The sequence below is a fragment of the Acidaminococcus sp. genome, from assembly GCA_022482815.1.
Lineage (GTDB): Bacteria > Bacillota > Negativicutes > Acidaminococcales > Acidaminococcaceae > Acidaminococcus.
The window spans coordinates 1211103-1268773 of the sequence record JAKVOM010000001.1; the positions used below are offsets into that span (position 1 = coordinate 1211103).

The window sequence follows — 57671 nt, forward strand, 5'->3', positions numbered from 1 at the left end:
ACATGGCCGTGATTTCTTTGCGGCCATTGAGGAAGCCCTGCAGCACGGTGTGACGCTCGTACAGCTGCGGGAAAAGAAAATGGACGACGCCGCTATGATTGAGGAAGGCCGCCGCGTAAAGGAAATCTGCGACCGCTATCAAGTGCCTCTCCTCGTAGATGACCGGATTGCCGTGGCCAAGGCCATCGGCGCCGCCGGCGTTCATCTCGGCCAAAGTGACGATAAGCTCGATAAGGCCAGAAAGGAACTCGGACCCGACGCTGTGATCGGGATTTCGGCTCATAACCTTAAAGAAGCACAGGAAGCAGAAGCGGGCGGAGCCGATTATCTTGGTGCCGGTGCTCTCTTTCCGACAAGCACCAAGAAAGACGCTACGGATCTGAGTCTTGATGATTTCCGGGCGATTATAAAAGCCGTCAAGATTCCGGTCGTCGGTATTGGCGGCATCGGGATTCCGCAGTACGGAAAGGTACTTGACTGCGGGGCTGCAGGTTGTGCTATGATTACTTCAATCCTTGCTGCTGACGATATCGGCAAGGCTGTAGACCAAATGAAGGCCATTTATAAGGAAAAGAATCAGGGCTGAAGGTGAGCGCTCATGGATGAGAAGAAAGTAGATAAACTGGGACGCAAGGTCCTCAATGCTTTTACGCGTCGTATCACGGATGAAGTGTTCCTTTTTATCGAACGCAATCCTGAGTTTCTGAAGGAATACCAAAATCTGGTCAAGGAATTTTCGGCTCACGGCGTTAATGCGGCACTCGGCAAGATGATTACGGAAGCGTACGGTCTCGAAAATGACGGGAAGGAAACGCGTCCCGATTGTCCTCTGCTAAAGAAGTATTCGCGCCACAAACTGGATTGGGATAAACGTAAAAAGAATGTGGCCATCACTCCACAGGCGAAACTTTACGGGGATGGGAACCTCTTTACGCCGAAGAAGAAAAAACGCCGTCCGGCGCCGAAGAAAGAGCAGCCGAAAATTACGCATAAACCGGAAGAAGATCGCCAGGGGAGCCTCTTTGAAGAAACGAATCTTTTCCCGGGTACAAAGAAAGATGGGGATGAAGATGCAGGAAGATGATACCTTTGAGAAAAAAATCCGTGTAGGGCGTCTCTATGATTTTTACGGCGGGCTCCTCACGGATAAGCAGCAGAAAATCATGGAACAATATTTCTATGATGATCTGTCTCTCGGGGAAATTGCCGAAAACTTTCAGATCAGCCGCCAGGCCGTGTATGACCTTTTGAAGCGGGCCGAAGCGACCCTGGAAAACTACGAAGCCAAACTGCACGTGCTCCAAAAGAGCGAAGACCTGCATTTTCAGCTGCGCAGCGCCCTGAATCTGCTCGATGCCTGCCGACGTGAAGACAGCCCGGACCCACGGCTTGAAAAAGTAGCACTTGTGCTGAAAAACATTATGGATAAGATGTGAGATTCATTTGTCCCGGGCCTGACAAGCGGAATGCAAAGCAAGCAGACCCGGGCTTTCATTAAATTTTTTACCTGTCAAGTAAAAATACTTGACAGCACTCTTTAACTTGTGTATACTAACAACGTTGACGCGGTAAGGAGTCTCTGCCTCGTCAAGAAAGCAGGTATGAAATGGCATTTGAAATGCTGACTGATAAGCTGACCGCCGCAATTCAAAAGATTCGCGGCCACAAGACCGTTACCGAGCAGGACCTTAAGGAAACGCTGCGGGAAGTCCGGCTGGCACTTTTGGAAGCCGATGTCAACTTTAAAGTCGTCAAGGAATTTACAGCAAAAATCAAAGAACGGGCCCAGGGCCAGCAGGTCGATCCGAACCTGACGGCAGGCCAGTATATTGTCAAGATCGTCCATGAGGAGCTGATCAATCTCCTCGGCGGCACACAGAGCAAACTGAATTTCTCTGCCAATCCGCCGACCATTATCATGCTCGTCGGTCTTCAGGGCGCCGGCAAAACGACTTCCGTCGGTAAGCTGGCCAATTACCTGAGAAAGAATGGCAAGAAGCCGCTCATGGTGGCTGGTGACGTGTACCGCCCCGCTGCTATTACCCAGCTCGAAGTTATTGGTAAGCAGCTTGATATGCCGGTATTTTCCATGGGTGACCAGGTGTCCCCGGTGGAAATCGCCAAGGCTTCCATCAAGCGGGCCAATGAACTGCTCTGCGATACGATCCTCATCGATACGGCAGGCCGCCTGCATATCGACGAGAAGCTCATGGATGAGCTGAAGAACATCAAGAGCGCTGTGAATCCCAATGAAATTCTGCTCGTTGTCGATGCCATGACCGGTCAGGACGCTGTGAACGTAGCCGATGCCTTCAACAAAGCGCTCGGAATCACGGGCCTTATCGTGACCAAGCTCGACGGCGATGCCCGCGGCGGTGCCGTACTCAGTGTCAAAGCTGTGGCGGACTGCCCTGTTAAGTTTGTGGGTATGGGTGAAAAGCTCGACGCTTTGGATCCCTTCTATCCAGATAGAATGGCTTCCCGCATCCTGGGGATGGGGGATGTGCTCTCCTTGATTGAAAAGGCACAGGAAGCCATCGACGTGAACGAAGCCAAGAAATTGGCCGACTCCATGAAGAAAAACGAGTTTACCCTGGATATGTTCCTTGACCAGATGAAACAAGTCAAGAAACTGGGTTCTCTCGAATCCATCATCAGCCTGATCCCGGGCATGAGTAAATACAGCAAGCAGCTCGAAGGCATTGATCTTGACGGAAAGGAAGTACGCCGCCTTGAGGCCATCATTACTTCGATGACGCCGAAAGAACGGCAGAATCCACGCATCATCAACGGGTCACGCCGCAAGCGTATCGCCGCAGGATGCGGCCAGAGCGTGCAGGCTGTCAACCGGCTTCTGAAGCAGTTTGAAGAAAGCAAGAAGCTGATGAAAACCATGACGGGCATGAACAAGTATGCACGGAAAGGCAGATTCAAGCTGCCCTTCATGCAATAAATTGATTTCTACTTAAGGAGGTGAAAATTGTGGCAGTAAAGATTCGTTTAAAACGTATGGGTGCTAAAAAGAGCCCTTTCTACCGCATTGTTGTTGCTGACGAACGCTCTCCGCGTGACGGCCGTTTCATCGAAAGCGTAGGTACTTATGATTCCACTGTAGATCCTGCAGTGATCAACATCGATGAAGAAAAGGTTATGGCCTGGATGCAGAAGGGTGCACAGCCGACCGACACGGTTCGTTCCATGCTCAGCAAGAGAGGTCTGATGACCAAGTTTGCTCAGGAAAAGGCCAGCAAATAAGGAGGGATACCAATGAAAGAGATAGTTGAAGTCATCGCTAAGGCTATCGTCAATCATCCCTCCGAGGTCCAGGTGGAAGAAGAAAGACACGGTTCTTCCGTCGTCCTCAAACTCCACGTGGCGCCTGATGATATGGGAAAAGTCATCGGCAAGCAGGGACGAATTGCCAAGGCGATTCGTCTGGTAATGAAGGCCGCTGCTACCCGTGAAAATGTCAGAGTGATCGTAGATATTGGTTAAAGGTGGGTTCTCATGGATAAAATGACCATCGTCGTTCCTGTGACCGTAAAATCCAAGGTTACGGAAGATCTGAAAACCAAGATCGTCGCAGATATGAAACGTCAGGTTCAGGCAGCGGAACTGGATTTTGAACAATTCCAATTCAATGCCAAAAAATCGCTGAACGAACATGCCAATGCCAATCCGGTAGCCCTGGAAGGACTGCGGGAACGCATTGCGTATGAAAAAGATCAGCGCGGCCGTGCGCTGAAGGAACTCAAGGATAAACTCGAAAGAGCCAATAACCTTGAGATTGGCAGTGAAATCGGTCACGGTACCCTGGAACGTTCCATTGAAATCACCATCGGTTCCGATCTGGAATCGCTGATGGGGGCTGAAATTGTCGTCGAAGACGGCAAAGTCATCGCCTTCAGAGAGTGATTTTATGGAAAAGAAGATCGTGATTGGCAAAATTGTCGCCCCGCATGGCGTGCGGGGCGAATTTCGTATCATGCCGCTGTCCGAGCATCCGGAGCGGTATAAGGATATGAAAACCATCCACCTTGACGACGGCCGTGCCCTTACTGTAGTGTCGCTGCGGGCGCACAAGAATGTGCTCCTCATGCAGACCAAAGAGATTACGACTATGAACGAGGCGGAACTGCTGCGGGGAAGGAAAATCGTGGTTACCCCCGAGGAACTTCCTCCACTGCCGGAAGGACAGTTTTATGTCCGTGACATCCTGGGCTTTACCGTGGTTTCTCCGGAAGGGGAAGTCATTGGTACCATGAAGGATGTAATTACGCCGGCAACGACGGATGTCTTTGTGATTGCTTCCCCTTCGGGAGAGGAAATCCTGGTCGCCGCCATTGCCGAAAACATCAAAAAAATTGATTGGGAAAAGAAGGAAGTCATTGTGAGACTTCCGGAGTGGATTTGAAAATGAAATTTGTTTTTATTACCCTTTTTCCCGAAATGATTGAACAGGCAGCCCGCGTCAGCATTATCGGGAGAGCCATGGATCAGGGACTTGTGTCCGTGGCCTGCGTGAATCCCCGGGATTATGCAACCGACCGGCATCGCAGCGTCGATGATACGACCTGTGGTGGAGGGGCCGGGATGGTGCTGAAAGCGGAAACCTACTGTAAAGCCCTGGCAAAGGCCGGAGAATTGGCACCGGGCGCGCTGAAGGTGGCCCTGACCCCTGTGGGGGAACCACTGAAGCAGCCGCGGATCGAATCGCTGGCCGCCGCCGGAAAGGACATCATCTTCCTTTGCGGTCATTATGAAGGTTTTGATGAACGTATCCTTGAAAAGGCCGATTTGCGCCTTTCCGTAGGAGATTTCGTTCTGACGGGTGGTGAACTGCCCGCTTTATGTGTCATGGATGCCGTGGCCCGCTTTCTGCCGGGTGTCCTTGGCAAGATGATCAGTGCGGAGGAAGATTCTTTTGCCGACGTACTGCTTGAATATCCTCAATATACGCGCCCTGTCAGCTTTGAAGGCAGACAGGTCCCGGAGGTCCTCCTTTCGGGAAACCACGCGGCCATCGACAGATGGCGCCGTAAAGAGGCTTTGAGGTCCACGTATCAGTATCGTCCCGAACTGCTGAGCAAAATGCACTGGCAGAAGGGTGATGGTGCCCTCTTCCTGGAAATGCTGGAAGAGGAAAAAGTAAAAAACAAAGATTAGAAAGCAAAGAAAGTTATAAGAGGTTATTTGCCATGGCAGTAATCGGTACGATGCCATTTACCGGAAAGCTCCCGTGTGGAGAAGCTGTCCGCATGATGGTACTCGTTATCGGCTGCAGGCACTGACCCTTGCATAAGGATTTTTCTTGCGCTGGGATTTTCCTTATGGTATAATACACAGCGTATGCAAAACGGACGGTCCGCTGTTAGCACGTGGCTAGACATGAACGTCTTGGATTCTGAGGAGGAAAACAATGAATATTATCGAAGCAATTGAAAAAGAACAACTGCGTTCTGACATTCCTGACTTCCGTCCTGGCGATACTCTGAAAGTATACGTTAAGGTTGTCGAAGGAAACCGTGAACGTGTTCAGTTATTTGAAGGTGTCTGCATTTCCCGCAATGGCTCCGGTGTACGTGAAATGTTCACCGTTCGCCGTATTGCGTCCGGTGTCGGCGTAGAAAGAACTTTCCCTGTTCATTCTCCGCGTCTGGAAAAGATCGAAGTTTCCCATCGCGGTGTGGTTCGCAGAGCAAAACTGTATTATCTGCGTAAACTCACCGGTAAGGCAGCTCGTATCAAGGAACGCCGCTAATTCGAATATTAAAGGGGGACTGGTGGACCAGGCCCTCTTTTTTTATCGGCATATGAGGGGATTGCCTCATTCCCGCTGCCAGCGGCATGAAACAATCGCCTTAGAGGATGAGGTGACAGAAAATGGCTGAAGAGAAGAAAAATAAAACCTGGCAGGATGTCGCCAGTGACTGGCTGATTTCGATTATTGTTGCTGTCGTTCTGGCCTTTGCCATCCGGACATTCCTTGTGGAGCCATATATGGTTTCCGGTCCGTCTATGAGACCGACCTTGCAGAATGCAGAACGGCTCATTGTCAATAAACTTGTCTATTATACCCGCGACCCGAAGAAGGGTGAAATCATCGTCTTCAAGTATCCCAGCGATACGCGCCGTGACTTTATCAAGCGCGTCATTGCTACGGGCGGCGATACGATTGAAATCAAGGATGGCCAGACGTACGTCAATGGCGAAGCACTGAACGAAACGTACATCAAAGAGCCGTTCCATACGAATTATCCGAAGGTTACCGTGCCGAAGGGCTTTATCTTCGTCATGGGCGATAACCGCAACAATTCCGAAGACAGCCGTTATTCCGACGTCGGGTTTGTCGATTTGAAACTCGTCAAGGGCAAAGCCAGCGTTGTCTTCTGGCCGCTGAGTGCCTTTAAGACGCTGCCCTGAGGAGCGCCGCCATGAAAGAACTTCTTGAAGGGTATGCTTTTTCCATCCAGTGGTTCCCGGGACACATGACCAAAGCCCGCCGCGAAATGGAAAACCAGCTGAAAATGGTGGATGTGGTTGTCGAAATGCTGGACGCCCGTATTCCGCATTCCAGTGCGAACCCGCTTTTAAAAAGTCTTATCGGACAAAAAGTTAAGATTGTAACGCTGAACAAGACAGATATGGCTGATCCTGAAATGACCCGTAAATGGCTGTCTGCACTGAAAGCCCGCAGCTTTACGGCGCTCGAGGTGGATTGTCAGAAGGGGCGGGGCACAAAGGCGCTCCTTGCCGCGATTCGGCAGGCCGGGCAGCCCGTAGTGGATAAATGGCTCAAAAAAGGCGTTCGCAACCACCCTATCCGTGTTATGATTGTCGGCATTCCTAACGTGGGAAAATCGACGCTCATTAACCGCCTTTTGGGTAAGAATAAAACCGTTACGCAAAATAAACCGGGCGTGACGCGGCAGACCCAGTGGGTGGAAATCGGTAAGGGCATCGAACTGCTTGATACGCCGGGTGTATTGTGGCCGAAATTCGAACAGGCAGAGACAGGGTTTAACCTCGCTGTGACGGGTGCCATTAAGGAAGACGTCTATGACAGGGAAACCGCAGCTGCCATTCTCGTGACGCGGCTCATGCGCCTTTATCCGCAGCAGCTTGAAGCGACATATGGTATTACGATTGAACCGGAAGATACAGCACAGACTGTGGAAGCTAAAATCGGCAAAGCCCGCGGCGCTATCAAGGCCGGCGGGGAAATCAACCTGCCGAAGACCGTGGATTTGATCTTGCGCGATTTTAAATTCGGCAAGATCGGGCCTATCACGCTGGAAGAACCGTAAAAGTAAATAAAGGGCACCTGGCCAAATAGGATAAAATCAAAAGGACTGTGAAGAAAATCATCTCTTCACAGTCCTTTTTTCGTCGTCCGCCTCCCGCAACTCGCCGTCCGTAGAGGCCAAATTGCCTCGGCAATTTGGCTCTGAAGATGTAAAAGATATAAGGGACATCATCCACCGCTTATCGGAAGTCCCGATAGCATCGGGCCTTCCTGCGGTCCTCCTTCCTCAATGTCGCATAGCGACGTCGAGGAAGGTCCCTAAAGAATTTACCACAGCGATTTTTATATTTTCTTTTGGCAAACCGACGACAGGAGGTTTGGCTACGGTGTACCTTCTTCCAAGCCGCCCTGCTCATGGCGGCTTCGGAAGGAGGAGAATCGCTTGCGATGGAGGGATAGCTTCTTTTGGTTTTATAACTTTTTTTCTTCCTTGCTGCCGCAGGCTAGGCTAAAAGCCATATGCTAAAAGCAAAAAGCGCCTTTATTTCTTTACTAGCTGCTCGCTGTGTTCTTTCTCAAGAATCCGCCAAAGCAGCTGCCCGCACGGGAGTACTAACCACTGCCCACTATCCACTAGCCACTGCTATATGCCAAAAACCAAAAGCAAAATGTGCTTTCTCTCTTTCGCTTCCACTTTAGGTCCATTCACATCACTAACTGGTACGATACGGACCGTTTCATGGTATAATTGCGCCATCAATATGTTGCCAAAAGCGTAGGGGATGAAACGATGAAAATACAGGAAATCAAAGATATCTTGGCAGGCACACCGACGGAAGATGAACTGGCGCTCTTTCGGGAAGATCCGCGTAAAGGCGTGCAGAAACTTCTCGCTGCCTATGTGAAACGGCAGGAGGCCGCTAAAGCTGAGGCCGACCGGCTGGAAAAATTAATGGCACCGGAAAGATCTTATTGGGAACAGGGCATCGAGTATGTAGCGGGCTGCGATGAAGCAGGACGCGGGCCTCTCGCCGGCCCGCTTGTGACGGCTGCCGTCATTTTGCCGCACGAAATTAACCTGCCGGGACTCAACGATTCTAAACAGGTGACGCCGAAACGCCGGGAAGCGCTCTATGATGAAATACGGGAGCAGGCAGTCGCTATTACTGTGAGCATTCTGGGCCCGAAGGAAATTGATGAGATGAATATCTACCAGGCAGCTAAATACGCTATGACACAGTGCCTGACGCACCTTACGATGCCGCCGGGACAGGCTCTGACGGACGCTATGCCGCTCCACATCCTGCATCTGCCTGTGCGCGATATTGTGCACGGCGACAGCAAGAGTGCAGCCATTGCCGCAGCGTCCATTATTGCCAAAGTCACCCGTGACCGGATCATGGTGGAACTGGACAAAAAATATCCGCAGTATGGCTTTGCCGGCCACAAAGGCTACGGTTCCCAGCTGCATATGCAGGCCATCGAAAAATATGGGCCCTGTAAGTGGCATCGCCGCAGCTATGAACCGCTTAAGAGCATGGCAGAGCAGCATGATTTGGGAATTGCGGTCAGCGAAAACAAGCTGCTGCAGCTGAAATAGGCCATGTACGAACCCGGCCGCTTCGGCAGATGGGGTGAAATGATAGCTGCCCGCTATCTGGTGCAAAAGGGATATCAAATTCTCGAACGGAATTACAGAACGCCGCGGGGTGAAATCGATATCATTGCCGCTAAAGGCGGAGTGATTGTCTTCGTTGAGGTCAAAAGCCGGCGCGGAGAAGGATTCGGACGTCCGGCTGCTGCCGTGACATGGGAAAAACAGAGCCATATCAGGGCGTCTGCCCGGATTTATCTGAATAGAACCCGCCAAAACCGCTGCCGCATCCGCTATGATGTTTTGGAAATCCTCGCGGAATACGGGCAGATCCGGATCAACCATCTGCAGAATTTTTCGCACAACGACTACTAATTCAGATACAAAACGCACTCATCACACTTATCTATCAATCGCAGAAGGAGAATCAGCACATGTACGCACGTATTTGGGGAGAAACTACCTGCGGCATCAATGGAGAAATGATTGCCGTGGAAGTCGATATTTCCAGAGGAGAGGGCATCGATATCGTGGGCCTTGCCGATACGGCCATCAAGGAATCCCGCGAAAGAGTCAGAGCGGCTACCAGAAATTCCGGATTTCATTTTCCCAAGGCGCACTGCACCGTGAACCTGGCACCTGCTGACCTCAAAAAAGATGGTTCAGGACTCGATTTGCCCATTGCTGTTGGCTTTTTGGCTGCGCAGGGACAAGTCCGCGTGCCGGAAGAAAATTCGCCTGTCTTTATCGGTGAACTGGCCCTTGACGGCGGTCTGCGCCCGGTGAACGGCATTCTGCCCATGATTTTGCGGGCCCGGGAAGAAAAGAGGGAAGCTATCTATATTCCCAGTGGAAACGCCGAGGAAGGTTCTTTGGTAGATGGCATCAAAGTCTATACGGCGGATTCCCTGCAGCAGATAGTGGCTCATTTGAAAGACGGAAAGACTCTGAAGCCGCTCGTCAAATCGATTCCCCAAGTGGATCCGGAAGTAGTTTCCACAGTCGATTTTGCCGAAGTTCAGGGGCAGGTCGTAGCGAAGCGCGCCCTGGAGATTGCCGCGGCCGGCGGGCACAACGTCCTCATGGTCGGAGCACCGGGTGCGGGTAAGACGATGCTCGCACGGAGGCTTCCGACGATTCTGCCGCCCATGACGGAGGAAGAAGCCCTTGAAGTAACGAAGATTTACAGCATTTCCGGGCTCATGTCCCATCGCCACGGAATCGTGATGGAACGGCCTTTTCGCAGTCCTCATCACACGATTTCCAACAACGCCCTCATCGGCGGCGGATCGATTCCGAAACCGGGGGAAGTGACGCTGAGTCATCATGGGGTGCTCTTTTTGGATGAGCTGCCCGAATTTACACGCAGTTCTCTTGAAGCACTGCGGCAGCCGCTGGAAGACAGGGTTGCCGTCATCAGCCGGGTGCAGGCGACGATTTCTTTTCCGGCTGATTTTATTCTGGTTGCCGCACAAAATCCCTGTCCCTGTGGATTCTGGGGAGAGAATGACGGCGTCCATGAGTGCACTTGCAGTCCCGGAGAAATCGAACGATATCATAAGAAAATTTCCGGGCCGCTGCTCGATCGCATCGATATCCAGATTCATGTGCCGCGGCTGCAGTATCAGGAAATGCAGGGCACGACACCGTCGGAGAGTTCGGCATCCATCCGCAAACGCGTGGTGGCAGCCCGGACTATCCAGCGCGAGCGCCTGAAAGGCCTGCATATCTTCTGCAATGCCGGTATGGGAAGAAAAGAAATCAAAAAGTTCTGCCCACTGACGGATGGCGCCCAAAAGATGCTGGAGCAGTATTTTACGGCACTCGGCCTCAGTGCCCGCAGCCATGACCGCATTATCAAGGTAGCGCGCACTGTGGCCGATCTGGATCACAGCGAGGTCATTACGGAAACGCATCTGAGTGAAGCCATTCAGCTGCGGACAAGTATCCGATCCTAAATGTGACGAAAAGGGAGAGTCTATGTACCTGCTTTATTACCCTGTTTATTTTTTGATAGGTCTTTGCATGGGGAGTTTTCTGTCCTTATGCGCGGATCGGCTGAGCCGTGGGGAAAGCCTCTTATGGCCGCCCTCCCATTGTGACAGATGTGGGGCAAGACTTGGTCTTTTGGACCTCGTACCGTTATGGAGTTACTGGCGTTCTGGCGGCCGCTGCCGGAAATGCGGCGTGAAACTGCCGCGGCGGCTCTGGCAGCAGGAACTTGCCGCGGGATTTTTATTTCTGCTGCTTGGCCTCGGAAAAGGGCCTTCGGCAGCACTCTTTTTTCTCTATTTTTTCGTGTCGTGCCTTCTCATTACCATCTGGCTCGACTGGCAGGAACAGTATATCTATGACTGCATCCTTGGCGTACTGCTTGCGGGCGGTCTGGTCCGGGCTATTTATTTTGGCAGCCTGCCGCAGGCCCTGTTGGGCGCTTTGGTACTCGGTATCCTGATGGGCGGAATCTATCTTGCAGCCCGCGGCGGAATGGGCCTTGGAGACGTGAAACTTTGTGCCGTACTCAGCATTTGGATCGGCGTCGAGGGCGGGCTATGGTGCCTTTTCCTGTCGTCACTTTTTGGTATCCTGGGGGCCGGAATACTTCACCTTGTCCGGCACCGTTCTCTTAAGGAACCTCTCCCGTATGCACCCTTTTTGTGCGGCAGCGCGCTGGTAGTCTACTTGGCAGCAGGCAATTTGTAAAAACGCCGGTCGCCGGTCGCTGGTCGCCACTGGAGGAAGCAAACTGACGAGCAGTTTGCAATAAATGAAAAAATCTTTGTTATCTGCGTTCTTCCTCAAGAATCCGCCAAAGCAGCTGTCAGCACTACGGTACTAACCACTACCCACTATCCACTATCCATTTTTCACTCTACTACTATTCGGAGAACTATCATGCTAACCTTACCTGCTTTTTTACAAAACGCTTTGCATCCCTGGCCTAAGGAACTGCTTGCGCTTGACCTGACGCGGCAGCATCTTGTTCTTGTTGAAGTCCGGGAAACGGACAGCCCGCAGCCTGTCTTGACACGATACGCTGTGAAGGCACTGCCTGCCGCACTGCAGGATGTGTCGCAGGAAGATTGGGATGGTAAGATGGCGGATTTTTTGAAGGAGATTGCAGCCAAACAGGGATTTACGGTACGGCGCCTTGTCGTGTCCCTTCCCGAAACGGACTGCATCGTGAGAAAGTTCGTTTTTCCGTCCCTTTCCGCCAAAGAGCGCAGGGAAGCAGCTTTCTGGGATCTTTTGCCGTATGTTCCGTATGAACCCGGCACATTTGTGACTTCTATTGCCCGGCTTCCGGGAGAAGCAGAAGACGCTTACCTTGCTGCTGCCGTTTCTAAAACTGTTCTTGCAGGCTGGCTGGAAGTCTGCAAGCGAGTTGGATGGAAACTTGTGAAATTGGAGCCATCTGTGATATCAAGGGGGAAAATGCTGCCACAGGGGCAGCATTCTCTGCTTTTGCAGCTTACGGGAGCAGGAGGATCTCTCGCAGCCTACGATGGGGTTTACCCCACAGCTAATGACTGGTGGGAGAAACGGCCGGCCCTTGAAGAAGACGGCAGACGGATTCTTTTTCAGGAAGGCCGTGATAAGGAAGTCATCCGAAGCGAAAATACCAAAGCCTGGGGCATGGCGGCTCAACGTATGCTGGAATTTTTGGCGAGACAGGATCACTTTTCCGTTTCTAACGGCTATGTGCTGGGAGGAAAGAAAGCTGCTGATATTGACCTTGCCGGGCTGGAGGAAATGATTGGAATCCGGATGGATTCTTTTCGGGAAACGGGTTTTCGTTTTGCTCCGCTTTATGCTCATGGCAGGATTCAGCAGGATGAACCGGAGCTCATTACGGCCTGTGCCGCGGCAAAGCGGGGAAAAGTACCTTATTACCTGGATTTAGCCTCAGCTGCGAGGTCGGGTAAGGAATATTGGAAGCGCGTATTGCCGCGCTGGTTTTTTGCTGCGTCTCTGCTGCTGTGCTTTGCTGGCGGTGCTTTTTCCGGAGTAATGGGACAGCGCCTTGATAAGGTGAAAGACGGAGAAAAGGATTTTCTTGCCTGGAAAGAAAGACGAGCGGCGTATTTCGAACTTAAAAACAAGGCTGAAAAGCGGCAAAAACGCCTTACAGCAAGCCACAAAAACAGCTTGCATTGGTACTATGTCCTGACAGAACTTGGCGTTTCTCTTCCCGATTCTTGTTATCTGGAACGTGTAGAACAGAAAAAAGGCAAAGACAGTCCGGCTCTCGTTCTTTACGGGAAAAGCCGGAAACGGAACGATCTTCTTGCCTTTATGGAGACCTTGAGAAAACGGGAATGGATAGGGGAAGTTTCTCTTGGACAGATCTCGCAGCAGGAAGATAATAGGAATCCGAAAGTCCCTGATGCAAGGGAAGAAACGGCGGATTTTACGATTACAGTAGAACTTAAACCGGGAGGTACGTATGAAGCTGCAGGAAATGACGGCACGCTGGAAGCAATATTGCAGCCGCGCTGAGCAGGGCTTCTTTCTTATTCTCGGAGTGTTCATTCTTTGTCTTGGGGCACTGCCATTCTGGCAGGAAGGCTTTGCTAAAAGACAGCAGGCAGAGACAATCCGGGAGCGTCAGGAAGAAATCAGACGTTTTGCGGGGCGCTACAATCAGGAAAAAGAACAGACACTGAGGAAGCAGTATGACATACTGAGCCGGGCGATTCCCGAAGCACTCTCCAGCCACGCGGCAGTGCAGCAGCTTACGCAAAAAGCCGCTCTTACCGGTGTGAAAATCAGGGAAATCAAACCGGGAGCGGTAAAAAAAGACGGTTCCGGCGTAAAACAGACTTTTGAATTGGAAGTCCAGGATGATTATTTTGGTCTTTTGTGTTTTTTGCGGGAACTCGATGAAAGTGCCGGCCCGTGGATCGTGGAAAGTGGCGGTGTGTCACGGCAGGGTGACGGCAATAAATTAAATTTTCGAGCGAGAATAGTGGAGTATGCAGAGAGGGAAGAAGTGGTTAGTGAGTAGAAAAAAGCTGTGGCGCTTCGCGCGAAAAGATGGAAACTATCCTCCGCCACTTCGTGGCTCCTCCTCCTTCCGACTGAGTGGAAGGAGGTTGCAGAAGATGGGGCTGTCGCAAGTGACCGATTTTTAATCCCTGAAATAACTTGCTAAAGACCCCAAATTGCCTTACTTTTTAGTTGAATATGTTTTGAGATGAAAAAAGGGCGCACGAAATTAAGCAACTCTAAGTTGCTTTTTTTCGTGCGCTCTTTTTGTATCTTTTAGGCCTCTTTTTTCAGCGGATATAAGTGCAAATCCTCTTTGCCGTCTTGAACTTTGTGATGGACCTTCAGGACATTCCGTGCCATGGCACATATTCCCACTGTTACCAGGGCATTTCCTTTGCCTCGGGTTTCTAGTCTTCTGACGTTTAATGAATCCTTGAGATCCGCAAAGGCTCCTTCTGCCTGTATACTGCGGTTCATCCTCAGTTCCTTACCATATTCGGAAGTAATGTTCTTCAGGGATTCTGCCCTCAATGCAGCAAAATTCTTCGAGACCACTAATTTCTTGTTTCTTTTCTCCATGGGTGTCCTGCAATTGTTCCCATGGATGCACTGTTCCTTGTAGGGACAACCGCTGCAGTCCTTACATTCGTAATATGTTTTCTCTGACACATATCCTGACCGGTTCTTTACCTGGGTTACTTTACTGACTTTCAGCAGTCTCCTACCTTTACAGATATACATGTCTTGATCAGGCAAATATGTCATGTTTTCTGCTTTGCCGATGTCGTTCTTATACTTTTTCCTCTTGCTTCTTTCATAATTGTTAGGCTTGATATATGAAGTATACTGATTCTTCTTCAGCCAGACCAAGTTCTCTTCGCTTTCATAGCCTGCATCGGCTACAATGTTTGCAAATTTCTGACCGAAGTGGGCTTCAAATCCTTCAAGAAAAGGAATGAGTGTCCGCATATCTGTTGGATGTGCACTCACATCTGCAAACAAGGTAAAACCGGAATTGTTGGCATATTGGACATTGTATCCCGGCTTTAAGGCGCCATTAAGCATGGCGTCTTCTTTCATCCTCATAAAGGTAGCATCCGGGTCTGTTTTGGCAAAGCTGTTCCGTTCCCCACAGATGTGAAGCTGCTTCGTATACACCTTAAGCCGTTTGAGATAGTTAGCTAAAATCTCATAGTACTTCTGTAGAATGGTCTTTCTTTTCCCACATCCGTGAACAAACTCGATCCCTTCAGCCCGCTTTATGACAAGCAGTTTTTTTAGGAGCTTCTTTAAATGACGGATGTGGAAAGTGTTTCCGTAACAGACCTTGATTCCGAAACGTTCCTCGATTTCGGGAACCAGTTGCTCCAGTTTCTCTATGAGTTTGTTCTGGCTGCCTAAGACTCTGTTTTTCCAAACAAATTTGTATTTGTTTGCCACAGATTCAATTTTTGTCCCATCGATGAACAGGCTATCCAGCGTGATGAAACCGCGAGCCAGCAGCCATTTATCCATCTGAATCATGAGCTCCTTGATACATGGTTTTAGATGGAGGGAACAAAATCTTGCAATGGTTGCATTATCCGGAGCTTTTTTCCCATCTAAGAGGAACATGAAATGAGTGTCTCTTTTACAGGATTGCTCTATCTTACGCGAACCACGAATTCCTTCCATACATGCATAAATGACGATCTCCAGCAGCTGAATTGGTGACGTTAATTTATTCTCGACATGAGAATACGTGTCATACAATGCCTTTACATCCATCCCTTCTACCATGGCACGCACCAAGCGAACAGGATCGTCATTAGGGATTTGTACTTCAAAATTTAGAGGAAGAAAAAGTTGATAAGAACTGCCAATTTTTGTATAATCCTTTTGTGTAGGTTTGTTTTTTGGCATATTTAAATTCTACACCAAGGCGCGGTCTCATTCAATGAGGCCGCGCCTTGCTTTTACCTTGTTTTTGATACAAAAGGGGCCGTCGCAAAATGCGACAGCCCCGAATTAAAGCATTGGGCGACTGCGTCGCCCGGCTTGCGCCGCCGTCGGCGGCTTGCTTGGGTTGCCTGCGGCAACCGGCGGTGAGGCTTCGGCCGCCTTTGGCGGCCGGCTGAAAAGCGGCCTTGGTTTACAAATCTCCAGCGAGTGAAAGCCCTTGGTTTTAACCATGAGATGAAACTCGTCCACTAAAAACAAAATGATATTTTGCATGCTCGTAGATGTTTAATTGATAATTATCTATCAATATGTTATGCTAACATCATGGAAAATAAATATTTCAGGACAAAAACAACAGTATCTTTAATCAACTATCATTTTGTATTCTGTCCCAAATACCGTCGCAAGATATTCTTGATTCCTCATGTCGAGGAGAGATTTAAGGAGCTGACACGGCAGATATGCGATGAGCTCAAAATTGAAATCCTTGCCATGGAATGCCATATCGACCATGTGCATTTGTTTTTAAGATGCTGGCCGAAGCAATCCCCTGCCGAAATTATGAGGGAGGTGAAAGGAGTTTCCTCCCATCGACTTCGAGATGAATTTCCTCAACTGAGTGGTATGTCGTCATTATGGACCAGGAGCTATTTTGTTTCGACGGCCGGCAATGTTAGCAGCGAAACGATTAAACGCTATGTGGATACTCAAAAAACCAGGGGGTGAAAAGCAATGGTCAGGACATTCAGGTTCAAGCTGTTCCGTGCTAAGCGGAACAAAAAACTGCATCGGCAGATCGATGCTGCCGGAATGGCCTATAACCATTGCATCGCCCTGCATAAGAGATATTGGAAACTGTACCATAAGTCCTTGAACCTCTATGCGCTCCAGAAGCATCTCACGAAGCTTAAGAAAATACCGCATTTCGCTTATCTGAAAGAGATTGGCTCGCAAGCCTTGCAAGATGTTACTCAACGCATTGACAGGGGCTATAAGCTTTTCTGGGAAAACCTGAAGCGGGAGCGGAAGACGGCACCACCAGGATTCCGCAAGGTGCGAAAGTATAAATCCTATACGCTCAAACAGGCTGGTTGGAAACTGGATCAGGAGCATGGTATTGTCTATATCGCAAAACAGAAATACCGCTATGCGAAAAGCCGCAACATCGAAGGCAAGATTAAGACATTGACTATCAAACGGGACAGTCTTGGTGATATCTATCTCTATTTCACCTGCGAATTGCCGGATATCGAAGTAGGAGCACGAACAGGTAAAAGCGTCGGCTTCGATTTCGGTTTCAATGGCAAAATGCTCATAGCTGAAAATCCGGAGGAAGATATCCGGGAACCAAGATTTTTCTGCAAAGCCAGGAACGAAATTGCCCGTGCCAATCGCAAGCTGTCCAGGAAACGTATGCAGTCAAACAATCGGTGCAGGGCTCGCCAGGAATTGGCTCGTCTGCATCGTAGGATTGCGAATCAGCGTAATGCTTTTCACTGGCAGTTGGCAAGAGAATTATGCTCCCGCTACGCAGTCATCTGTCTTGAGGACTTGGATATGAAGTTCATGCAGAAAGGCCACGGGAAAAAGGTTATGGACTACGGGTTTTCTGAGTTAGAGAATATCCTCGCTTATGTAGGCAGACAGGTTGGTACAAGAATCGTTAAAGTAGATCCATACTTCCCGTCTAGCCAACTCTGCTCGGAATGCAGCTATAAGAATCCTGAGATGAAAGATCTCCGTATTCGCGAATGGGTTTGCCCTGCCTGTGGTTCGCATCATGACAGGGACAGGAATGCTGCCCGTAATATCCATCAGGAAGGCCTGCGAATACTTGAATCGGCCTAAAGTAAACAATACTGGGCGGGGTATCGTCCAGCTGCAGGAGTCCTCGTAAGACTATCGCAAGGTAGCAGAGGGCGTTAGTCACTCAGGAATCCCACGAATTTATTCGTGGGAGGATGTCAATTATTCCTCGGGCGACCTGCGACCAGCGACCCGCGGTCAGCGTTGACTTTTTGCTGGCCTTTTTTCCGGACGCTCATGCTATTTGCCGAAGCAGTTACTCCGGCATCGTGACAGTCCTTTTCCTTTGTCTGACATTCTCTCATATCCTTCCCGAATCACGGTTGACCGTTTTTCTATTTAATGAGATAATACAATTACGGTGGAATATAAGGGATAAATTTGTCGTAATTTTATTTTTACTTATACTTGTATAGTAAGCAGCGCCTCAGGCGAGGGGAGGAATTTTTATGACCATCAGTTGTGTTGCACCTCATGCACAAGGAAAAATCAATCGTGACCGTATTTTTGGAGCTAGTGATGCGGCTCAGAAACGCATAAAACAAATTGGTGCCGAGAAGGTAACAAATGCCACTATCGGTTCTATCCTGGATAACGATGAAAAATTTGCCGTTCTTCCGACGGTCAGTAAAATTTACCGCAGCCTGAAGGATACAGATTATTTCAAGTATGCCCCGATTGTTGGCCTGGGCGATTATCAGGAACTGGTACAAAAGGCCTGCTTTGGCGAGTCTCGTCCGGAAGGCGTGTACACAGCGGCTGTCGCTACGGCCGGCGGTACGGGTGCCGTCCATCATTCTATCTGGAACTACACGATGCCCGGCGATACTGTCATCACGTCCGACTGGTACTGGGGCCCTTACAAGGTTCTCTGCCGCGATATGAACCGTGAACTCGATACCTATCCGCTGGTAACGGCAGACAGAAAATTCAACTTGAAAGGTCTGACCGACAAGGTTCATGAAATCGTGGCCCGTCAGGACCGCGTAGAAGTCATCATCAATACGCCGGCTCACAACCCGACCGGATTCAGCCTGACGCCGGACGAAATTACCGACGTTCTCCATATGCTGGAAGATTCTATTTCCGGTACAAAGAAGACGGCTGTGCTCGTTCTTGATGTCGCTTACCTCGACTACGCCGGCGAACGCGAAGAAGTCCGCAAGATTTTCCGCAGCCTGGGTCACCTGCCTGAGAACATTTTCGTGCTCATCTGCTACAGCATGTCTAAGAGCTTCACTATGTACGGCATGCGCTGCGGCGCCCTCATCGGCGTATCCTCCAGCAAGGAACAGATTGAAGAATTTGTCAACGTCAACAAGGTGTCCTGCCGTTCTACCTGGTCTAACTGCAGCCGCGGGGCTATGACAACGTTGAATACGATTTATCAGAGTGAGGAACTCCTGAACAAGATTCAGGATGAACGCAATTATTACTATAAGATGGTACAGGAACGCGGCGATGTGTTCACGAAGGAAGCAGAAGCCTGCGGCCTCAACATGGTGCCGTATATTTCCGGTTTCTTCCTGTCCATTCCGGCTAAGGATTCCCAGGCCGTCTGCGACAAGCTGCATGATGACGATATCTTCTGCGTGCCGCTGGCTGCCGGTGTCCGCGTAGCTGTCTGCGCTGTACCGCTGAAAAAGATTTACGGTATGGCTGCTAAGATCAAGAAGGCAATGGATGCCTGCGGGGAATAAGTAAAAGATTAGGAAGTCTCATTGAGAGATTAGATAGGTTGTTCACGTAGATAGTAATGTAGGAAGGGCTTTGGCTTAATCGGAGTATCCTTAGGCCGGAGCCCTCTTTTGTGAAAAGAGTTCGGAATCCGCTGTCCTTTCCGGATTCCGGGCCATCGTGCGAAAGTTGGGGTACGTGCTTTTGCACGACATCGGAAGGAGTTAAAAAATATGCAAATAATCGGACCGGACGGAGTTACAAAAGAATACACAGATGGAACTACCCTTGCTCAGATTGCCAAGGATTATCAGAACCGGTTTTCTTCTCCCATCGCCGTCGGTTTCCTGGACGGACGTGCCACCCCGCTGCCGCTTGCACCGCAGGGCGGGGAACACGTGAATTTCCTTGACCTGAATAGCCCTGAGGGCTATAGTACGTATATCAGTACCTTTTTGTTTACGCTCATTGCTGCCATGAGGCAGATGCGCCCCGAGGTGTGGCTCGAAGTACAAAATACCTTCGGCAACGCTCTCTATTGTGACATCAAGAACAGAATCGTCCTGAGTAAATATGATTTGGCGGACATCACAAAATGTATGCAGGATATGATTGACAAAGATATGCCCGTCGAGGTCATTGTCAAGAAAAAAGCCGAAGCCTGGCCGTATATCCATCCTAAATTTTATCAGGATCAGGCCCCGCTGCTTTCCGCATTGCCGGAAGATTCGACAGTCAACGTGTATCAGCTCGACGGCGTCCGCGCCTACTTTGTACAGCCGTTGCTGCCGAGTCTGGGGTACCTCAAGAAATTTGAACTTAAGTCAATGGGTTCCGGCCTCCTGCTGCGCTACGGCAAACAAGGTTCTTATGACCAATTGGAGCCTTTCCGGGAACGCAAAAAACTCGCGGCCGTCTATGCTGAGTCCGAAAAAATGGGACAGCGCATGCACTGCCCGACCGTGGCGGCCCTGAACCAGTTCATCGAACGGGGCGACAGCCGCGGCATCATCCAGATGTGCGAAGCCCAGCATGAAAAACGGATTGCCCAGATTGCCGATATTATTGCCAGCGAAGATGAGGGCGTGCGTCTTGTGCTCATTGCCGGTCCTTCTTCTTCGGGCAAGACGACGTTTTCCCAGCGTCTGGCTGTCCAGCTGCGAGTCAACGGGCTGCGTCCTATTCCTATCAGCATGGATAACTATTTCAAGGAACGCAAGGACACGCCGAAGCTTCCCGATGGCAGTTATGATTTTGAAAGTATCGATGCCCTTGATGTTGACTTATTTAACAGCCAGTTGGAAAAATTACTCAAGGGTGAAATGGTCGAAATTCCGCATTTCAGTTTCAAGTCGGGAGAACGTTCCTACCGGGGTCAGAAAGAACAGCTCGGCAACGACGGTGTTGTTATCGCTGAGGGCATTCACGGCCTGAACGAAGTCGTATCGGCTTCCGTCCCGAAGGACCAGAAGCTGAAGCTTTATATCAGTGCCCTGACGCCGCTGTCTTTTGATGATTATAACCGCATCCCGACGACGGATATGCGCCTTTTGCGCCGTATGGTCCGCGATTCGAAATTCCGTTCGCACGATCCTCTGATGACCATCCGCAACTGGCACAAGGTCCGCGAAGGAGAGGAAAAATATATCTTCCCGTTCAGTGAAGAAGCAGATATCATGTTCAACACGACGCTCATTTATGAGCTTGCCGTGTTTAAAAAATACGCATACCCGCTGCTTGAGAGTATTCCTCATTCGGAGCCTGAATTCGTGGTGGCCCGCAAGCTGATGGATATGCTGAATGTCGTCCAATCCATTGATGACGAAGCAATACCGAATAACTCGATTATGCGTGAATTCATAGGAAATTCTATTTTTGGTGATTTGTTGTGATGAAGGAGGTTGTGTCTATGCACATTTCTGAAAGAACGCTTGCTATTCCTACTTCGCCTATTCGTAAGCTGGCACCGCTGGCTAACAAGGCGGAGAAGGCAGGGAGAAAGATTTACCATCTGAATATTGGTCAGCCTGATGTAGAAACACCGAAAAGCTTCTTCGAAGCAACGACAGCTTTCCGTCCGAAAGTCCTGTCCTACGGTCAGTCCCAGGGCCGGGAAGAACTGATTAATGCCATTCTCAAGTACTACAAAGCCTGGGGGATGGACTTTGACTATGACAACGTCTACATCACAAACGGCGGCAGCGAAGCCATTTCCTTTGCTGTCATGACTACTTGTGACCCCGGCGACAATGTGTTGATGTTTGAACCGTTCTACGCCAACTACAAGAGCTTTGTAGGTGCTTACAACGTCAAAATCAACGGCGTGCCGACGTCTCCCGATAAAGGCTACCATCTTCCGGATGAGGCCGAAATCGAAAAGCACATCGACAGTCATACCCGTGCTATCCTGCTTTCCAACCCGGGGAACCCGACGGGTGTTATCTACACGGAAGAAGAAATGGACATAATCTCCCGGATCGTGCGCAAGTATGACCTGGCCCTGATTGCCGATGAAGTATATCGTGAGTTCGTCTATGATGGCAAATTCAAGAGCTTCGGCACCATGCCGGAACTGAATGATAACCTGATTATTATCGACTCCGTGTCGAAGCGCTACAGTGCCTGCGGTGCCCGTATCGGCTGCGTCATTTCCCGCAACAAGGACCTCTGCGCACAACTCTTGAAGTGCTGCCAGTCCCGTCTGTCCGTATCCCAGCTCGACCAGGCCGGGGCAGCCGGACTCTACACGACGCCGAAATCTTACTGGGAGGATGTCCGCATGGAATATACCCGTCGCCGCGATACTATCAAGGCAGCGCTCGATGCGATGCCGGGAGTGATTTCCTCCCAGCCGAAAGGCGCTTTCTACGTCATGGTGAAATTCCCCGTTGACGATATCGAGAAATTTGCTTCCTGGCTGCTGACGGACTTCAACATCGACAATGAAACCGTCATGATTACGCCGGGCAACGGCTTCTACGCCTCCTCTCCGGACCGCGGCAAGGACGAAGCAAGACTTGCCTACGTCCTGAACTGTGACGCCCTGAAACGCGCTATGTACCTCCTCAGCGAAGGTCTGAAGCAGTATCCGGGCACGAAGAAGTAAAATATTACAAAGACAAGGGGGCTGTCGCAAGTGACCGATTTTTAATCCCTGAAATAACTTGCTAAAGGCCCCAATTTGCCTTACTTTTTAGTTGGATATGTTTTGAGATGAAAAAAGGGCGCACGAAATTAAGCAACCCTAAGTTGCTTTTTTTCGAGCGCTCTTTTTGTATCTTTTAGGCCTCTTTTTTCAGCGGATATAAGTGCAAATCCTCTTTGCCGTCTTGAACTTTGTGATGGACCTTCAGGACATTCCGTGCCATGGCACATATTCCCACTGTTACCAGGGCATTTCCTTTGCCTCGGGTTTCTAATCTTCTGACGTTTAATGAATCCTTGAGATCCGCAAAGGCTCCTTCTGCCTGTATACTGCGGTTCATCCTCAGTTCCTTACCATATTCGGAAGTAATGTTCTTCAGGGATTCTGCCCTCAATGCAGCAAAATTCTTCGAGACCACTAATTTCTTGTTTCTTTTCTCCATAGGTGTCCTGCAATTGTTCCCATGGATGCACTGTTCCTTGTAGGGACAACCGCTGCAGTCCTTACATTCGTAATATGTTTTCTCTGACACATATCCCGACCGGTTCTTTACCTGGGTTACTTTGCTGACTTTCAGCAGTCTCCTACCTTTACAGATATACATGTCTTGATCAGGCAAATATGTCATGTTTTCTGCTTTGCCGATGTCGTTCTTATACTTTTTCCTCTTGCTTCTTTCATAATTGTTAGGCTTGATATATGAAGTATACTGATTCTTCTTCAGCCAGACCAAGTTCTCTTCGCTTTCATAGCCTGCATCGGCTACAATGTTTGCAAATTTCTGACCGAAGTGGGCTTCAAATCCTTCAAGAAAAGGAATGAGTGTCCGCATATCTGTGGGATGTGCACTCACATCTGCAAACAAGGTAAAACCGGAATTGTTTGCATATTGGACATTGTATCCCGGCTTTAAGGCGCCATTAAGCATGGCATCTTCTTTCATCCTCATAAAGGTAGCATCCGGGTCTGTTTTGGCAAAGCTGTTCCGTTCCCCACAGATGTGAAGCTGCTTCGTATACACCTTAAGCCGTTTGAGATAGTTAGCTAAAATCTCATAGTACTTCTGTAGAATGGTCTTTCTTTTCCCACATCCGTGAACAAACTCGATTCCCTCAGCCCGCTTTATGACAAGCAGTTTTTTTAGGAGCTTCTTTAAATGACGGATGTGGAAAGTGTTTCCGTAACAGACCTTGATTCCGAAACGTTCCTCGATTTCGGGAACCAGTTGCTCCAGTTTCTCTATGAGTTTGTTCTGGCTGCCTAAGACTCTGTTTTTCCAAACAAATTTGTACTTGTTTGCCACAGATTCAATTTTTGTCCCATCGATGAACAGGCTATCCAGAGTGATGAAACCGCGAGCCAGCAGCCATTTATCCATCTGAATCATGAGTTTCTTGATACATGGTTTTAGATGGAGGGAACAAAATCTTGCAATGGTTGCATTATCCGGAGCTTTTTTCCCATCTAAGAGAAACATGAAATGAGTGTCTCTTTTACAGGATTGCTCTATCTTACGCGAACCACGAATTCCTTCCATACATGCATAAATGACGATTTCCAGCAGCTGAATTGGTGACGTTAATTTATTCTCGACATGAGAATACGTGTCATACAATGCCTTTACATCCATCCCTTCTACCATGGCACGCACCAAGCGAACAGGATCGTCATTAGGGATTTGTACTTCAAAATTTAGAGGAAGAAAAAGTTGATAAGAACTACCAATTTTTGTATAATCCTTTTGTGTAGGTTTGTTTTTTTGCATATTTAAATTCTACACCAAGGCGCGGTCTCATTCAATGAGGCCGCGCCTTGCTTTTGATACAAAAGAGGCCGTCGCAAAATGCGACAGCCCCCTTTTTTTACGCTTTCCGCAGTTTGCCGTCCGCATCAAATAAACAAAAACATATCAGGTTTGACTGGTGAGAAAGGCTACCATCCACCGCAAGCGGTTCCCCTTCCTCCGACGCCGCGTAGCGGTGTGGAAGAAGGTCCTCGTGCAATAATGTTTCGTATTGCCCAATTTATATAAAAATAGCTGCAGAAAATTTAATAGTATGTGCTTTTAATTCTTCATAAAAAGCAAGCCGACATTCTTTTAATAAATGAAAACAAGGCATACGCTTCTTCCGAGACGTACGCCCTGATGGTACACCTCATTTTTCATTTTTTCACAGAAGATTTGCTGTAAGACAGTCGCAGATATAAGGGAGCCGGTGACTAATTCAACGCGCCATCTTCACGCATCTGCGCTGATCTCTCGTTGTTGACAAAAGCTTGACTTACACCCGGTAAATCATCAATTTGTCGCCTGGAGAGATACAGTGCATCTGTATGAATCTGGCACATCTCATTTAGTCATCGTCTCCCTAAAAGACCGGATTGGGACCGCGAAGTCGGAACTGAGCGCGAATGATTCACTAACATAGCGGGAGTGAGAGAAATGATTTCATCTTTAAATAAAGCATACGCTTCTTCCGAAACGTATGCCCTGACATCACACCTGTTTTTAATTTTGTTTCTGATGGACTCTGCTGCAAGACGGTTGCAGATACGCGAAAGGCGGGGGCGGGACCAAAAAGATATAGGGCCTTCGATAATTAATTACACATCAATTCAACTAGTTCGTTCTTACCCTAAGCATTTAGTAAAAAACTAGTTTTCAACACTAACATATTTCATTTTTTCACAGAAGATTTGCTGTAAGACAGTCGCAGATGCAAGGGAACCAATGACTAATTCAACGCGCCATCTTCACGCATCTGCGCTGATCTCTCGTTGTTGACAAAAGCTCGACTTACACCCGGTAAATCATCGCTTTGTCGCCTGGAGAGATACAGCGCATCTGTATGAATCTGGCACATCTCATTTAGTCATCGTCTCCCTAGAAGGACACTGTGGGGCTCAGAAAATGTAGAAATTCGATAATTACAGATCAATCCAGCAAGTTCGTTTTTAACATAGACTAAGCATTTAGCAGAATACTAGTTTTCAGTAATAACATTTTATATTTTTTCACAGAAGATTTGCTGCAAGACAGTCGCAGGTGCGCGAAAGACCGGATTGGGACCGCGAAGTCGTACAAAAAACGTACGTCGAGTGGTCACAATCCGGTCTGACAAAGCAGATGCGATTGGATTCTGCAAATCGCTCTGTGAATTTCCTTTAAAAAGCTCTCAGATAAGATGCGTGTGAGGCCAGCCGAGCACCAGATTATCTGAGGTGCTTTTAATTACGCGTGACAAATTTTATCAAGCCAATCGAACAATTCGGGCAGATCATAATCCCCCGCATGCCCCTCACCCCATGCAGCTTCAAAATTCACATCTTTGTTTTGTTCCTGCACCATCAGGGCCAGCTCGGCCGGAACGGCGAGGGCCGTATCACGGTCCAGGCTGCCGTGGCGGATTCTCCAGTGGGGAGCGACAGTGCCTTTCTTTTCCCGCATCGAGTAGAGCGGATTGAGGAGGTTCGTTACGGTTTCGGGCGCTTCGGCATTGGCATCCGTGCGGTGGCTCATGGAAAAAGCCGTGAAATGGCGGGGCGTGTTATTTTCGGTTCCGAACTCGTCATTTTCCGGTGAAGAGCCGTCGAGCTTATCAAAAGCAGGCGCGGCTTTGAGGCGCGTGGCACTGACGGCGTAGCGGGCAAGGTCCATATCGACGACCTTACCGTCCGAGAATTTCAGCCAGTCAGTCTTGGAGATGTCTACACCCTGGGACTGAGCCTTTTGTGCCGAGGCAATGTAGACGCTCTTGATATAATCCTTGAAGGAACCATTGCCGTTTGCGTCAAGGGTGAGCGGCTTGTGGTCAGCACTCTCAAGGTTCAGGCTATTGAGGTAGGCAGGATAAGCGGCTTTCAGTTCTTTGGACACGGCCTGTTCCTGCGGCGTCATGACGTTTACGGCCGTGCTTTCCGTCGGAGCGTTGAGCGGACGATCCGTCTTTGTCGTCTGTGCGTTCTTGGCTCCGCCCATGGACCCGCGCTGCTGATGGTACTCGTTCACGCCGTTAAAAATCCATTCATAGGCCATATCGGCATGGGTGAGGTCCGTAATCGGGCAGTAAACGCTGGCAGCGAAAATATCATCGCGTTCCTTGGCAGCGCCGATTTCATCAAGATATGGTTCATAGTCGCTGTTATTGCCCGTGGCTCCGAGAAGAGAGGAGAGGGCACCGCCGGCGCTCGTTCCGTTCGAGATAATGCGGTCCGTATTGCCGGCCGGCAGACGGCTGCGGTTGTATCTCAGGTAGCGCACGGCTGCCTTATAGTCCACGATGAGGGCCGGAGCTTTGCCTACGTAAGTCCCGTTCTCATCCTTTGTCGTGCGTCCGCGGATGGCCGGAGCAGCAACGACATAGCCGCGGGACAAGGCGTAGAGCACCGCGTTCGGACCGGCTTCCCTGCGGTTTGTTTCGCTGGGCTCCAGAATTTCTCCCGGCATATAGCCGCCGACACCGTTCGGCATAAAGATCGGTGCAGTTTTTGCCGTGTAACCGTTAATGGTGCCGCCTTCGAGGTAAGCAGCCGGCACGTAGAGGTTCATGGATTCATACGCTACAGCCTTCGGATGGCGGACGTAGACGCGATTTTCATAGACGTAGAAGGGAACAGATTTGCCGTCTACCGTGAGCGCGTCCTTGCGGTCCGGTTTGGCGACAAAAGTGAGGTCATAGGTCTTTTGGCTGACCGACTGGGTCTTTTGCTGACTTACGACCGTAGGGGCTGCTGTCTTGGCAGCGTTTTCTGCCGCGGCGGCTGTGCCCATGGTGCCGATGAGCAGGCTGAGTGCGCCTGAGAGGACGATTTTACTGGATAACATAAAGAATTCACTCCTTTTCTTGGAAGGACAGCATCGTGTGAAAGAATCCCGCCGCTTTCCTCCTGTATAGCAAGGGTATCACGAAGCTTTGCAGGTAGGAAAAAATTTTCGCCGGGACTCATCCATTGCTTGTCCGTTGCTCTTTAGTATATAATGGAAGCCGTGAATCTTTTGTGAATTTTAGAAAGGAGATGACACCATGCCAAATGGCTTTGCTCAATTAAAAGTAGACGCTGCGATGGTGGAAAAATTACATCGCACCGGAAAAGATAAACCGACGCCCGTACAGGAGCGCGCCATCCCGGCCCTTTTGTCCGGACGGGATGTCATTGCCCGTGCCCAGACCGGGGTGGGGAAGACCCTCGCCTTCGTAATTCCGCTTTTTTCCCGGATTGAGCCGGCAAAGGAATACGTCCAGGCTCTCATTCTTTCCCCGACGCGGGAACTCGCCCAGCAGACGGCGGGAGAAATCAAAAAGCTCTCTGACGGGACTACCGTGCGCACCCTGACGGTCAGCGGCGGACGTGATTATGAAGAAGAAAAAAGAAAGCTCGGCAACAAGGCACAGGTCCTTGTGGGCACACCGGGACGTCTCCTCGACCATCTGCGCAAAGGCGACACGAACCTTGGCGGCGTGACGTACCTCGTCCTCGATGAAGTCGACGAGATGCTGCGCCAGGGCTTCGGTGAAGATATCGAAACGCTCCTTTCCCTGATGCCGCAGCCGCACCAGACCATGATGTGCTCGGCAACGCTCGATGAAGAAGTACGGAAACTGGGGCGGCAGATTACCAAAAACGCCATGCTCATTGATATTGCGCCGGAGCAGGCTACGGCTTCGACGATTCAGCAGATCTGCATCAAGGTGAACGAGGATCACAAGCAGGAGGCACTTGCAACGCTCATCCGCCGCTATAATCCCTTCCTGATGCTTGTTTTCTGCGCCAGCAAGGAAAGAGCTATCGAGCTGAGTGACTGGCTCTACGGCGAAGGCTTTAACGTCGACGTTCTCCACGGCGATATGTCTCAGACAAAACGGCGCCAGGTCATGGAAAACTTCCGCAAGGCGAAACTGCAGATTCTCGTTGCCAGTGATATCGCGGCCCGCGGCCTTGATGTCGAAGGCATTACGCAGGTCGTTAATTACGATATTCCCCATGATCCGGACTGGTACGTCCATCGTATCGGCCGGACCGGACGCGCCGGTAACGAAGGAACGGCTATTACATTCTATACGGCCGATGAAACCCGCTGGCTGCAGAATATTGAAAAGAAGCTGAACATCACGCTGGAACGGCAGAACCTTGCCGGTGAAAAAGTGCGCCGGACCATCAAGCCGCCGCGCCCGAAGAAAAAGAAGGTGCCAAAGCGCGGCAAGAGTGCCGTCGGACCCAATAAACGCGGCACGAAATACGCCGAAGCCTCGAGAAAGCAAACGCGGAAATAAGAAACGCACGGCAAAATGGGAAAACTTCGGGCCGGGCGCCTGTAATTTCCCCATTTCCTGCGGCGGGCAGCGTCATTTCGTGCTATAATAAAACCCTACCAATACAAACGAGAGGTGTGTCTTTTATGGATAAAGAAGTTCGTGTACGGTTTGCCCCGAGTCCTACGGGGTATCTGCATATCGGTGGTGCCAGAACCGCCCTGTTTAACTGGCTCTTTGCCAGAAGCCAGGGAGGCAAGATGGTGCTCCGCATTGAAGATACGGACCGCGACCGTCTGAAAAAAGATTCTGTATCCCAAATCATTACCAGCCTGAAGTGGCTCGGCCTGAACTGGGACGAAGGCCCGGAAGTGGGCGGCCCGAAGGGACCGTATTTCCAGTCCGAACGCCTGGATCTTTATCGTAAGTACTGCCAGCAGCTCATTGACGAGGGCAAGGCTTACTATTGCTTCTGCTCCGCTGAGGACCTTGCGGCCCAGCGCGAAAAGCAGCGTCAGCTGAAGCAGCCGTTCCATTATGCCGGTACGTGCCGCGATATCCCACCGGAAGAAGCGAAAAAGCGCGTAGCTGCCGGTGAACCCCATTCCGTACGCATCAAGATTCCCCGTGAAGGCACGATTTCTTTCCATGATATGATTCATGGTGATATTTCCTTTAACGTCGATCAATACGATGATTTTGTTATCATGAAGAGCAACGGCATTCCGACCTACAATTTCGCTGTTGTTGTCGATGACCATCTCATGGGCATGACCCATGTCCTGCGCGCCGAAGAACACGTTTCCAATACGCCGAAACAGCTCTTTGTCTATGAAGCCCTCGGCTGGGAAGCACCGCAGTTTGGTCATATGCCGATGATCCTCGCTCCGGACCGCAGCAAGCTCAGTAAGCGCCACGGTGCAACGAGCGTTGAAGAATTCCGCGACAAAGGGTACCTGCCGGAAGCCATCATCAACTATCTGACCCTTCTGGGCTGGGCCCCCGGCACCGACGAAGAAATCTTCTCCCTGGAAGATACGGTCAAAGTCTTTGATTTCAGCAAGATGAGCCAGAAGGCCGCGGTGTACGACGTGAAGAAGCTGACCTGGATCAACGGGCAGTACCTTTCCAGCCTACCGCTGGACCGTATCGTCGACGCTGCTGTCCCGTTCTTTAAGGCAAAAGGCCTGGTCGATGACGAATATCTTGCTTCGCACAAGGAATATTTTGCTCATCTAGTCGACGTCGTCCGCGTCCGCGTAAAGACACTGGAAGAACTGGCAGACGGCTCTACCTATTTCTTCAAGGATGTGGGCAGCTACGATGAAAAAGGCGATGCCAAGCACTTTAAGCCGGAAGCTGCCGACCTCCTGCAGAAATGCTATGATGCACTGGCTGCGCTCGAACCGTTTAACCTCGAGACGACGGAAGCCGCTTATAACAAGCTTGCCGAAGACCTCGGCCTGAAGCTTGGCAAGATTATCCATCCGACGCGCCTTGCACTGACCGGCCGTACGTTCAGCCCGGGCATGTTCGACGTCATGGTGCTGCTGGGTAAGGAAAAGACCCTGGAACGCATCCAGAAAGCAATCGCTTACATCAAGTCAAAATAAGGAGACATCGTGAAACCCATACTTTGTTTTGATGTGGGGGGAACCTCCATTAAATACGGGCTCACGGATGACACACATCAAGGCAGGCTTCTCCATGCGGGAAGCCTGCCGAATGTTATCCGGAGCGAAGGAGCAGACGCTTTTGTCGCAAGTATCGCTGATATGGCGGTGAAGATGGCAGCAGAACAGCCTCTCGAAGGTATTGCCGTATCCCTCGCGGGCGTCGTAAACAGCAGCACCGGCCAGCTCGTTCGTCCTTCCCAGTATTTTCCGGGACTTACGCAGATTAATCTCGTGGATATTCTGGGGCAAAAGACAGGCCTTCCCGTGACCGTCGAAAATGACGTCAACTGTGCAGCTCTTGCCGAAGCAAAATTCGGAGCAGGGCGCGGCGCTGAAAACTTCCTGTGCCTGACGCTCGGGACCGGTATCGGCGGCGCCATCGTGACGGATGGCAGACTCTACCGCGGCAGCGGCTTTGCCGCCGGAGAATTCGGCCAGGCCAAGTTCGGAAGTGATTTCATTTGGGAAGACTGGGCTTCCGTGACGGCACTATTGGCCGAAGCCAAAAAAGTTTGTCCTCAGGGTACCGAAAAATTGGACGGACGCGCTTTCTTCGCTAAAGTAGCAGAAGGCGACGAAGCGATGTGCAGCGTCCTTACGGAAATGGCCCGCCGCTGGGCCATCGGTCTTACGGCCCTCAGCTGGATCCTGAATCCCGACCGTATCGTCATTGGAGGCGGTATTTCTGCTCAGCACGAATTAATGCAGCAATATCTCGGCGCAGCCCTTGATAAGGAAATGGAGCCGCTGCTGCGGAAGCAGACAAAAATTTGCTTTGCAGAACTTGGAAATACGGCCGGAATGATAGGAGCCGCAGTATTTTTCAAAGAGCAGATGAAGCTGTAGAGTGATAGGAAAAGCTTGCAGACTGGATTTCCGGCAAATCCCGGATGCTCGCCTGCAGGACACAGGGAAAAGTAGGGTGGGAACCAAAAAAATTATCTTAATTCCTTTAAAACCGTTGACAAAATGCGCACTCTCCTATATAATATCACTCGTGACCGTTTTCAAGGATTCACATGATTCCCCGATAGCTCAATGGTAGAGCACTCGACTGTTAATCGAGTTGTTGTAAGTTCGAGTCTTACTCGGGGAGCCAGATGGCCGGGTGGTCAAGCGGTTAAGACACCGCCCTTTCACGGCGGTATCGGGGGTTCGATTCCCCCCCCGGTCACCATCTTTTTTTATGGGCGCTTAGCTCAGCTGGGAGAGCGTCTGCCTTACAAGCAGAATGTCAGCAGTTCGATCCTGTTAGCGCCCACCATTTTCTCTTGATGCACAACGGGGCGTAGCTCAGGTTGGTAGAGCACCTGCCTTGGGAGCAGGGGGTCGTAGGTTCAAATCCTGTCGCTCCGACCAAATATCATGCGGGTGTAGCTCAATGGTAGAGCCCTAGCCTTCCAAGCTAGTTACGTGGGTTCGATTCCCATCACCCGCTCCATTTTCATTTCTATGGCCCTGTAGCTCAGCTGGATAGAGCAACGGCCTTCTAAGCCGTGTGTCGAGTGTTCGAATCACTCCAGGGTCACCAATATGAGAGTAACCTTCCCGATTTCGGGAAGGTTTTTTTATGCTCAAATTAAAAAAGAAAAAACTGCCTTGCCTTTTATTTTTTCAATTTGGAATCGTTTTTGCAGGGTAGAGCTGGTTATCATTCATGTTTTTGCTTTTTTCATGCTAAGATATAAATAACAAAATTTTGCAGAAAGCACGGAGTAAAAGTGCAAAGGAGCAGCATATGACCAAAGACGAGTGCCTTCAGTTTTTAAAAGAGAGAGTTCAGTTCAGTATGTACGAGCATCCTGCCGTTTACAATATGGAAGAAACTCATGCTCTTCATTTGCCCCACGAAGAACAGATTGCGAAGAATTTATTCCTCCGGGATGATAAAAAACGAAACTATTATCTGGTAACCGTACACGGAAGCAGGAAAATCGACCTGAAAGCACTGCAGAAAGAAATCGGCTCGCGCCGTCTGACTTTTGCATCGGAAGCGGATCTGGAGCGGTATCTTGGTGTGAAACAAGGTGCTGTCACGCCGTTAGGTCTTTTAAATGACGCAGAGCATAAAGTAAAATTCTATCTGGACACGGAATTTCGGAATCAACTAATTGGTATGCATCCGATGGAGAATACAGCAACTGTATTTTTAGATGCGGAGGCATTGATGAGCCTTCTCAACGCTGCCGGCTGCGAAGGAAACTGGCTTTCCCTGCCTGCTGCTCTTTAGAAAGCAGCTTTGGCATGTTTTCGAATCGCTGGGCCTTATGTTATACTTACTATAACTTGTGCCGCTGTTAAAGGAGGAATTCCTGTTGCTGCTGTCTGATTATATGATGATTATCATGGCCTTTTTGGCAGGGTTTCGCTGGAATGATAAACGTAGTTTTGCCGTTTGGATTTGCTGTGCGATTTATGTAGTCATCCGGATTGTCCAAATAAAAAAAGCAAGAAAAAATAAATAAATTCTTATTTCCAGGAGGGATGATATGATGAAAAAATCTATCGTATGGCTCTTAAGTGTGCTTTCTGTTATTTCCTTTGGATATCATGTGGAAGCAGCACAGCCTTCTTCCTCACAACAAGCGTCGTACCGTATGGCGAAACTGCCCTATGGAACGGGCACACGGTGGACGCTGGATAACTGCTTAGCCCTTCTGCGGCAGGATGATAAAGGTGCCCGGGAATTTTTTAATGGCGGCGAAAAGAATTTGGCGCCCGATGGAAAATCCCTGATTGGCCGGACTTATTTTGTTCGTATTTTCGGTGAAGACCGTAAGGCTTATTCTCTCTATGGAGAAGACGGCCGGGTCGATGCGATTACGATTCCTTTGAAAAATCCGGACGCTTCTGTCTATCTTTCGAGTCTTGAAAGGATTTATGGAAAAGCAGACGTCATTAAGAACAGACCGGGCGAAGGCGGGTCTACTTACCACGCCTGGAAGCTGCCGGGAGCACTGCTGCGGCTTTACCAGAATTACGGCTCCTCAGCATTGGAAATTGTTTGTGTACGGGTGAACTTATTGTACTCAGACCCTTCCGGAAATCAAAATTGGCTGCCAAAGGGCACAAAAGAAGTGAAAGCAGAAACGCAGCCACTGTCAGTACTTGAAAACGCGATTCGCAAGTACTATGGGATTTCCGGGGACGCAAAGGAGAAAACACGGTATCAATATAATTACGTGGACCTTGACGGCGATGGCAAAAAGGAAATCTTCGCAGTGGTTTCCGGTCCTTATACAAGCGGTACCGGCGGCGACTCGGCGCTATGGGGACAAATTGAGAATGGTACTTTTAAAGTAAGACAGGCTTTTACCTTGATGCGGACGCCGATTCTTGTCAAGGAAAATTCCGGTTCAGGGGAGAAAAATCTGATTTTGCGCCGCAGCGGAGGCGGTGCCCCTGCGGAAATTGTAGAAATGAGCCTTAGAAACGGGCAGTTCGTCCCGATCTCTTCGGCAGGATCCGTCAAACCAGATGAAGTGCTTCAAGGTACAGCCATTTTGTGCGGCGGAAAAAGCTTCGAGCTCCGTCAGTAAAAGAGAAAGCAGCATGGATACAAAACAAGTGCTGGCATTTGCGAAAAAACATGGTTTTGACGGCATTATTCATCGGGGAAATCAGAATGGATTTGATGTATATGAGCCCTATTCCTTTGGCGGACCGGAATGTTCACTCATTGTGAAACCGAAAAAAATATTGGTCAAGGGAAAAGAAATCATCATTACTGATGAAAAGTAAAGAGGATAGCTGGGAAATTGAACCAAATACGGACATTCTTGAACCCGGAAAGGCAGGAAAGGTGTTAGATATACTAAAAAATAAAGTCCTGCCGTGCTTCATTCTGCGATGCCGGATCTTGATGCCTATCGGTGTACTGGAATCGACATGCCTTCGGGCGTATGGTCGTAATGGGAAAAGAACTTGGTATCCCAACGCCCTATAACGCGTTTGCTTACTATGTCATCAAAGCCTTGGAAGAAAAAAACGACGGAAAGTTTAATTATTGAATAAAAATAGAAATAAAAAGCCGGTTCAAAATGACAAACCGGCTTTTTATAAGGAATAACAAATAAACCTTTAGAAAATTTATATGCTAATGTCTTGACATGGCTACAATGGGCCTCAATCAGAATGGTTTACCGATATATGCCGTAAAAGTAACCTAAATTTTCAGGATATATTCAATTTGTTTCAAGTCCATAATATATCACCTCGCCTGTGCTCTTAAAAAAATAGAGAGCAAAACTAAATATTATCAATTTGTATTATAATAAAACGTTCTATACAATAAAGTCAAAAGATCCGGAAAAGGAAGCAGTCGGGGAGACTTATTTTGTTTTTTTTTTGATTAATAATCAGAATATTAAGTTTTTTCTTTTTCTGAGTTATTCGTGCTGGTTTGTATTTTTTTGCTTTGTGAGAACTATAATGAATACGAAATGTATTGGCCGTGTGCCTTTATTGGATAGGGATATTTTCTCGTTGTGAAACCAAAAAAGTCTTGTTCAAGGGAGAAAAACATAACCATTACGAAACAAATGTAAGGAGGTTAGCTATGGAAATTCAAAAAGTGGCACTTATCGGTGCCGGTGGCATTGGAAGTTATTTGATCTGGGGCTTGGCTCCTCATTTGCAGGATCGGTTGTTTGTAATTGCGGATGGAAAACGGGGGGATAAGCTTCGCCGGTACGGTATTACAATCAATGGAGAGAATTACCAGCTTCATGTTGCATCTGCCAAGGAAACAGGAATCATGGATTTGATTTTTGTAACCGTGAAATATGGCAGTTTGCCTAGTGTGGTTCCTTCCATTGAGAAAATGACAGGCAAAGATACCATGGTTATCAGCCTTATGAACGGGGTTGATAGCGAGGAAATTATCGCAGACGCTATCGGAAGAGATCACCTGGTCGGATCCTTGCTGCGGATTGCCGCTCAGCGCAAGTCTCACTCTGATGGAGCAGATGAAGTAACGTTTAAGATTCCGGAAGGCATTCGTGGTCTGTATTATGGTAAACCGGAACCGCTCGACGCAGTCGGAAAGGCTCAGATGGAGGCGTTGGGATCATTCTTTGCTTCAAGCCGCCTGCTGACACATATAAGTCATTCTATTTTGAGCGATATCTGGGCCAAGTATTTGTTCAATATCGGTCAAAACATTCCTCAGGCAATCGTAGGGTGTGGATCCGGTGCATATGGGGATTCAGAACACGTACGCTGGCTGAAAGAACATTTGGAAGAAGAAGTTGTTGCTGTTGCGAAAGCGAAGGGAATAAAACTGAATACGGCTATTCTTGAAGCCGGTACAGGCGGAAAGGGTGCCGGATATACTAAAAAAGAAAGTCCGGCTGTTCGTCATTCCACACTACAGGATCTTGACGCCCATCGGCATACGGAAATCGATATGCTCTGCGGGCGTATGGTCGAAATGGGAAAAGAACTTGGTATTCCAACACCCTATAACGCGTTTGCTTACCATGTTATCAAAGCCTTGGAAGAAAAAAATGATGGAAAATTTGATTATTAAATAAGAAGAAAGATAGCAATAAGAAGCCGGTTCGAGGTGATGAACCGGCTTCTTTACAAGTAATAACAAATGAACCTTAAGATAATTTATGTGCTAATGTCTTAGCATGGCTACAATGAGCCTCAATCAGAATGGTTTACCGATATATGCTATAAAAATTAACTATTTTTGATGGTGCATTGGCAAAAAATCTTTTTGCTCAAAATAGTTTTCAATCAATTTTTGATAATACATCATAGCTTTGCTGATATAGGTACCTTTTTTATAGGCAGTACACATTTCCCAAATCGGATCACCGGGAATCCGGAAAAAGGCAATTCTGTCTCTGCCTTTGTAATACCCGGCAGACGTAATCGTGCAAGCAATTCCGCTTTCGACTATTTTGAGTAGAGCACGAATACTTTCTGATTCGAATAATACATAAGGGCGGATTTTTGCTTCTGCTAATATTTGGTCTAATTTTGCCCGTAGCGTTGTGCTTTTTGAAAGTAGTACAAAAGGAACATTTTTGATATCTTTGATCGGTAAATAGGGTAATTCATCAATGGGCGTTTTGGGTGGAGCACTGCTTTTTGCCGCGATGGGATGGGAACGGGGGAGACATATCAAAAACGGTTCATAGCGAATATGTTTATAAGTTAATTCAGGAATTTTTTGGTCTTCAGACAGCGTTACAAGACCTAGATCTACATATCCCTGGGCAATTCTTTGCTGTTGTGTATGGACTCTCATTTCGGAAGGTTCCACAGTGATTCCAGGGAAGTGTTTATGAAAATCCGGATAGGTATTCACAAACATATCAAGGCCCCGCTCTCTCGAAAAAGTAAACGAAAAATGACCGGAGTTATTTTGAGCTAAATCATTGATAATGTTGTAAGCTTCTCGTTTTTCGAGCAACATTTGACTGCCGTACTTTATATAGACATTTCCTGCATCAGTCGGCGTAAGGTAACGTCTGTGACGGTAAAAAAGCTTAACACCCAGCTGATTTTCTAATTTTAACAATTGCTGGTTTAAAGTGGATTGTGTTACAAAAAGTTGTTCCGCCGCTTTAGTGATACTACCTACTTCCGCAATTTTCAGAATATATTCGATTTGTTTCAAGTCCATAAAATGTCACCTCCACATAGTTCTTAAAAAAAACGAGAGCAAAACTAAAAATTATCAATTTGAATTATAATAAAACGTTCTATACAATAAAGTCAAGGGGTAGGGGTCAGAGGTAGAATATAATTTTTTTGATTAGTCAGAGTTTTATATTTTATCTTTGAGCTTGTATATTTTAATTATATATTTACTTCGAGTCGGTATGTTGACAATTTATTAGAAAATTTTAACTTTTTTGCTTATTTTAAGCGCTGTCTAGTTTTGATAAAAATGCTTAAAAATTTATTTTGAAGAAAGAAGGAAACAAAATGGGGTTTAAAGTTCTGATTCCGGAAGATATTACCGCGGCGGGTAAAGACTGTTTGAAGAGTTTAGGGTATACAGTCGAAGTAATGTCTAATCCAACCGAAGATAAGATTTGTGAGGCAGTAAAAGACTGCGATGCCATATTGGCAAGGAACTTTCCGTATACACGCAAAATTATGGAAGCGGGGAAGAAGTTGAAAGTTATTGCTCGTTATGGTGTAGGAACGGATAAAATTGATTTGCAGGCAGCAACAGAGTTAGGAATCCAGATTACGAACGCTCCTACTGCTAATACAAATGCGGTGGCTGAGCATGTAATTGCCCTTCTGCTGGCGTGTGCCGATCATATTCTTTATCAGGACGCTCAGACGAGAGCGGGGAATTTTAAATCTCGCGACATAACAAAGAGCTTGGAAATAAAGGGACGAGTGTTGGGATTAATCGGTTGTGGACGGATTGGACAGAGCGTTGCTGAAAAAGCCAGTAAGGGATTTGGAATGAAAGTGATCGGTTATGATGCTTTTATTCCCGAAGATAAATGGCCTAAGACAATCGAAAGAAGAGAAAATATGGAAGACTTGATCAGGGAAGCTGATGTAATTTCACTGCATGTCCCTAGAACCAAGGATACCATGAATATGATTAATAAAGATAACATGAAGTTGATGAAGAAAACTGCTATTTTACTGAATTGCGCAAGAGGCGGAGTCGTTAACGAAGCTGATCTGTATGAGACCTTAAAAAACAAAGAGATTTTTGCTGCCGGAATTGATGTATTTGCTACTGAACCGGCTAGTAAGGATAATCCTTTGTTTACATTGGATAACATTACCGTAAGCCCGCATAATGCGGCTCTCTCGGTAGAAGCTATGGATCAAATGGGAATGGATGCGGCCCATGGTATTGATGATGTGCTTCACGGTCGGAAACCAAAGTACCCCGTCAATAAATTGGATAAATAAGTCAGAAATGGAGTTTTCTTTTTGCGATTGATGCTAATTTTTGTTGAAGATGTACAGTTTTAAGAAGAGAGGGTTGGATATGGGTAAAGAAATTAATATTAAGATCAACAGCAAGTTTTGTAAGCAGTGTGGTATCTGCTCAGCGCTTTGTCCTAAGCAGGTCCTTGAACAAGAAGTTGGTAAGGTTCCCGTAGTAGCTCACATTGAAAACTGCATAGGCTGCAAGCTCTGCGCGATGCGTTGCCCTGATTTTGCAATCGAAGTGGAGGTCAAGTAAATGGGAAAGACAGAGAAAAGATTTATGGAAGGTAATGACGCCATTGTAGCAGGAGCTATCGCTGCTGGTGCAAGATTTTTTGCCGGGTATCCGATTTCTCCCAGTTCAGAGGTTGCGAAGGGAGCTGCTAGAGAGCTTCCTAAGCACGGCGGCATTTATATTCAGATGGAAGATGAAATCAGTTCTATGGCTGCCCTTTTAGGAGCCTCCTTAGCAGGTAAGAAAGCATTTACCGCGACGAGCGGCCCTGGTATTTCTCTGATGTCCGAAAACCTGGGCCTGGGTATTATGTCCGAGCTTCCTTGTGTACTTTATGATGTACAGCGCAGTGGCCCGTCTACCGGCGCTGCTACCAAACCGGCTCAGGGCGACCTGATGCAGGCAAGATACGGAACTCACGGTGATCACAGCATTATCGCCCTGGCTCCTTCTTCTGTACAAGATTGCTATGACCTTTCCATCACTGCTTTTAATTTGGCTGAAAAATATCGTACGCCGGTTATCTTCCTGGCTGATGAAGTTATCGGCCATTTGCGTGAAACGGTTGTGCTCCGCGAACCGGAACCTGGGGAAATTATCAATCGCAAAGCACCGGCTCCTGGTACGACTCAGAGTGATTTCAGACCCTACAATTATGAAGGCACCGAAGTTGCTCCTATGGTCGCGGTTGGTGACAGAAATTTATTGATGAGAACAACCGGTTCTACTCACGATGAAAAGGGTGAATTCAGACCGACACCGGAAAATATTAATCGGGTTACTCATTTCCTGACGGATAAGATTGAAAAACATGCTGATGAAATAGATATTACCCGGGAATATAAAACGGAAGATGCCGATGTTATTATTATCTCCTCTGGTTGTTCCGTACGCAGCTCTATGTCGGCTGTTGATGTGTTGAGAAGTGAAGGGATTAAAGCCGGCATGTTACAGCTCGTCACAGTATGGCCAATGCCGGAAAAGGCAATCCGTAAGGCCCTCAAGCAGGCTAAGACAGTCGTCGTAGCTGAATTAAATTTGGGACAGTTGGCCGGCGAAGTACGCAAATTCAATGATTATGGATGTCAGGTACTTCAGGCAAACCGTACAGATGGTGTTTTGATCACACCTCAGCAGATTGTAGATGCCTACAAGGGAGGTAAAAAATAATGAAGACCTATAAGGATTACATGCTTTATAATAAACTGCCTCATACGTGGTGTGCGGGCTGCAGTCACGGTATTGTGCTCCAGTCCATTGCGTCGGTTCTGGCTGAATTTGGGTACGATAAGCATGATATTGCATTGGTAAGTGGTATTGGCTGCTTTGGCCGTGTTGATGACTACCTGGATATTAACTGTATGCATGTGACGCACGGGCGTGCTCTGGCTGCTGCTACCGGTGTCGCTCTTGGTAACCCTAAGCTGCACGTCCTGGTTACGATGGGTGATGGTGATGGTGCTACTATCGGCGGTAACCATTTGATTCATGCTGCAAGAAGAAACATCAACGTTACAGCTATTGTATCGAATAACTACAATTACGGTCAGACCGGCGGCCAGTATTCTGCTACGACGCCGACTCATAGTATTACGGCCACTTCTCCCTATGGTCATGTGGAACAAAATTTTGATCTGTGCAAGCTGGCAATAGCAGCCGGAGCTTCTTATGTCGGCAGAGCTACTGCTTACAATCCTGTACTGATGAGAAAGCTGATTAAAGAAGGTATGGAAGTCAAAGGGTTTTCTTTGATTGAAGTTATGTCCGCATGCCCGACTCACTATGGAAAATTCAATAAACTTGGCGAAGCTTCCCGTATGATGAAACTTATGAATGAACAAAGTGTGACGGTAGCTCAGGCTGCTAAGATGACTCCGGAAGAACTGAAAGGTAAGATCGTAGTTGGTTGCCTGAAGAATGAACCGCGCGACGATTATTATACGGAGTATGCTAAAATTATTGCTGCTCAGGAAGTAGAGGGATAATGATGAAAAAAGAAATCGTATTGAGTGGTGTCGGCGGTCAAGGGGTTGTTTCCATCGGTCAGGTGATGGGTATCGCTGCTTCTCTTTTTGAGGATAAATTAAATGCAACCATGTCCGCTTCTTATGGTTCGGAAGCAAGAGGCACTTTTACAAAGACGGACGTAATTCTTAGTGATGGTGCCATTGGATATCCTAATATTGAAAAGCCCGATATTATTCTTTGCCTGGCGCAGGTTGCTTATGATCGCTATGTAGATAAGTTTGACGATGATACCTTAGTTTTTTATGATTCCGAACTAGTTAAAAAGGCTGAAAACGCTAAAGGAAAGCACATTGGGTTCCCTTATAGAGACAAAGCAATTGCACTGGGTAGTATTCAGAGTGCAAACTTTATCGCCTTGGGTACCATTGTTAAGGAAACGAAGCTGTTGAAACCTGAAGGAATTATGAAAGCTATTGAAAATTGGTTTGCCGGCAAGAATAAGGTGATTGCCTCTAACCAGAAAGCTTTTGAAGCAGGGCTGAAACTGTAACGCTTTATCCTTTCCTTTAAAAGGAGATGAAATCCGTGGGCGATGAAAAAATGTTTTATAAAAATTACCGCAGCGGAATTTTAGTAAATGGCAGTGAAAGAAGCGGCCATCGCACATTGCTTTATAGCATGGGATTAGATGATCAGGATTTGCGCAAACCTATCATTGGGATTGCTAATTCTTTCAGCGAACTTGTACCCGGTCATATCCACTTGCGTGAACTGGCTGCTTCAGTTCGTGAGGGCATTTTAGAGGCCGGAGGTATTCCGCGCGAGTTTGGGACTATTGCTATTTGTGATGGTCTGTGTCAGGGTCATAGTGGAATGCGGTATTCCCTTCCCAGTCGGGACATTATCGCTGATTCGGTGGAGGCTGTTGTTCAGGGGCATCAGCTCGATGCAGTTGTCCTTATGTGTGCTTGCGATAAGATTGTTCCGGGGATGATCATGGCTGCAGCCCGGATTGATATTCCTGCCATCATAGTAACCGGTGGGCCGATGCTCCCGGGACATCGTGATGGCGATGATAACTTTGTCCAATGCAATATCAGGGAATGCGTCGGGGAGTATCAAATCGGAAAGATAAGCTATGAGAAACTCAAGGAGCTAGAGCTTGCTACAGCGCCCACCATTGGTTCTTGTGGAATGATGGGTACGGCCAATACAATGAGCTGCCTGGCAGAAGTGCTTGGTTTGACCTTGCCTCGTATGGGTACCAGCCCTGCTGTTTCGGCTGAGAAAAGGCGCTTAGCCAGAGAGTCGGGACGGCGTATTGTTGAGATGGTAGAGGAACAGCTGAATGCACGTAAGATTTTGACCAAGTCGGCTCTTTTAAATGCGGTTAAGGCTGTTATGGCATTGGGTGCTTCGACGAATTCGGTGCTGCATTTGATGGCTATCGCTCATGAAGCTGGTATCGATCTGGATTTGAAAGATTTTGACAGGATGAGTGAAGAGATTCCGTATCTTTGCAATTTAAGACCATCAGGAGCTTATGCAATGGCGGAACTTCATAAGAACGGAGGTATTCCTGCCGTACTCAAAGCGATTCAGGACAAAATTGACGATTCGGCTATCACGGTGACAGGACATACCGTTAAGGAAATTTTAGCGGAGCAACCACTTGTAGAAAATGACGTGATTTATCCGAGAAGTGCCCCGAAAAATAAAAAGGGCGGAATTGCCATTCTGCACGGTAATTTAGCACCCGATGGAGCTGTTATTAAAGCTAGCGGAGTAAAGCCGTCTATGATGAAATTTAGCGGCAAGGCACGCGTATTTAACAGCATGGAGGAATCTATTGCCGCTCTTGAAGCTAATCAGGTTCATGCAGGAGAGGTAATAGTCCTTCGGTATGAGGGCCCTAAAGGTGGTCCCGGCATGCGTGAGATGTTTCTTGTGACAGCTCTTCTTGTTGGGCGCGGGATGGATGAAAGTACGGCGCTGATCACGGATGGACGATTCTCCGGCTCCACGAGGGGGCCTTGCGTCGGGCATATTTCCCCTGAAGCGGCTGCAGGCGGTCCTATCGGGCTTGTAGAAGATGGGGATATTATCCACATTGACATTCCAAATCGGACGTTGACGCTTGAAGTATCTGATGAAGAATTGGAAAAACGGAGAAAGAACTTTAAGCCGCTGATTAAACCATCTACCCCTCTTTTGAGAAAATATTCTTCTTTGGTATCGTCAGCGGATAAAGGAGCGATTCTGGAACCGAAGGAATAACTATTCAAGAACAAGAGCAGAGTTTTCTGTAAGCTTGAATTCCGAGAGTTTAAGGTTTAGGTAAGCTCTTTATGACTCCGGATGTTTCCGGATGTCCGGAGTCATTCTTTATTTTGATAAAACATTTGATCATGTTATATTTGAGACAGTGGGACTATTAGATATAGTTTCTTTTAAATTGGAATATACTACCCGCTATTAACTTATTCGGGTAACGTACCGAATCAGTTAATCTGTGAGGTTAAAGAGCAGTGCGAAGAGTCAGAGTTTACACTGCTGTGATAGATGAGGAGAGTAGGTAATATGCTGGAAAAGTACCGTAATAAAGTAAAGTCTCCTGCCGAAGCAGCCAAGGCTATTAAGAGCGGAGACTGGGTGGATTTTGGCTTTGGCAGCGGTTTCCCGGAACTCATGGATGCTGCCCTTGCCGCACGCAAGGATGAGCTGCATGATGTTAAAATTCGCGGCGGTCTGGTGTACCGTCCTGCCATCCAGGTTGTGGAATGCGATCCTGAGCAGAAGAGTTTCGAATATTTCAGCTGGCATCTTGGTGCCGCTGAACGGAAGTACTATACGGCCGGTCACATCCATTTTGTACCGATGATGCTGCGTCTGCTCCCTCAGATGTACCGTGAGTACCTGCATGTTGACGTTGCCTGCATTCCTGTTTCAAAACCGGATGAAAACGGGTACTGCGGGCTGGGACTTGCCAACTATTGCTGGAAGACTATTATGAAGAACGCCAAAACGGTCATCTTTGAAATTAATGAACATATGCCGATGCTGCAGGGCGTAGATGGTTCACATCGTGTTTCCCTGGACGATGCCGATATTATCGTTGAAGGCGAACACGGTCCGCTGGCGACCAACAATTATCGGACACCTTCCGAGGCAGATCTTAAAATTGCTGAAAATGTCGTTGCGGAGATCCCTGATGGTGCTACCCTTTCCCTCGGTGTCGGGACAATTCCCTTTACCATCGCAGAAATCCTGGCAAAGTCTGACAAAACAGATCTTGGATGCCATACAGGTACCATCAGTGATGCGTTCCTGATGCTCTATAAGGCCGGTAAACTGACGAATAAGAAGAAAGAGCTCCGTACAGGGCTCTCTGATTGGAACCTCGTCAGCGGCTCCCAGGAGCTGTATGACTGGCTGCAGGCAGAACCGCAGCTCTTCTATCCGGCTGATCTGGATTTCATCCACAATCCACGGAATATGGAACAGATTTCTAATTTCATCAGTATCAATGGCGGTGTGCAGCTTGATTTGATGGGACAAGAGAATGCCGAGTCCGTCGGTACGCGCCAGCTTTCCGGCGTGGGCGGTCAGCTTGACTTTTTGGAAGGGGCCTTCCTTTCTCCGGGAGGGGCAGGCTATATCTGCATCAACTCTTCCCGCAAAGATAAAAAAGGCGAACTGCACTCCAATATTCTGGCAGCTATTCCGAGTGGTTCTGCTATTTCGGGTCCACGGGCCCTGATCCAGAATGTGGCTACGGAATACGGTATTGCTCACCTGACGGGCCTTTCCCTTAAGGAACGCGCCTATGCTATGATCAGTGTGGCACATCCGGCTTTCAGGGATGAACTAAAGGCGTATGCGGATGCCACTTTTAAGTAATTGAGTGCAGCAGGTTTGCGAGACCCTGAGAATGGGGAGGTTATGACTATGGAATTAGGTTTGAACGGAAAAGTCGTTGTCATAACGGGAGGTGGCAGCGGTATTGGTAAAGCTGCTGCGCTGGAGTTCCTTCGTGAGGGATGTAAAGTCGCTGTTTGTGGACGTTCTCTTGCAAAATTAGAGAGTGCGCAGAAAGAGTTTCGTGAAAAAGGGTTTGACTTGATGATCCAGGTGGCAGACGTCACGGATTATTCTGCGCTGGAAGCATTAGCAGACAATGTGGAAGCAAAGTATGGACGGATTGATGTTTGGGTTAATAATGCTGGAGCTAATCAAATTAAGAGTTTGATGGATTATGATGTGGAAGAATTTCGTCATATGACTGATTTGATTTTAGTGTCTACGTTTTCCGGAAGTAAGATAGCCGCATTGCATATGAAAAAAAATAAAAAAGGCGTCATTCTGAATGCGTCCTCTTTTTCGGCTATTATTCCTAATGCCGGACGGGCTCCCTATAGTGCTTGCAAGGCTGCTGTATCTTCTTTGACAAGAACGTTTGCCGCCGAGCTTGCTGCAGATCATATTCGTGTCCTTGCCTACGTACCTGGAATGATAGCAACAGAAATCTCCAAAGCGAATATTGAAAAAAATGGGGAACGTCTGATGAGTAACATTCCTATGCAGCGCTTTGGTGTACCGGAAGATTTGGCAAAGGTAATTGTCTTCTTGGCATCGGATTGTGCTTCTTATATGAACGGTGTCAATGTTGAAGTCACTGGTGCCAAGTACTGCGTACAGAATCCGTTATATGCGTATGGAAAAGGCTGATGAGAATCGAAAAAGGTTATTGAATCCTGATATTTATAGGTTTGTGACTTTTGAATATAAAAATTATTCTAAACTTTCTGGTAGCTTTTTTGAATGACAATGTTCTGCATTGGTTTCTCAACCCATTGAAGAGAAGGGGGCAGGGGCATGAATCAGTATGTTGTGAAACTCAACTCGGAAGATAACGTTGCTATTGCAATTAAGGATATTCCATCCGGAACAGAAGTATCGGAGGGTCTGGTTGCTAAAGACATGATTCCCCAAGCCCACAAGATAGCTCTGAAGGATATCAAAAAAGGTGGAGAAATCCGCCGGTATAACACCGTGATTGGTTATGCCAAGGAGGATATTCAGAAGGGACGATGGATCAGCCAGTTTATGGTCAGTCTTCCTAAAGCTCCCGGCTTGGATGATATGGAATATGGTACACACATTGTGAAGGATTTGCCGGAGCCACCCGTTAAAAATTGGTGGGGATATCCGAACCCTAAGGGAGGGCCGGCCGGAACGAGAAATGTCCTGGGAATTATGACGACCGTTCAATGTGCCGTCGGAGTAGGTAAAGTGGCCGTTGAGCGGATAAAGAAAGAGTTGTTGCCTCAATATCCCAATGTGGATGATGTTGTTCTAATTAGTCATGAATACGGATGCGGTGTTGCAATCAACGCGCCAGAGGCGAAAATCCCTATCCGGATTTTACAAAATCTGGTCCACCAGCCTAATTTTGGCGGACAGGTCATGGTTCTCTCTCTCGGTTGTGAAAAGCTTACTGTTGAAAGACTGCTTCCTCCGGAAGAAGTTAAACCGGAAAACATTGTCGTCTTGCAAGACCAGCACGGCTTTGAAAAAATGGTTGATGCAATTATGGAGATGGCAGAAAAGAAACTGGCTATTCTCAACCAAAGAAAACGTGTGGAATTGCCTTTAAGTGATCTTGTAGTAGGGCTTCAATGCGGTGGCAGTGATGCCTTTTCGGGAGTCACTTGTAATCCTAGCGCAGGTTATGCCTCAGATATGCTGGTTAAAGGCGGGGCTACCGTGATGTTTTCTGAAGTAACGGAAGCGCGCGACGGAATCCATTTGTTAGCAGCAAGATGTATCAATCGAGAGACACGAGATAAGATGGCTGCTGAAGTGAAATGGTATGATGAATACCTTAAAGAAGGTGCAGTAGATAGAGATGCTAATCCTACCCCGGGAAATAAAAAAGGCGGCTTAGCCAATATTGTCGAAAAATCAATGGGTTCTATTGCTAAATCGGGCACAGCGCCTATTTCGGAAGTGCTTGCTCCCGGAGAACTTCCATCTCAGCATGGTCTGATATTTGCCGTAACGCCAGCTAATGATTTTGCTTGTGGAACTTGTCAGATGGCGAGCGGTATAGGAGTCCATGTGTTTATGACCGGGAGAGGATCTACGTACGGCCTGCCTATTGTTCCTGTGATTAAGCTTTGCTCTCGTTCAGATTTGTGGGAAAAATGGCCGGACTTGATTGATCTCAATGCCGGACCTATTGCCTTGGGAAAATCCACGATTGCCGAGATAGGGACTCAGCTTTTCAAGCTCATTATCGATGTGGCCAGCGGGAAGAAATCTTTAGCTGAGCAACACAAAATTTACAATGATCTTTGTGTTTTTAATCCGGCTCCTCTTACGTAAAAGTAGTTGCCTCGGAATTTCCTTTTGGTTAATTTAAGGATTCTTGTTAAATGACAAAGGGCATGCAAGGATAGGAGTGATTGCATTGTATTATTCTGTTCAAAAGATTAGAGAATATTGTGAAAAAGTGTGGGAAAAAGCGGGACTTTCCAAAGAAGATGCAGCAACTTGCGTTGATGTGTTGCTGGCGGCAGATATGCGTGGGCAGCGTACTCATGGTGTCACCCATATGAAGGATTACTGCGAGCGCCTGAAGAAAGGAACTGCAAATTCAGGCAGTCAGATGGAAATGAAACAGACTTCTCCAACTTCGCTGGTTGTTGATGCAAAGCATGGGGTTGGAATGGTGGTTGCTCCTCGTATTATGAAAAAATGCATCGAAGTAGCCAAGGGCTCTGGTGCATGTTTTGCTTCGGTACATAATGGCTGTCATTATGGCTTAGGTGCTTATTATCCAATGATGGCACTGAAAGAAAATATGATTGCCTTCAGTTTTGCAAATACGCCGCCTTTGGTTGCACCATTTGGAGGAGCAGATCCTCTCTTGGGAACAAATCCTGTTTCAATAGCAATTCCGGCTGGTAAACATCCGGATTTAGTGTTAGACATTGCAACGAGTATTGTCGCCAAAGGAAGGATTTCTCTGGCCTTGAAAGAAGGTCAAAAAATTCCTAAGGGATGGGCACTGGATAAGTACGGTGCTGATACAACTGATCCGGCAGCCGCCAATGTTGGTGCACTGCTTCCTTTCGGAGCTCATAAGGGGTATGGGATTATGTTGATCGTTTCCCTTCTTTCGTTTGCTCTTAGTGGTGCTGATATGGACATCAACCTTCCAAGGTTTTTTGAAAATACTGATGCTCTGAGTAATATTGGGTATTTTATGGGTTGCATTGATATTGCGAAATATTGTAAGGTTGAGGATTTTAAAAAACGAGTCGATGCTATGTTTGATCTTCTGAAGAATTGTCGCCCATCTGTTGGGTCGAAGGGTGTGTTGATTCCAGGTGAGATTGAATACGTCAAAACCCAAAAGGCGATGAAGGAAGGCATTGATCTTTCCGAAGCGACCCTTCGTGATTTTAAGGAGATGTCGGCAGAATATGGCGTCCCTTATGATTTTTGATTAAAAAAATAAGGAAGCTTTAATTGCTCTTAACATCTCAGACCGGAAAGGAGGGCAGCGGGGAATTTCGTCAGATGTCTGTATATAGAGAAACGTGTTAGATCAGAAAAAGGAGGAAATATGAAATGAAACACAAGGTTTTAACTACTATGCTGGCATTAGCAGTCTTGGCAATGGGAAGTCTAGGATGCGGCGGAAATAACAATAAGCAAACCGCTTCCAAGAGCGGCGATGTAAAGTGGCCAACAAAACCGGTTCAGATTATTGTTCCTTTCTCCGCCGGTGGCGATACGGATTACAATGCCCGTATTATGGCTAAGTATCTGGAAAAGAAATTAGGTAAACCGTTTACGGTTACCAACGTCGTTGGTGGCGGCGGATCCATTGCAGATAACAGAGTTAAAAATGCTAATCCTGATGGATACACAATTCTGGTTAACCATGTAACGCTTAACTTGTCCACCGCTTCCAAAGTTATTGATTTTAGCTTTAAGGATTATCAAATGGGTGGCGTGTTTGCTCAGCAGGCGAGCGATGTTGTTCTCGTGAGAGGAGATTCTCCTTGGAAGAGTGTTAAAGATTTGATTGAAGATTCCAAGAAGAATCCTAATAAATATAAGATCGCTGCTAATACGGGTACTTCTTCCCACTATGTGGCTATTTCTCTGCAAAATGCAGGGGCACAGCTCAACGTAGTCGACTCTGGTGGATCTGCTGACCGTATTGTTGCCCTCCTGGGTGGCCACGTCGATGTAATTCCGGCAGCATATCCTGGTGTAAGAGACTATATTAAGACTGGTAAATTTAAAGTACTGGCAACTTGTGCCGATAAACGTTTGGATGCGCTGCCTGATGTGCCTACTCTGAAGGAAAGTGGTGTAGATTGCGTTTATTTCTATAACTACACGTTCTTCTTCCCGAAAGGAACCGATCCGAAGATTGCTGAAAAGCTGAACGCAGCGGTTAAGGACATTGTAGCGAACGACAAGTCCTACGCACAAGAAATCGAAAAGGCATATATGCAGAAGCCTTTCTGCATGAGCATTGCAGATTCTGAAAAGTTCTGGCAGTCCAGTTATGATTCGATTATGAAGTTTGCTGATAAATTACAGGGGAAGGTTCAAAAGCAAAAATAAATGATGTGTAACTGAAAAAGGAGCTATTATGAGCGACAAGAGAAAGGAAATTTTGTCATCAGCTTTCTTTGCAGTTCTTTCTGTACTTTATTTTTGCGGGACTTTTTCCATCAGAAGTTATAATGCCTTTGGTGTGACGGTATTGTCATCTGCCAGTGTTCCTAGAGCACTGGCAGTGGCACTACTGGTGCTCAGTCTACTCCATATTTATTCTGTGATTAGTATGGATAAAAAAGCTAAAAATGCTAAAAATGCCGCTAAGGTGGAAACTTCAGAGGCAAAGACTGAGGAAAAGAAAGTCCACGGTGTAGATATTGAAAAAGAACTTGCGCAAGCTGAGAAAAACGAAAATGCAGGTAAAATCAACAATAAAGATGTTGTTTTAACGGTTGTATTTTTGATCCTGTATGTGATAGGTCTTACTTATTTGGGATTTATTATTTCTACTTTTATTTATATTGTGGCTCAATCGGAATTGATGACGTTAAAGGCGAAAAGAAAACAGGGCCTCATCAAGAGCATTATTTTAGCTGCAGTTGCTACAGCTGCCATCTATTTCCTGTTTAATAATTTGCTTTCACTCTTACTTCCGGTGGGCGTATTTGGAATTTAGATTGGAGGGGACAACAGATGACTGAGATGTTAATTCAAGGTGTTACAGCTGTTATATCCAATCCAATTTGTATCGCCTTGATTTTTTTCTGTACTGGGGTAGGCATCGTATTTGGCGCAATTCCTGGTTTAACGGCAACGATTGCAATCGCCATGATGTTGCCGATCACTTTTTCGATGGAAACTACGATGGGAATATCTACTCTGGTAGCCCTGTACATCGGGGGCATTTCGGGAGGACTGGTTTCTGCAATTTTGTTGAATATGCCGGGAACTCCTTCTTCCATTGCCACGTGTTTTGATGGACGTCCTATGGCTTTGAAGGGTGAAGGTGGTAAAGCCTTGGGTGTCGGAGTGGTATTTTCGTTTATTGGAACTGCTCTTGGTATTGCTGCCATGATATTCATTGCTCCTCCTCTGGCTGCAATCACCATTAAGTTTGGGGCATGGGAATATTTTACGGTAACGCTGTTTTCTCTGACATTGATTGCTAGTTTGGCTGGCAAAGATATTGTCAAGGGCATCATTACTGCTATTCTTGGTATGATGTTTGCGTCTGTGGGGTTAGCACCCATTGATGGTGTCGAGCGGTTTACCTTTGGAAGTGTAGAACTTTCGTCAGGGTTTGCCATGTTGTCTGTCCTTGTGGGCCTTTATGCTATTTCTGAGGTTATGAAAACTGCCGGTACGATGCAATCGGGTGAAGACTATGTAGCGACTAAATTCGAGCTAAAGGGATTTGGTTTTTCTTTAGCTGAATTTTTCAGCCAGATTAAGAACGCAATCAGGTCTGCTCTTATTGGTATCGGGATTGGGATTCTTCCTGGTATTGGCGGAGGAACAAGTAATATTGTTTCCTATTCTATCGCTAAGAATCAGTCTAAGTATCCTGAAAAATTTGGGACAGGTATCATCGATGGTATAGTTGCTTCTGAAACAGCAAACAATGCGACCATCGGCGGTGCAATGATTCCGCTTTTAACCTTGGGCATTCCTGGTGATACGGCCACTGCTATGCTGCTGGGCGGCTTTATGATTCACGGAATTCAACCCGGTCCGCTGCTTTTTGAATCTCATGGAGATGTCGTCTATGGCGTATTTACAGCTATGATTCTTTCGTCGTTCTTCATGTTGATTTGGTCCTTTGGAGCCATGCGGCTGTTCATTAGAATCTTGAAGGTTCCCAAGAACTATCTGTTCCCTATCATCGTGGTGCTTTGCTCTGTAGGCTCTTTTGCTTTGGATAACCGAGTTTTTGATGCAGCTTCGATCATTCTTTTTGGTGTGATTGGCTACACATTAGAAAAACTGAAGTATCCGCTTCCTCCCTTTATTCTGGGATTTGTGCTTGGCGGCACTTTTGAACAGAATTTGCGTAGAGGGCTGCAGATCGGAAATGGGGACATATTCGACTTATTTAATTATCCCATTGCTGTCGTCTTCCTGGTGGCAACGATTATTTCCGTTTTCTTCTCCATCAGACAATTTAGAAAAAATGCGAAAGTTGCCAATTGAGTCTGACCTTTTGGTGCTTGCGTGCTTTTAAAAGTAAGGGCAGTGTAATTGGATGAACACTGCCCCATTTTTAAAAGAAGATTGCTGTATTTAATTACATAAGGTGGAAGCTTGCCTTCTTGCATAAATAAACTGAACTGATTCATATATGCCTTACATGAATTACTACCATTTTAAATAAGAGCTGCTAAGTATGGAATTTTTAATTGTACTGCTGCAGAGAATTTATGGCATTATATTATACTGAGGGTCGTTAATTCATTTAAAGGAAAAGACAATATGATACTGTAAGTGGGTTTGCAGATTAAAAAGGTGTTTACTATGAACAATTTAGTAAAATATCGTTTAAAACATATTGGAATTAACTGTAAGAACGAAAAAGAAGCAAGAAAAATGGTTACTTTGCTTTGCTCGCTTTTCAATATGGAACCAGGTCCGGAGAATGAGTCTCACATTTTTGTATCTAACTGTTTTGAAGTTATGAAGCATGATAAGATTGGAAAATATGGACATATAGCACTTCAGACAGACGATGTTGAGCTTGCAATGAAGGATTTAGCGGCAAAAGGAATTCATTTTCAAGAGGATACAATTCGCCGTGATCGGGAAGGAAAGATTATCTTTATTTATCTCAAAGAAGATATTGGTGGGTTTTCTTTTCATTTGACAATATAATTTTGTTCATTTCATACTTTCCTTTTTTTTCAACTCTGGACGGTTCTGTCGATACTGTCCAGAGTTGAATTTGTCATCATTGGAAGTACATGACTTAATCTTATATCACAAAGGATATGTTATTATGAAGTTGATAATGCTGATGGAAAATCGCGGTTCTGCCAACAGATCACTTATCAATGAATTTGGATTCTCTGCTTATGTAGAATGTGATGATCTGAATATTTTGTTTGATTTTGGCCCCAATCTTGATACTCTTAAGAATGTACAGGCATTAAATATACACCTTGAGAAAGTTGATTACCTGATTGGGAGTCACGGACATTTTGATCATTCCGGGGGATATCCTGCGTTTTTAAGGGCAGGCTGCCATAAACCATTTATTACGGGTGAAGGATATTTCAATGAAAAATATTCTCTTGATGGTATCCGTGCTACCTATTTGGGGAATAGTTTTGACGAGAATCTACTGAGACGAGAAGGAATAGAGCACAAAGTTTGTAAGAAAGTTCTAAAGTTAAGTGAGACGGAATTTATAATGGGTGGCTTTAAAAGAGTATATGATTTTGAAATGATTCCGGATCGATTTTGTATACGAAATGGAAATACCCTTGTAAAAGATAATTTTGATGATGAAATCTGTTTTGTCCATAAAATGAAAGATGGTCTTTTTGTCCTGGTGGGCTGCAGTCATCCTGGAATTTTGAACATCCTTAGTTCTGTTAAGGAATATTTTGGAATGCCAATTATAGGTGTTGTTGGAGGAACACATTTAAAAGATGCCTCTGAAGATCGGATTCACCGCACAATTCAAGTCATTAAAAGCTTCGGCATCAGTTTTATTGGTTTTAATCATTGTACTGGGGAAAAATTTGAAAATCTTATTAAGGATGAAACTAGTATCAAAGCAGTTCATTTGGGAACAGGTGATGCTTTGTTTATCTGATTTATTTGTACTGAAGTCGGCGAGTATCTGTAATGAAGCTGCTCTATAAATTTATTTTTATTGCTTTTTAGTTGCCCATTTTTTGTTCTTTTGTTATAATTAGCGGGATAAAATCATTTGCTTCTGCCGCCGGGCAGACAGTTTCGGATGGATCGCGCCAGGCAGATTCGTCCTGATACCGGATTTCGTGTCAATAGGCCTTTGAAGACACGGAATACCGGTATTTCTGTTTTTTTGGAGGGAATTTGATTATGCAGTGGATTTATCTTTTACTGGCAGGAATTTTTGAAATTACCTGGGCTGTGGCAATGAAGTATTCGGAGGGATTTTCCAGAATTTTGCCGAGTGTGATTACGCTTGTCTTTTACGTGATGAGCGCCATTTTCTTATCTTTGGCACTGCACAAGCTGCCGCTGGGAACAGCGTATGCCATGTGGACCGGATTTGGTATTATCGGGACGAGTGTGCTCGGGGTACTGCTCTTTCATGAGACGATGACTCCGGCACACCTGGTTTGCGTTCTCCTCATTGCCGGCGGTATCGCCGGCTTAAAAATACTGGGGTAAACGCAACAATCTTTTGCCTCAAAGGACGGCACCGTTTATTTCTGATATTCTCGATGGCAGCCTTTGCCGGTTTGACTTTTTTCTCTGTGAAGTATAAAATAAAAATGTTACAGTGCATGGCACGTTATAATTCAATAGTAAGACAAAGTGAGTGAACAGGGTTCACGAAGGGGAGCACCACCGCGGGTGCTATTCTTTCGTGAGCCCTTTTTGATTTAAGGGGGATTATTTTGATGGCTGCTTTTAGTTACGTGCTCTTGACGGACCGTAAACTTTATTCCGAGCCGGTCCCCAAAGTCATTAGCCGGGCTTTAACACAGCTTCATCCCATGCCCGGTGCTGTCATTGTTAGGGAAAAAGACTTGCCTGAAACGGCTTATGAAAAGCTTCTGGCAGAGGTAATGGCCGTTTGTGCTCCTTATGGTGTTCCCGTTCTTGCTCATGCTTTTCCGGATTCCTATGTCCGTCTTCATGCAGCTGGCGTACACATGCCGCTCTTTCTGTGGCGGGCTTATTCCAAAGTGCATCCGCAGCTCAAAATGCTCCTTTCTGAAAGCGGCAGAAAGGCTGCGGAACATCCTTGTGGCCTTGGAATTTCAATTCATTCTGAGGCTGAAGCTTTGGAAGCACTCCATTTGGGCGCTTCTTATGTGACGGCCAGTCCGATTTTTCCTACCTCTTGCAAACCCGGTGCGACAGGAAAGGGAACAGCGTTTATTGCCCGGATTCATGAGCTGACCGGTCTTCCCGTGTATGCACTGGGAGGGCTGCAGTGGCCTGACGAGCGAGAAACTCAGTTCAAATTATGCGGGGCCGCCGGCGCCGTCGTCCGTTCCTTTGTCACTAAACTTATTTAACGTAGAGACCGTGTTATGCTGCTGAAAGAGAAGCTATCTGCTAACTGCTAGCTGCAATCTGCCCTGATTTTCAGCTTAACTATCTGCCCGCACTGCGGTGCTACCCACTAATCACTATCCACTTATCACCCACTTTATGGGTGATACTGATTTTGCATATATCTCATCTCCTTAATAAAACACCGAAACCCGTCTTGAAGAAACGTGGAATCTTCAAGACGGGTTTCGGCGTTTAAGAAAAGAATTAAAGGATTTTATACTTCTTTTTCGAATTAACGTAATAATATCGGATGCGAGGTGAAAATAATGGAAATCCGGGTCATGACAATCAATGATTATGAGCAGGTAAACTTGCTTTGGCATGCTTCCAGCGGTATGCAGCTGCGGGAAATCGATGACTCCAGGGAAAAAGTAGCTAAGTTCCTGCGGCGGAATCCAGAAACTTCTTTTGTAGCCGTGGAAGATAAAATCGTAGGAGCTGTCCTCGCCGGTAATGACGGCCGGAGAGGGTATCTGTATCATCTGGCCGTAGCTGAAAAGTTTCAGCACCGACATATCGGAACAGCTCTCGTCAAAGCTGCGGAAGCGGCACTTTTGAAAGAAGGCATTCCCAAGGTAGGCATTCTGGTCTTCCGTAAAAATGATGAAGGTAATGCTTTTTGGGAAAAATTGGGGTACGTGGACCGGAGTCATCTCGTATATCGCAGCCGCGCACTTGTAAGGGAAGCCGAGTAAAATTGATGTATAAGAGAGCTGTGAAAAATAAAAAGCGCTTTTTGCTTTTGGCCTATGGCATTTAGCCTCGTCTGTAACAGTGTGTTAAAGTTTTTGATTCAAACAAAATGTGATATAGAACCTGAAATTTAACAGTTAACCTAAATTTTTTCATTTAGCCTTGCCTTCGGCAGAGGGGTTCATCACCCACCTCTTTTCGGAAGGCCCGATGTCATCGGGCCTTCCGAACTTACTTTCCTCCCCCACTTCGTGGTCCTTCCTTGTATCATATGAATAAGGACTTTACCTCCTTTTGGGGATAAAGTGCTACACTGTAAAAGATGCTGTGGATTGGTTAATGTCCTCCTACCGATAAACGGTTTTATGGAGATTCCGACCACAGCTCTTTGCAGCGATGTTAATAAGTTAGATACCGCCAGACGGTTTATATAGAACAAGGATACATGGCAAAGAGTTTGTGGACTCAGCATCATATCTTTATCTTTGAGGAGGTCTTTTTATGATCTACGTTGGAATTGATGTATCTAAGAGCAAACACGACTGCTGCATCCTTGATTCTGAGCATAAGGACGACTACGAGGAATTCACGATCCCCAATACCCGGAATGGTTATGACCACCTGCTAAAGCGAATTTTTTCCTACAATCAATCGGTAAAAAATATAAAAGCAGGGCTGGAGGCCACCGGAGAGTATAGTGTGAACATCACCAGATTCCTGTTGAACAATGGCCTAGCAACCTGCGTTCTCAATCCTCTGCTGACGGATCAATACAGAAAGAGTCATAGCCTTCGCAAAACTAAAACCGATCGCATTGACGCACACTTCATTGCTTGCATACTTATGTCCGATTTAGACCTCAAGCCCTACGTACCCCAAGAATACCACAATAAAGTCTTGAAGTCACTAACCAGGACTCGCTTTGGATGGGTTCATGAACGGTCTCTAAAAAAGCAAACCCTTACCCGTATAATTGATACTAGCTTTTCTGAACTTCCACAGTACATAAACCTGGATTCTGCTACCGCTCACGCTCTCCTTAAGGAGTATCCCACTCCCGAGAAAATGGCGAACGCAAATTTGAAACACATGAAAGAAATTATCTACAAAACATCCAAAGGCAGGTTAAGTATGGATCTGGCTGAGCAGATTCGTAACGCTGCAAGGCATTCCGTAGGTCTGGGCAAAAGCGATATATCTACTGAAATTAATGTAGTGGAAACAATACACGATATTGAGGTAAAAAACGAACAAATTCAAAAAGTTGAGTCCAGAATTAAAAAACTGTTAGAGGAACGTAAAGAACCGTTACTTACAATCCCTGGGATTAGTATTGCTACAGGGTCCGCAATTTTAGGAGAAATTGGGGATTTCTCCAGATTTTCCTCCCCCGACAAGATACTGGCCTATGCCGGATTTGCGCCCTCTAAGAACCAGTCAGGCCGGCGGAGTGGAATAGGACCAAGTGCCCATATGGAGAAAAGAGGATCACGATATCTACGTCATGCTCTCTTCAATGCGGCAAGATTCGTCTGCCAAAATGAACCAGCTTACAAAGAATATTTGGCAAAGAAATTAAGCGAAGGAAAACATTTCTATATAGCAATCTCTCACGTAGTTAAAAAGTTAGTACGTCTAATCTATGCACTTCAAACGAGAGGAATCCCATACAAAACACCTGCTCAATTAATGCTTCAAAGGCAGATAAATACTGGCTCCGATTCACAGGATTTTGCACTTGACATATGATAGTTAGTCTCCTTCCTAAAGGACGGAGGTGGCAGAGAAATTCCAAACCTTACGGTTTGGCGTAACTTAGGCGACGTCGAAGAGGGTCTCCTTGGTCATTTTTCTTCCACAGGCGGGCTGCGGACTGATATGCTCCCCTTAAGACGGAGAAAAAAATTATGTCAATGTTTTAAGGAGGCATGTCATGGTAAAGAACAATAATAAATTCATCTCTCCTGAGATTAAACTCAAAGCTGTCAAAGATATCCTTGAACACAAATCCAACACCTATCAGGTTGCCAAAAAGCTTGGTATCCGGCGGCAGAACGTTTCTCTTTGGGTAATGAATTACAAGAACGAGGGCGCAGAAGCCTTTTCCCCGAAAAAGGGAAAGAAAACCTATCCTGTTTCCCTTATGGAAAATGCCGCTAAGGATTATCTGGATGGTAAAGGCAGCTACATTCAAATCTGTAAGAAATACAAAATCCGTTCCCCCAGGGTTCTTGCAGACTGGGTTAAGCATTATAATATTCATGGAGAACTAGATTCTTACGCTTATCAAGAGAGATGTGATAAATCCATGAAAGGTAAGGCAAGTACCCTTGAAGAACGCTGCAAAATCGTCAAGGAATGTCTGGAATCCAACCGTGATTACCGTTCTGTAGCCGAAAAATACGGTTATTCCTATCGTCAGGTCTACAACTGGGTTAAACGCTATGAAAAGGATGGGAATTCAGGGCTGGCCAACCATCAGGGCAGACCCAAGAAGAAACCATTGGATCCTTCCCATAAGGAAACAAAAGATGAGGAACTGGTGCGCCTGAGACAAGAAGTCAAGGATCTCAAATTGGAGAATTTGCTTCTAAAAAAACTGGACGAGTTGACGAAAAGGAATCGCTTTCGTTGACTCGTAATCGTAAGCAGTATGAAGCG

General features: G+C 47.0%; 55 protein-coding genes and 6 tRNA genes (2 of these 61 cut by a window edge). 57 read left to right on the forward strand and 4 right to left on the reverse strand.

Annotation, left to right across the window (positions count from 1 at the left end):
• The 17 genes from thiE to LKE33_05375 all read left to right on the forward strand — a co-directional run.
• Window positions 1-586 carry the 3' portion of a thiamine phosphate synthase gene (thiE, locus tag LKE33_05295; protein ID MCH3950337.1) on the forward strand. 53 nt of this gene lie to the left of the window's left edge, so only the last 586 of its 639 coding nucleotides appear in the window; its start codon lies beyond the left edge, outside the window; it ends in the stop codon at window positions 584-586.
• A gap of 331 nt (window positions 587-917) precedes the next feature.
• The gene (locus LKE33_05300) at window positions 918-1436 is read left to right on the forward strand and encodes a YlxM family DNA-binding protein (protein ID MCH3950338.1); all 519 of its coding nucleotides are present in this window, start codon (window positions 918-920) and stop codon (window positions 1434-1436) included.
• A gap of 170 nt (window positions 1437-1606) precedes the next feature.
• Entirely contained in the window at window positions 1607-2953 is a 1347-nt protein-coding gene (ffh, locus tag LKE33_05305; GenBank protein MCH3950339.1) for a signal recognition particle protein, read from the forward strand.
• Between the two features lie 29 nt (window positions 2954-2982).
• Window positions 2983-3255, forward strand: coding sequence for a 30S ribosomal protein S16 (gene rpsP, locus LKE33_05310; protein MCH3950340.1), 273 nt, complete (start codon window positions 2983-2985; stop codon window positions 3253-3255).
• 12 nt (window positions 3256-3267) lie between these two features.
• Entirely contained in the window at window positions 3268-3495 is a 228-nt protein-coding gene (locus LKE33_05315; protein ID MCH3950341.1) for a KH domain-containing protein, read from the forward strand.
• Between the two features lie 12 nt (window positions 3496-3507).
• Window positions 3508-3915: a YlqD family protein gene (locus LKE33_05320; GenBank protein ID MCH3950342.1), complete on the forward strand. Its 408-nt coding sequence runs from the start codon at window positions 3508-3510 to the stop codon at window positions 3913-3915.
• A gap of 4 nt (window positions 3916-3919) precedes the next feature.
• Window positions 3920-4414 carry a ribosome maturation factor RimM gene (gene rimM, locus LKE33_05325; protein MCH3950343.1) on the forward strand — a complete coding sequence of 165 codons (495 nt, stop codon included), beginning with the start codon at window positions 3920-3922 and terminating at the stop codon, window positions 4412-4414.
• Window positions 4415-4416: 2 nt separating this feature from the next.
• On the forward strand, window positions 4417-5166 hold the full coding sequence (gene trmD / locus LKE33_05330; GenBank protein ID MCH3950344.1) for a tRNA (guanosine(37)-N1)-methyltransferase TrmD: 750 nt from the start codon (window positions 4417-4419) through the stop codon (window positions 5164-5166).
• 253 nt (window positions 5167-5419) lie between these two features.
• Window positions 5420-5761: a 50S ribosomal protein L19 gene (gene rplS, locus LKE33_05335; GenBank protein ID MCH3950345.1), complete on the forward strand. Its 342-nt coding sequence runs from the start codon at window positions 5420-5422 to the stop codon at window positions 5759-5761.
• A 122-nt stretch (window positions 5762-5883) separates the two neighbouring features.
• On the forward strand, window positions 5884-6423 hold the full coding sequence (gene lepB / locus LKE33_05340; protein ID MCH3950346.1) for a signal peptidase I: 540 nt from the start codon (window positions 5884-5886) through the stop codon (window positions 6421-6423).
• A gap of 11 nt (window positions 6424-6434) precedes the next feature.
• The gene (gene ylqF, locus LKE33_05345) at window positions 6435-7307 is read left to right on the forward strand and encodes a ribosome biogenesis GTPase YlqF (GenBank protein ID MCH3950347.1); all 873 of its coding nucleotides are present in this window, start codon (window positions 6435-6437) and stop codon (window positions 7305-7307) included.
• A 729-nt stretch (window positions 7308-8036) separates the two neighbouring features.
• Window positions 8037-8846 carry a ribonuclease HII gene (locus LKE33_05350; GenBank protein ID MCH3950348.1) on the forward strand — a complete coding sequence of 270 codons (810 nt, stop codon included), beginning with the start codon at window positions 8037-8039 and terminating at the stop codon, window positions 8844-8846.
• A 3-nt stretch (window positions 8847-8849) separates the two neighbouring features.
• Window positions 8850-9215 (forward strand): YraN family protein, encoded by a 366-nt coding sequence (locus LKE33_05355; GenBank protein ID MCH3950349.1) that lies wholly within the window; start codon window positions 8850-8852, stop codon window positions 9213-9215.
• 59 nt (window positions 9216-9274) lie between these two features.
• Window positions 9275-10798 carry a YifB family Mg chelatase-like AAA ATPase gene (locus LKE33_05360; protein ID MCH3950350.1) on the forward strand — a complete coding sequence of 508 codons (1524 nt, stop codon included), beginning with the start codon at window positions 9275-9277 and terminating at the stop codon, window positions 10796-10798.
• A 22-nt stretch (window positions 10799-10820) separates the two neighbouring features.
• Entirely contained in the window at window positions 10821-11543 is a 723-nt protein-coding gene (locus LKE33_05365) for an A24 family peptidase (protein ID MCH3950351.1), read from the forward strand.
• Between the two features lie 192 nt (window positions 11544-11735).
• Window positions 11736-13340 (forward strand): PilN domain-containing protein, encoded by a 1605-nt coding sequence (locus LKE33_05370; GenBank protein ID MCH3950352.1) that lies wholly within the window; start codon window positions 11736-11738, stop codon window positions 13338-13340.
• The gene (locus tag LKE33_05375) at window positions 13288-13848 is read left to right on the forward strand and encodes a hypothetical protein (GenBank protein MCH3950353.1); all 561 of its coding nucleotides are present in this window, start codon (window positions 13288-13290) and stop codon (window positions 13846-13848) included. Before LKE33_05370 ends, LKE33_05375 begins: the two co-directional genes overlap by 53 nt.
• Window positions 13849-14105: 257 nt before the next feature.
• Here LKE33_05375 and LKE33_05380 read toward each other — a convergent pair whose 3' ends face one another.
• A complete protein-coding gene (locus LKE33_05380) occupies window positions 14106-15734 on the reverse strand; it encodes an IS1182 family transposase (GenBank protein MCH3950354.1) in 1629 nt (542 codons plus the stop codon).
• 363 nt (window positions 15735-16097) lie between these two features.
• On the opposite strand from LKE33_05380, the gene tnpA reads away from it, so the two are divergent.
• From tnpA to LKE33_05405, 5 genes are all read left to right on the forward strand, one after another.
• Window positions 16098-16499, forward strand: a complete 402-nt coding sequence (gene tnpA / locus LKE33_05385) for an IS200/IS605 family transposase (GenBank protein MCH3950355.1) — start codon at window positions 16098-16100, stop codon at window positions 16497-16499.
• A 6-nt stretch (window positions 16500-16505) separates the two neighbouring features.
• Complete coding sequence (locus tag LKE33_05390; protein MCH3950356.1) at window positions 16506-17621, forward strand: transposase; 1116 nt, start codon at window positions 16506-16508, stop codon at window positions 17619-17621.
• A 407-nt stretch (window positions 17622-18028) separates the two neighbouring features.
• On the forward strand, window positions 18029-19279 hold the full coding sequence (locus tag LKE33_05395; protein ID MCH3950357.1) for an aminotransferase class I/II-fold pyridoxal phosphate-dependent enzyme: 1251 nt from the start codon (window positions 18029-18031) through the stop codon (window positions 19277-19279).
• Between the two features lie 210 nt (window positions 19280-19489).
• Entirely contained in the window at window positions 19490-21148 is a 1659-nt protein-coding gene (locus LKE33_05400; GenBank protein ID MCH3950358.1) for a nucleoside kinase, read from the forward strand.
• Between the two features lie 17 nt (window positions 21149-21165).
• Window positions 21166-22362 carry a pyridoxal phosphate-dependent aminotransferase gene (locus tag LKE33_05405; protein MCH3950359.1) on the forward strand — a complete coding sequence of 399 codons (1197 nt, stop codon included), beginning with the start codon at window positions 21166-21168 and terminating at the stop codon, window positions 22360-22362.
• 175 nt (window positions 22363-22537) lie between these two features.
• Here the strand turns inward: LKE33_05405 and LKE33_05410 are convergent, their stop codons facing one another.
• Window positions 22538-24166 (reverse strand): IS1182 family transposase, encoded by a 1629-nt coding sequence (locus LKE33_05410; GenBank protein MCH3950360.1) that lies wholly within the window; start codon window positions 24164-24166, stop codon window positions 22538-22540.
• Between the two features lie 1467 nt (window positions 24167-25633).
• Complete coding sequence (locus LKE33_05415) at window positions 25634-27226, reverse strand: S9 family peptidase (protein ID MCH3950361.1); 1593 nt, start codon at window positions 27224-27226, stop codon at window positions 25634-25636.
• A 199-nt stretch (window positions 27227-27425) separates the two neighbouring features.
• Between LKE33_05415 and LKE33_05420 the strand changes: the two genes are divergently transcribed.
• The 14 genes from LKE33_05420 (at window position 27426) to LKE33_05485 (ending at window position 35858) form a co-directional block, all read left to right on the forward strand.
• Window positions 27426-28673 carry a DEAD/DEAH box helicase gene (locus LKE33_05420; GenBank protein MCH3950362.1) on the forward strand — a complete coding sequence of 416 codons (1248 nt, stop codon included), beginning with the start codon at window positions 27426-27428 and terminating at the stop codon, window positions 28671-28673.
• 125 nt (window positions 28674-28798) lie between these two features.
• Window positions 28799-30265 (forward strand): glutamate--tRNA ligase, encoded by a 1467-nt coding sequence (gene gltX, locus LKE33_05425; GenBank protein ID MCH3950363.1) that lies wholly within the window; start codon window positions 28799-28801, stop codon window positions 30263-30265.
• Window positions 30266-30274: 9 nt separating this feature from the next.
• Entirely contained in the window at window positions 30275-31174 is a 900-nt protein-coding gene (locus LKE33_05430; GenBank protein MCH3950364.1) for an ROK family protein, read from the forward strand.
• Between the two features lie 178 nt (window positions 31175-31352).
• Window positions 31353-31427 (forward strand) — tRNA-Asn (locus tag LKE33_05435).
• A gap of 3 nt (window positions 31428-31430) precedes the next feature.
• Window positions 31431-31505, forward strand: a tRNA-Glu gene (locus tag LKE33_05440).
• 11 nt (window positions 31506-31516) lie between these two features.
• Window positions 31517-31592, forward strand: a tRNA-Val gene (locus tag LKE33_05445).
• A gap of 18 nt (window positions 31593-31610) precedes the next feature.
• Window positions 31611-31687: transfer RNA gene (locus LKE33_05450), tRNA-Pro, on the forward strand.
• Window positions 31688-31695: 8 nt separating this feature from the next.
• Window positions 31696-31769 (forward strand) — tRNA-Gly (locus LKE33_05455).
• 13 nt (window positions 31770-31782) lie between these two features.
• Window positions 31783-31859: transfer RNA gene (locus LKE33_05460), tRNA-Arg, on the forward strand.
• 207 nt (window positions 31860-32066) lie between these two features.
• Window positions 32067-32558, forward strand: coding sequence for a prolyl-tRNA synthetase associated domain-containing protein (locus tag LKE33_05465; GenBank protein ID MCH3950365.1), 492 nt, complete (start codon window positions 32067-32069; stop codon window positions 32556-32558).
• An 85-nt stretch (window positions 32559-32643) separates the two neighbouring features.
• Complete coding sequence (locus LKE33_05470; protein ID MCH3950366.1) at window positions 32644-32793, forward strand: hypothetical protein; 150 nt, start codon at window positions 32644-32646, stop codon at window positions 32791-32793.
• A 24-nt stretch (window positions 32794-32817) separates the two neighbouring features.
• A complete protein-coding gene (locus LKE33_05475; protein ID MCH3950367.1) occupies window positions 32818-33867 on the forward strand; it encodes a hypothetical protein in 1050 nt (349 codons plus the stop codon).
• A 13-nt stretch (window positions 33868-33880) separates the two neighbouring features.
• On the forward strand, window positions 33881-34069 hold the full coding sequence (locus tag LKE33_05480) for a hypothetical protein (GenBank protein MCH3950368.1): 189 nt from the start codon (window positions 33881-33883) through the stop codon (window positions 34067-34069).
• Between the two features lie 817 nt (window positions 34070-34886).
• Window positions 34887-35858: a 2-dehydropantoate 2-reductase gene (locus LKE33_05485; protein ID MCH3950369.1), complete on the forward strand. Its 972-nt coding sequence runs from the start codon at window positions 34887-34889 to the stop codon at window positions 35856-35858.
• 162 nt (window positions 35859-36020) lie between these two features.
• Here LKE33_05485 and LKE33_05490 read toward each other — a convergent pair whose 3' ends face one another.
• The gene (locus LKE33_05490) at window positions 36021-36968 is read right to left on the reverse strand and encodes a LysR family transcriptional regulator (GenBank protein ID MCH3950370.1); all 948 of its coding nucleotides are present in this window, start codon (window positions 36966-36968) and stop codon (window positions 36021-36023) included.
• Window positions 36969-37273: 305 nt separating this feature from the next.
• Between LKE33_05490 and LKE33_05495 the strand changes: the two genes are divergently transcribed.
• The 21 genes from LKE33_05495 to LKE33_05595 form a co-directional block, all read left to right on the forward strand.
• The gene (locus LKE33_05495) at window positions 37274-38233 is read left to right on the forward strand and encodes a hydroxyacid dehydrogenase (GenBank protein ID MCH3950371.1); all 960 of its coding nucleotides are present in this window, start codon (window positions 37274-37276) and stop codon (window positions 38231-38233) included.
• A 79-nt stretch (window positions 38234-38312) separates the two neighbouring features.
• Window positions 38313-38510, forward strand: coding sequence for a 4Fe-4S binding protein (locus LKE33_05500; GenBank protein MCH3950372.1), 198 nt, complete (start codon window positions 38313-38315; stop codon window positions 38508-38510).
• Complete coding sequence (locus LKE33_05505) at window positions 38511-39659, forward strand: 2-oxoacid:acceptor oxidoreductase subunit alpha (GenBank protein ID MCH3950373.1); 1149 nt, start codon at window positions 38511-38513, stop codon at window positions 39657-39659. It abuts the gene before it with no gap.
• Window positions 39659-40474, forward strand: a complete 816-nt coding sequence (locus LKE33_05510; GenBank protein MCH3950374.1) for a thiamine pyrophosphate-dependent enzyme — start codon at window positions 39659-39661, stop codon at window positions 40472-40474. Before LKE33_05505 ends, LKE33_05510 begins: the two co-directional genes overlap by 1 nt.
• Window positions 40474-41007 carry a 2-oxoacid:acceptor oxidoreductase family protein gene (locus LKE33_05515; protein MCH3950375.1) on the forward strand — a complete coding sequence of 178 codons (534 nt, stop codon included), beginning with the start codon at window positions 40474-40476 and terminating at the stop codon, window positions 41005-41007. Before LKE33_05510 ends, LKE33_05515 begins: the two co-directional genes overlap by 1 nt.
• Window positions 41008-41042: 35 nt before the next feature.
• The gene (gene ilvD / locus LKE33_05520) at window positions 41043-42734 is read left to right on the forward strand and encodes a dihydroxy-acid dehydratase (GenBank protein ID MCH3950376.1); all 1692 of its coding nucleotides are present in this window, start codon (window positions 41043-41045) and stop codon (window positions 42732-42734) included.
• A gap of 303 nt (window positions 42735-43037) precedes the next feature.
• A complete protein-coding gene (locus LKE33_05525) occupies window positions 43038-44357 on the forward strand; it encodes an acetyl-CoA hydrolase (GenBank protein MCH3950377.1) in 1320 nt (439 codons plus the stop codon).
• A 48-nt stretch (window positions 44358-44405) separates the two neighbouring features.
• Window positions 44406-45185 (forward strand): SDR family oxidoreductase, encoded by a 780-nt coding sequence (locus tag LKE33_05530; protein ID MCH3950378.1) that lies wholly within the window; start codon window positions 44406-44408, stop codon window positions 45183-45185.
• Window positions 45186-45332: 147 nt separating this feature from the next.
• Window positions 45333-46844 carry a UxaA family hydrolase gene (locus LKE33_05535; GenBank protein ID MCH3950379.1) on the forward strand — a complete coding sequence of 504 codons (1512 nt, stop codon included), beginning with the start codon at window positions 45333-45335 and terminating at the stop codon, window positions 46842-46844.
• Window positions 46845-46929: 85 nt separating this feature from the next.
• Window positions 46930-47970, forward strand: coding sequence for an Ldh family oxidoreductase (locus LKE33_05540; protein MCH3950380.1), 1041 nt, complete (start codon window positions 46930-46932; stop codon window positions 47968-47970).
• Between the two features lie 125 nt (window positions 47971-48095).
• Complete coding sequence (locus LKE33_05545) at window positions 48096-49106, forward strand: tripartite tricarboxylate transporter substrate binding protein (protein ID MCH3950381.1); 1011 nt, start codon at window positions 48096-48098, stop codon at window positions 49104-49106.
• A gap of 28 nt (window positions 49107-49134) precedes the next feature.
• Window positions 49135-49719 (forward strand): tripartite tricarboxylate transporter TctB family protein, encoded by a 585-nt coding sequence (locus tag LKE33_05550; GenBank protein MCH3950382.1) that lies wholly within the window; start codon window positions 49135-49137, stop codon window positions 49717-49719.
• 17 nt (window positions 49720-49736) lie between these two features.
• The gene (locus LKE33_05555) at window positions 49737-51233 is read left to right on the forward strand and encodes a tripartite tricarboxylate transporter permease (protein ID MCH3950383.1); all 1497 of its coding nucleotides are present in this window, start codon (window positions 49737-49739) and stop codon (window positions 51231-51233) included.
• 321 nt (window positions 51234-51554) lie between these two features.
• Window positions 51555-51908: a glyoxalase/bleomycin resistance/dioxygenase family protein gene (locus tag LKE33_05560; GenBank protein ID MCH3950384.1), complete on the forward strand. Its 354-nt coding sequence runs from the start codon at window positions 51555-51557 to the stop codon at window positions 51906-51908.
• A 124-nt stretch (window positions 51909-52032) separates the two neighbouring features.
• Window positions 52033-52854 (forward strand): MBL fold metallo-hydrolase, encoded by an 822-nt coding sequence (locus LKE33_05565; GenBank protein ID MCH3950385.1) that lies wholly within the window; start codon window positions 52033-52035, stop codon window positions 52852-52854.
• Window positions 52855-53105: 251 nt separating this feature from the next.
• A complete protein-coding gene (locus LKE33_05570) occupies window positions 53106-53420 on the forward strand; it encodes a multidrug efflux SMR transporter (GenBank protein MCH3950386.1) in 315 nt (104 codons plus the stop codon).
• A gap of 233 nt (window positions 53421-53653) precedes the next feature.
• A complete protein-coding gene (locus LKE33_05575) occupies window positions 53654-54277 on the forward strand; it encodes a thiamine phosphate synthase (GenBank protein ID MCH3950387.1) in 624 nt (207 codons plus the stop codon).
• A 306-nt stretch (window positions 54278-54583) separates the two neighbouring features.
• Window positions 54584-55012 (forward strand): GNAT family N-acetyltransferase, encoded by a 429-nt coding sequence (locus LKE33_05580; protein MCH3950388.1) that lies wholly within the window; start codon window positions 54584-54586, stop codon window positions 55010-55012.
• Window positions 55013-55511: 499 nt separating this feature from the next.
• Window positions 55512-56759, forward strand: a complete 1248-nt coding sequence (locus LKE33_05585) for an IS110 family transposase (protein ID MCH3950389.1) — start codon at window positions 55512-55514, stop codon at window positions 56757-56759.
• Window positions 56760-56943: 184 nt separating this feature from the next.
• Window positions 56944-57645, forward strand: coding sequence for a transposase (locus LKE33_05590; GenBank protein ID MCH3950390.1), 702 nt, complete (start codon window positions 56944-56946; stop codon window positions 57643-57645).
• Window positions 57642-57671, forward strand: partial view of an IS3 family transposase gene (locus tag LKE33_05595; protein MCH3950391.1) — the 5' portion only. 891 nt of this gene lie beyond the right edge of the window; 30 of the gene's 921 nt are visible here — the first part of the coding sequence; it begins with the start codon at window positions 57642-57644; the stop codon falls past the right edge of the window. Before LKE33_05590 ends, LKE33_05595 begins: the two co-directional genes overlap by 4 nt.

Bases quoted from the DNA above. Each gene is read 5' to 3' on its own strand.
- LKE33_05300 (MCH3950338.1), top strand. From the start codon at position 918: ATGGGAACCTCTTTACGCCGAAGAAGAAAAAACGCCGTCCGGCGCCGA.
- ffh (MCH3950339.1), top strand. From the start codon at position 1,607: ATGGCATTTGAAATGCTGACTGATAAGCTGACCGCCGCAATTCAAAAG.
- LKE33_05315 (MCH3950341.1), top strand. From the start codon at position 3,268: ATGAAAGAGATAGTTGAAGTCATCGCTAAGGCTATCGTCAATCATCCC.
- LKE33_05320 (MCH3950342.1), top strand. From the start codon at position 3,508: ATGGATAAAATGACCATCGTCGTTCCTGTGACCGTAAAATCCAAGGTT.
- rimM (MCH3950343.1), top strand. From the start codon at position 3,920: ATGGAAAAGAAGATCGTGATTGGCAAAATTGTCGCCCCGCATGGCGTG.
- trmD (MCH3950344.1), top strand. From the start codon at position 4,417: ATGAAATTTGTTTTTATTACCCTTTTTCCCGAAATGATTGAACAGGCA.
- rplS (MCH3950345.1), top strand. From the start codon at position 5,420: ATGAATATTATCGAAGCAATTGAAAAAGAACAACTGCGTTCTGACATT.
- lepB (MCH3950346.1), top strand. From the start codon at position 5,884: ATGGCTGAAGAGAAGAAAAATAAAACCTGGCAGGATGTCGCCAGTGAC.
- ylqF (MCH3950347.1), top strand. From the start codon at position 6,435: ATGAAAGAACTTCTTGAAGGGTATGCTTTTTCCATCCAGTGGTTCCCG.
- LKE33_05350 (MCH3950348.1), top strand. From the start codon at position 8,037: ATGAAAATACAGGAAATCAAAGATATCTTGGCAGGCACACCGACGGAA.
- LKE33_05355 (MCH3950349.1), top strand. From the start codon at position 8,850: ATGTACGAACCCGGCCGCTTCGGCAGATGGGGTGAAATGATAGCTGCC.
- LKE33_05360 (MCH3950350.1), top strand. From the start codon at position 9,275: ATGTACGCACGTATTTGGGGAGAAACTACCTGCGGCATCAATGGAGAA.
- LKE33_05365 (MCH3950351.1), top strand. From the start codon at position 10,821: ATGTACCTGCTTTATTACCCTGTTTATTTTTTGATAGGTCTTTGCATG.
- LKE33_05370 (MCH3950352.1), top strand. From the start codon at position 11,736: ATGCTAACCTTACCTGCTTTTTTACAAAACGCTTTGCATCCCTGGCCT.
- LKE33_05375 (MCH3950353.1), top strand. From the start codon at position 13,288: ATGAAGCTGCAGGAAATGACGGCACGCTGGAAGCAATATTGCAGCCGC.
- LKE33_05380 (MCH3950354.1), bottom strand. From the start codon at position 15,734: ATGCCAAAAAACAAACCTACACAAAAGGATTATACAAAAATTGGCAGT.
- tnpA (MCH3950355.1), top strand. From the start codon at position 16,098: ATGGAAAATAAATATTTCAGGACAAAAACAACAGTATCTTTAATCAAC.
- LKE33_05390 (MCH3950356.1), top strand. From the start codon at position 16,506: ATGGTCAGGACATTCAGGTTCAAGCTGTTCCGTGCTAAGCGGAACAAA.
- LKE33_05395 (MCH3950357.1), top strand. From the start codon at position 18,029: ATGACCATCAGTTGTGTTGCACCTCATGCACAAGGAAAAATCAATCGT.
- LKE33_05400 (MCH3950358.1), top strand. From the start codon at position 19,490: ATGCAAATAATCGGACCGGACGGAGTTACAAAAGAATACACAGATGGA.
- LKE33_05405 (MCH3950359.1), top strand. From the start codon at position 21,166: ATGCACATTTCTGAAAGAACGCTTGCTATTCCTACTTCGCCTATTCGT.
- LKE33_05410 (MCH3950360.1), bottom strand. From the start codon at position 24,166: ATGCAAAAAAACAAACCTACACAAAAGGATTATACAAAAATTGGTAGT.
- LKE33_05415 (MCH3950361.1), bottom strand. From the start codon at position 27,226: ATGTTATCCAGTAAAATCGTCCTCTCAGGCGCACTCAGCCTGCTCATC.
- LKE33_05420 (MCH3950362.1), top strand. From the start codon at position 27,426: ATGCCAAATGGCTTTGCTCAATTAAAAGTAGACGCTGCGATGGTGGAA.
- gltX (MCH3950363.1), top strand. From the start codon at position 28,799: ATGGATAAAGAAGTTCGTGTACGGTTTGCCCCGAGTCCTACGGGGTAT.
- LKE33_05465 (MCH3950365.1), top strand. From the start codon at position 32,067: ATGACCAAAGACGAGTGCCTTCAGTTTTTAAAAGAGAGAGTTCAGTTC.
- LKE33_05475 (MCH3950367.1), top strand. From the start codon at position 32,818: ATGATGAAAAAATCTATCGTATGGCTCTTAAGTGTGCTTTCTGTTATT.
- LKE33_05480 (MCH3950368.1), top strand. From the start codon at position 33,881: ATGGATACAAAACAAGTGCTGGCATTTGCGAAAAAACATGGTTTTGAC.
- LKE33_05485 (MCH3950369.1), top strand. From the start codon at position 34,887: ATGGAAATTCAAAAAGTGGCACTTATCGGTGCCGGTGGCATTGGAAGT.
- LKE33_05490 (MCH3950370.1), bottom strand. From the start codon at position 36,968: ATGGACTTGAAACAAATCGAATATATTCTGAAAATTGCGGAAGTAGGT.
- LKE33_05495 (MCH3950371.1), top strand. From the start codon at position 37,274: ATGGGGTTTAAAGTTCTGATTCCGGAAGATATTACCGCGGCGGGTAAA.
- LKE33_05500 (MCH3950372.1), top strand. From the start codon at position 38,313: ATGGGTAAAGAAATTAATATTAAGATCAACAGCAAGTTTTGTAAGCAG.
- LKE33_05505 (MCH3950373.1), top strand. From the start codon at position 38,511: ATGGGAAAGACAGAGAAAAGATTTATGGAAGGTAATGACGCCATTGTA.
- LKE33_05510 (MCH3950374.1), top strand. From the start codon at position 39,659: ATGAAGACCTATAAGGATTACATGCTTTATAATAAACTGCCTCATACG.
- LKE33_05515 (MCH3950375.1), top strand. From the start codon at position 40,474: ATGATGAAAAAAGAAATCGTATTGAGTGGTGTCGGCGGTCAAGGGGTT.
- LKE33_05525 (MCH3950377.1), top strand. From the start codon at position 43,038: ATGCTGGAAAAGTACCGTAATAAAGTAAAGTCTCCTGCCGAAGCAGCC.
- LKE33_05530 (MCH3950378.1), top strand. From the start codon at position 44,406: ATGGAATTAGGTTTGAACGGAAAAGTCGTTGTCATAACGGGAGGTGGC.
- LKE33_05535 (MCH3950379.1), top strand. From the start codon at position 45,333: ATGAATCAGTATGTTGTGAAACTCAACTCGGAAGATAACGTTGCTATT.
- LKE33_05545 (MCH3950381.1), top strand. From the start codon at position 48,096: ATGAAACACAAGGTTTTAACTACTATGCTGGCATTAGCAGTCTTGGCA.
- LKE33_05550 (MCH3950382.1), top strand. From the start codon at position 49,135: ATGAGCGACAAGAGAAAGGAAATTTTGTCATCAGCTTTCTTTGCAGTT.
- LKE33_05555 (MCH3950383.1), top strand. From the start codon at position 49,737: ATGACTGAGATGTTAATTCAAGGTGTTACAGCTGTTATATCCAATCCA.
- LKE33_05560 (MCH3950384.1), top strand. From the start codon at position 51,555: ATGAACAATTTAGTAAAATATCGTTTAAAACATATTGGAATTAACTGT.
- LKE33_05565 (MCH3950385.1), top strand. From the start codon at position 52,033: ATGAAGTTGATAATGCTGATGGAAAATCGCGGTTCTGCCAACAGATCA.
- LKE33_05570 (MCH3950386.1), top strand. From the start codon at position 53,106: ATGCAGTGGATTTATCTTTTACTGGCAGGAATTTTTGAAATTACCTGG.
- LKE33_05575 (MCH3950387.1), top strand. From the start codon at position 53,654: ATGGCTGCTTTTAGTTACGTGCTCTTGACGGACCGTAAACTTTATTCC.
- LKE33_05580 (MCH3950388.1), top strand. From the start codon at position 54,584: ATGGAAATCCGGGTCATGACAATCAATGATTATGAGCAGGTAAACTTG.
- LKE33_05585 (MCH3950389.1), top strand. From the start codon at position 55,512: ATGATCTACGTTGGAATTGATGTATCTAAGAGCAAACACGACTGCTGC.
- LKE33_05590 (MCH3950390.1), top strand. From the start codon at position 56,944: ATGGTAAAGAACAATAATAAATTCATCTCTCCTGAGATTAAACTCAAA.